This is a genomic window from Salmonella sp. NW722 (assembly GCF_051702785.1).
GTDB lineage: Bacteria > Pseudomonadota > Gammaproteobacteria > Enterobacterales > Enterobacteriaceae > Salmonella > Salmonella enterica.
Window position 1 is genome coordinate 288,358 of the sequence record NZ_JAMMIN010000003.1, and the last position, 57,671, is coordinate 346,028.

Annotated in this window: 54 protein-coding genes and 1 other annotated feature (1 of these 55 running past the window's edge); of the genes, 25 read left to right on the forward strand and 29 right to left on the reverse strand. The window is 52.5% G+C overall.

The window, feature by feature from the left end; all coding sequences use genetic code 11:
* Positions 1–235: 235 nt before the first annotated feature.
* Positions 236–1,375: a molecular chaperone DnaJ gene (gene dnaJ, locus NA330_RS09040; protein ID WP_001119009.1), complete on the reverse strand. Its 1,140-nt coding sequence runs from the start codon at positions 1,373–1,375 to the stop codon at positions 236–238.
* Between the two features lie 85 nt (positions 1,376–1,460).
* The gene (gene dnaK / locus NA330_RS09045) at positions 1,461–3,377 is read right to left on the reverse strand and encodes a molecular chaperone DnaK (RefSeq protein ID WP_000516126.1); all 1,917 of its coding nucleotides are present in this window, start codon (positions 3,375–3,377) and stop codon (positions 1,461–1,463) included.
* A 348-nt stretch (positions 3,378–3,725) separates the two neighbouring features.
* Between dnaK and NA330_RS09050 the strand changes: the two genes are divergently transcribed.
* From NA330_RS09050 to satP, 3 genes are all read left to right on the forward strand, one after another.
* Positions 3,726–4,130 (forward strand): DUF2541 family protein, encoded by a 405-nt coding sequence (locus tag NA330_RS09050; protein WP_001258084.1) that lies wholly within the window; start codon positions 3,726–3,728, stop codon positions 4,128–4,130.
* Positions 4,131–4,165: 35 nt separating this feature from the next.
* Positions 4,166–4,879, forward strand: coding sequence for an acidic protein MsyB (gene msyB, locus NA330_RS09055; protein ID WP_001103477.1), 714 nt, complete (start codon positions 4,166–4,168; stop codon positions 4,877–4,879).
* A gap of 149 nt (positions 4,880–5,028) precedes the next feature.
* Positions 5,029–5,595 (forward strand): acetate uptake transporter, encoded by a 567-nt coding sequence (gene satP, locus NA330_RS09060; protein ID WP_000528525.1) that lies wholly within the window; start codon positions 5,029–5,031, stop codon positions 5,593–5,595.
* A 56-nt stretch (positions 5,596–5,651) separates the two neighbouring features.
* Here the strand turns inward: satP and mog are convergent, their stop codons facing one another.
* Positions 5,652–6,242 (reverse strand): molybdopterin adenylyltransferase, encoded by a 591-nt coding sequence (mog, locus tag NA330_RS09065; protein WP_000380373.1) that lies wholly within the window; start codon positions 6,240–6,242, stop codon positions 5,652–5,654.
* 110 nt (positions 6,243–6,352) lie between these two features.
* Positions 6,353–7,306 carry a transaldolase gene (gene tal, locus NA330_RS09070; protein WP_000130175.1) on the reverse strand — a complete coding sequence of 318 codons (954 nt, stop codon included), beginning with the start codon at positions 7,304–7,306 and terminating at the stop codon, positions 6,353–6,355.
* A gap of 268 nt (positions 7,307–7,574) precedes the next feature.
* On the opposite strand from tal, the gene NA330_RS09075 reads away from it, so the two are divergent.
* Together NA330_RS09075 and yaaA are read left to right on the forward strand one after the other, a co-directional pair.
* Positions 7,575–9,005, forward strand: coding sequence for an alanine/glycine:cation symporter family protein (locus tag NA330_RS09075; protein ID WP_023242384.1), 1,431 nt, complete (start codon positions 7,575–7,577; stop codon positions 9,003–9,005).
* Positions 9,006–9,083: 78 nt separating this feature from the next.
* Positions 9,084–9,857 (forward strand): peroxide stress protein YaaA, encoded by a 774-nt coding sequence (yaaA, locus tag NA330_RS09080; RefSeq protein WP_023242385.1) that lies wholly within the window; start codon positions 9,084–9,086, stop codon positions 9,855–9,857.
* Between the two features lie 93 nt (positions 9,858–9,950).
* On the opposite strand, the gene thrC is transcribed toward yaaA, so the two are convergent.
* The 6 genes from thrC to yjjY all read right to left on the reverse strand — a co-directional run bounded on the left by thrC (position 9,951) and on the right by yjjY (position 16,221).
* Complete coding sequence (thrC, locus tag NA330_RS09085; RefSeq protein ID WP_000781110.1) at positions 9,951–11,237, reverse strand: threonine synthase; 1,287 nt, start codon at positions 11,235–11,237, stop codon at positions 9,951–9,953.
* A 3-nt stretch (positions 11,238–11,240) separates the two neighbouring features.
* Positions 11,241–12,170: a homoserine kinase gene (gene thrB, locus NA330_RS09090; protein WP_023242386.1), complete on the reverse strand. Its 930-nt coding sequence runs from the start codon at positions 12,168–12,170 to the stop codon at positions 11,241–11,243.
* A 1-nt stretch (position 12,171) separates the two neighbouring features.
* Positions 12,172–14,634: a bifunctional aspartate kinase/homoserine dehydrogenase I gene (thrA, locus tag NA330_RS09095; protein WP_023242387.1), complete on the reverse strand. Its 2,463-nt coding sequence runs from the start codon at positions 14,632–14,634 to the stop codon at positions 12,172–12,174.
* 25 nt (positions 14,635–14,659) lie between these two features.
* Positions 14,660–14,780: a sequence feature (Thr leader region), on the reverse strand.
* Positions 14,716–14,781 carry a thr operon leader peptide gene (gene thrL, locus NA330_RS09100; RefSeq protein WP_001575544.1) on the reverse strand — a complete coding sequence of 22 codons (66 nt, stop codon included), beginning with the start codon at positions 14,779–14,781 and terminating at the stop codon, positions 14,716–14,718. (Overlaps the previous feature by 65 nt.)
* A 213-nt stretch (positions 14,782–14,994) precedes the next feature.
* Positions 14,995–15,681 (reverse strand): tRNA/rRNA methyltransferase, encoded by a 687-nt coding sequence (locus tag NA330_RS09105; RefSeq protein WP_023242388.1) that lies wholly within the window; start codon positions 15,679–15,681, stop codon positions 14,995–14,997.
* A gap of 399 nt (positions 15,682–16,080) precedes the next feature.
* On the reverse strand, positions 16,081–16,221 hold the full coding sequence (yjjY, locus tag NA330_RS09110) for a protein YjjY (RefSeq protein ID WP_001541509.1): 141 nt from the start codon (positions 16,219–16,221) through the stop codon (positions 16,081–16,083).
* A gap of 95 nt (positions 16,222–16,316) precedes the next feature.
* On the opposite strand from yjjY, the gene arcA reads away from it, so the two are divergent.
* The 8 genes from arcA to sthE all read left to right on the forward strand — a co-directional run bounded on the left by arcA (position 16,317) and on the right by sthE (position 24,592).
* The gene (arcA, locus tag NA330_RS09115) at positions 16,317–17,033 is read left to right on the forward strand and encodes a two-component system response regulator ArcA (protein ID WP_001194359.1); all 717 of its coding nucleotides are present in this window, start codon (positions 16,317–16,319) and stop codon (positions 17,031–17,033) included.
* Positions 17,034–17,299: 266 nt separating this feature from the next.
* On the forward strand, positions 17,300–17,614 hold the full coding sequence (locus tag NA330_RS09120) for a hypothetical protein (RefSeq protein WP_000749515.1): 315 nt from the start codon (positions 17,300–17,302) through the stop codon (positions 17,612–17,614).
* 384 nt (positions 17,615–17,998) lie between these two features.
* A complete protein-coding gene (locus NA330_RS09125; protein WP_000811635.1) occupies positions 17,999–18,670 on the forward strand; it encodes a winged helix-turn-helix transcriptional regulator in 672 nt (223 codons plus the stop codon).
* A gap of 338 nt (positions 18,671–19,008) precedes the next feature.
* Positions 19,009–19,554 (forward strand): fimbrial protein, encoded by a 546-nt coding sequence (locus tag NA330_RS09130; protein ID WP_001628055.1) that lies wholly within the window; start codon positions 19,009–19,011, stop codon positions 19,552–19,554.
* A 70-nt stretch (positions 19,555–19,624) separates the two neighbouring features.
* Positions 19,625–20,308: a fimbrial biogenesis chaperone SthA gene (gene sthA / locus NA330_RS09135; RefSeq protein ID WP_000680522.1), complete on the forward strand. Its 684-nt coding sequence runs from the start codon at positions 19,625–19,627 to the stop codon at positions 20,306–20,308.
* Between the two features lie 45 nt (positions 20,309–20,353).
* Positions 20,354–22,891, forward strand: a complete 2,538-nt coding sequence (locus NA330_RS09140; RefSeq protein ID WP_052894890.1) for a fimbrial outer membrane usher protein — start codon at positions 20,354–20,356, stop codon at positions 22,889–22,891.
* Positions 22,892–22,908: 17 nt separating this feature from the next.
* Positions 22,909–23,466, forward strand: a complete 558-nt coding sequence (locus tag NA330_RS09145) for a fimbrial protein (protein ID WP_001056984.1) — start codon at positions 22,909–22,911, stop codon at positions 23,464–23,466.
* 40 nt (positions 23,467–23,506) lie between these two features.
* Positions 23,507–24,592: a fimbrial major subunit SthE gene (gene sthE / locus NA330_RS09150; RefSeq protein ID WP_080164331.1), complete on the forward strand. Its 1,086-nt coding sequence runs from the start codon at positions 23,507–23,509 to the stop codon at positions 24,590–24,592.
* Between the two features lie 57 nt (positions 24,593–24,649).
* Here sthE and creD read toward each other — a convergent pair whose 3' ends face one another.
* The 4 genes from creD to creA are packed head-to-tail and all read right to left on the reverse strand — an operon-like array spanning position 24,650 to position 28,656.
* The gene (gene creD, locus NA330_RS09155) at positions 24,650–25,999 is read right to left on the reverse strand and encodes a cell envelope integrity protein CreD (RefSeq protein WP_000920382.1); all 1,350 of its coding nucleotides are present in this window, start codon (positions 25,997–25,999) and stop codon (positions 24,650–24,652) included.
* A gap of 57 nt (positions 26,000–26,056) precedes the next feature.
* Entirely contained in the window at positions 26,057–27,481 is a 1,425-nt protein-coding gene (gene creC, locus NA330_RS09160) for a two-component system sensor histidine kinase CreC (protein WP_023242390.1), read from the reverse strand.
* The gene (creB, locus tag NA330_RS09165; protein WP_001187046.1) at positions 27,481–28,170 is read right to left on the reverse strand and encodes a two-component system response regulator CreB; all 690 of its coding nucleotides are present in this window, start codon (positions 28,168–28,170) and stop codon (positions 27,481–27,483) included. Before creB ends, creC begins: the two co-directional genes overlap by 1 nt.
* Before the next feature lie 12 nt (positions 28,171–28,182).
* Positions 28,183–28,656 (reverse strand): protein CreA, encoded by a 474-nt coding sequence (gene creA / locus NA330_RS09170; RefSeq protein ID WP_000875811.1) that lies wholly within the window; start codon positions 28,654–28,656, stop codon positions 28,183–28,185.
* Positions 28,657–28,867: 211 nt separating this feature from the next.
* Here creA and robA point away from each other — a divergent pair, with 211 nt between their 5' ends.
* Positions 28,868–29,737: an MDR efflux pump AcrAB transcriptional activator RobA gene (robA, locus tag NA330_RS09175; protein ID WP_000371685.1), complete on the forward strand. Its 870-nt coding sequence runs from the start codon at positions 28,868–28,870 to the stop codon at positions 29,735–29,737.
* Here the strand turns inward: robA and gpmB are convergent.
* The gene (gpmB, locus tag NA330_RS09180) at positions 29,734–30,381 is read right to left on the reverse strand and encodes a 2,3-diphosphoglycerate-dependent phosphoglycerate mutase GpmB (RefSeq protein ID WP_000942363.1); all 648 of its coding nucleotides are present in this window, start codon (positions 30,379–30,381) and stop codon (positions 29,734–29,736) included. The genes robA and gpmB overlap by 4 nt on opposite strands.
* Positions 30,382–30,429: 48 nt before the next feature.
* Between gpmB and yjjX the strand changes: the two genes are divergently transcribed.
* Positions 30,430–30,945, forward strand: coding sequence for an inosine/xanthosine triphosphatase (yjjX, locus tag NA330_RS09185; RefSeq protein ID WP_000554311.1), 516 nt, complete (start codon positions 30,430–30,432; stop codon positions 30,943–30,945).
* A gap of 101 nt (positions 30,946–31,046) precedes the next feature.
* Here the strand turns inward: yjjX and trpR are convergent, their stop codons facing one another.
* Both trpR and sltY read right to left on the reverse strand, forming a co-directional pair.
* Positions 31,047–31,373 carry a trp operon repressor gene (trpR, locus tag NA330_RS09190; protein ID WP_000192003.1) on the reverse strand — a complete coding sequence of 109 codons (327 nt, stop codon included), beginning with the start codon at positions 31,371–31,373 and terminating at the stop codon, positions 31,047–31,049.
* Between the two features lie 57 nt (positions 31,374–31,430).
* Positions 31,431–33,368 (reverse strand): murein transglycosylase, encoded by a 1,938-nt coding sequence (gene sltY / locus NA330_RS09195; protein WP_000373272.1) that lies wholly within the window; start codon positions 33,366–33,368, stop codon positions 31,431–31,433.
* A 208-nt stretch (positions 33,369–33,576) separates the two neighbouring features.
* Here sltY and ettA point away from each other — a divergent pair, with 208 nt between their 5' ends.
* Positions 33,577–35,244 carry an energy-dependent translational throttle protein EttA gene (gene ettA, locus NA330_RS09200; RefSeq protein ID WP_000046770.1) on the forward strand — a complete coding sequence of 556 codons (1,668 nt, stop codon included), beginning with the start codon at positions 33,577–33,579 and terminating at the stop codon, positions 35,242–35,244.
* 117 nt (positions 35,245–35,361) lie between these two features.
* On the opposite strand, the gene nadR is transcribed toward ettA, so the two are convergent.
* From nadR to serB, 3 genes are all read right to left on the reverse strand, one after another.
* Positions 35,362–36,594 carry a multifunctional transcriptional regulator/nicotinamide-nucleotide adenylyltransferase/ribosylnicotinamide kinase NadR gene (nadR, locus tag NA330_RS09205; protein WP_001532645.1) on the reverse strand — a complete coding sequence of 411 codons (1,233 nt, stop codon included), beginning with the start codon at positions 36,592–36,594 and terminating at the stop codon, positions 35,362–35,364.
* A gap of 170 nt (positions 36,595–36,764) precedes the next feature.
* A complete protein-coding gene (gene radA, locus NA330_RS09210) occupies positions 36,765–38,147 on the reverse strand; it encodes a DNA repair protein RadA (RefSeq protein WP_001029710.1) in 1,383 nt (460 codons plus the stop codon).
* Between the two features lie 83 nt (positions 38,148–38,230).
* A complete protein-coding gene (gene serB / locus NA330_RS09215; RefSeq protein ID WP_001132983.1) occupies positions 38,231–39,199 on the reverse strand; it encodes a phosphoserine phosphatase in 969 nt (322 codons plus the stop codon).
* A gap of 116 nt (positions 39,200–39,315) precedes the next feature.
* Here serB and NA330_RS09220 point away from each other — a divergent pair, with 116 nt between their 5' ends.
* The 7 genes from NA330_RS09220 to NA330_RS09250 all read left to right on the forward strand — a co-directional run bounded on the left by NA330_RS09220 (position 39,316) and on the right by NA330_RS09250 (position 46,523).
* Positions 39,316–39,960, forward strand: coding sequence for a YtjB family periplasmic protein (locus tag NA330_RS09220; RefSeq protein WP_000090067.1), 645 nt, complete (start codon positions 39,316–39,318; stop codon positions 39,958–39,960).
* A 33-nt stretch (positions 39,961–39,993) separates the two neighbouring features.
* On the forward strand, positions 39,994–41,010 hold the full coding sequence (gene lplA / locus NA330_RS09225) for a lipoate--protein ligase LplA (protein WP_023242391.1): 1,017 nt from the start codon (positions 39,994–39,996) through the stop codon (positions 41,008–41,010).
* Positions 41,011–41,320: 310 nt separating this feature from the next.
* Positions 41,321–42,010, forward strand: coding sequence for a DUF1120 domain-containing protein (locus NA330_RS09230; protein WP_000734713.1), 690 nt, complete (start codon positions 41,321–41,323; stop codon positions 42,008–42,010).
* Positions 42,011–42,057: 47 nt separating this feature from the next.
* Positions 42,058–42,747: a DUF1120 domain-containing protein gene (locus NA330_RS09235; RefSeq protein ID WP_000722272.1), complete on the forward strand. Its 690-nt coding sequence runs from the start codon at positions 42,058–42,060 to the stop codon at positions 42,745–42,747.
* 77 nt (positions 42,748–42,824) lie between these two features.
* Positions 42,825–43,532, forward strand: coding sequence for a fimbrial biogenesis chaperone StjC (stjC, locus tag NA330_RS09240; protein WP_001112028.1), 708 nt, complete (start codon positions 42,825–42,827; stop codon positions 43,530–43,532).
* A gap of 13 nt (positions 43,533–43,545) precedes the next feature.
* Positions 43,546–45,954, forward strand: coding sequence for a fimbrial biogenesis outer membrane usher protein (locus NA330_RS09245; RefSeq protein ID WP_023242393.1), 2,409 nt, complete (start codon positions 43,546–43,548; stop codon positions 45,952–45,954).
* The gene (locus NA330_RS09250; RefSeq protein WP_023242394.1) at positions 45,951–46,523 is read left to right on the forward strand and encodes a hypothetical protein; all 573 of its coding nucleotides are present in this window, start codon (positions 45,951–45,953) and stop codon (positions 46,521–46,523) included. The genes NA330_RS09245 and NA330_RS09250 overlap by 4 nt, the downstream gene beginning before the upstream one ends.
* A gap of 37 nt (positions 46,524–46,560) precedes the next feature.
* Here the strand turns inward: NA330_RS09250 and deoD are convergent, their stop codons facing one another.
* From deoD to deoC, 4 genes are all read right to left on the reverse strand, one after another.
* Complete coding sequence (gene deoD, locus NA330_RS09255) at positions 46,561–47,280, reverse strand: purine-nucleoside phosphorylase (protein ID WP_000224864.1); 720 nt, start codon at positions 47,278–47,280, stop codon at positions 46,561–46,563.
* Between the two features lie 209 nt (positions 47,281–47,489).
* Positions 47,490–48,713 carry a phosphopentomutase gene (deoB, locus tag NA330_RS09260; RefSeq protein ID WP_000816454.1) on the reverse strand — a complete coding sequence of 408 codons (1,224 nt, stop codon included), beginning with the start codon at positions 48,711–48,713 and terminating at the stop codon, positions 47,490–47,492.
* 51 nt (positions 48,714–48,764) lie between these two features.
* Positions 48,765–50,087, reverse strand: a complete 1,323-nt coding sequence (deoA, locus tag NA330_RS09265; protein WP_023242395.1) for a thymidine phosphorylase — start codon at positions 50,085–50,087, stop codon at positions 48,765–48,767.
* A gap of 123 nt (positions 50,088–50,210) precedes the next feature.
* The gene (gene deoC, locus NA330_RS09270; RefSeq protein ID WP_001519713.1) at positions 50,211–50,990 is read right to left on the reverse strand and encodes a deoxyribose-phosphate aldolase; all 780 of its coding nucleotides are present in this window, start codon (positions 50,988–50,990) and stop codon (positions 50,211–50,213) included.
* A 259-nt stretch (positions 50,991–51,249) separates the two neighbouring features.
* On the opposite strand from deoC, the gene NA330_RS09275 reads away from it, so the two are divergent.
* A complete protein-coding gene (locus NA330_RS09275; protein WP_023242396.1) occupies positions 51,250–52,800 on the forward strand; it encodes a YjjI family glycine radical enzyme in 1,551 nt (516 codons plus the stop codon).
* A complete protein-coding gene (locus NA330_RS09280) occupies positions 52,772–53,635 on the forward strand; it encodes a YjjW family glycine radical enzyme activase (RefSeq protein ID WP_023242397.1) in 864 nt (287 codons plus the stop codon). Before NA330_RS09275 ends, NA330_RS09280 begins: the two co-directional genes overlap by 29 nt.
* A 32-nt stretch (positions 53,636–53,667) precedes the next feature.
* Here the strand turns inward: NA330_RS09280 and NA330_RS09285 are convergent, their stop codons facing one another.
* The 5 genes from NA330_RS09285 to prfC all read right to left on the reverse strand — a co-directional run.
* Positions 53,668–54,441, reverse strand: a complete 774-nt coding sequence (locus NA330_RS09285) for a metal-dependent hydrolase (RefSeq protein WP_000119005.1) — start codon at positions 54,439–54,441, stop codon at positions 53,668–53,670.
* Complete coding sequence (locus NA330_RS09290) at positions 54,438–55,511, reverse strand: patatin-like phospholipase family protein (RefSeq protein ID WP_000531545.1); 1,074 nt, start codon at positions 55,509–55,511, stop codon at positions 54,438–54,440. The genes NA330_RS09285 and NA330_RS09290 overlap by 4 nt, the downstream gene beginning before the upstream one ends.
* A gap of 123 nt (positions 55,512–55,634) precedes the next feature.
* Entirely contained in the window at positions 55,635–55,796 is a 162-nt protein-coding gene (locus NA330_RS09295) for a DUF1328 domain-containing protein (RefSeq protein ID WP_000490276.1), read from the reverse strand.
* A 128-nt stretch (positions 55,797–55,924) separates the two neighbouring features.
* Positions 55,925–56,542 (reverse strand): molecular chaperone OsmY, encoded by a 618-nt coding sequence (gene osmY, locus NA330_RS09300; RefSeq protein WP_023242398.1) that lies wholly within the window; start codon positions 56,540–56,542, stop codon positions 55,925–55,927.
* 401 nt (positions 56,543–56,943) lie between these two features.
* A protein-coding gene (prfC, locus tag NA330_RS09305) for a peptide chain release factor 3 (RefSeq protein WP_000175965.1) crosses the window boundary here: on the reverse strand, positions 56,944–57,671 show its final stretch. 862 nt of this gene lie beyond the right edge of the window; the window shows 728 of its 1,590 coding nt (coding positions 863–1,590); its start codon lies beyond the right edge, outside the window; its stop codon occupies positions 56,944–56,946.

Genomic DNA, 57,671 nt, shown 5'->3' on the forward strand with positions numbered 1-57,671 from the left:
TCAAGATAAATCAATTCACAGCATCTAAAAAAGCAATCATTAATGTCATCACATCACGTTTTTTTAAAGAATAAGCGTATACAAAACTGCTGATTAACATCAATTTGTTTATCAGTAAAAACAAAATATCAACAAATGAGAGGATACGATGCGTTTAACAGAAGCCTGGGCGCGTACAGGCAGAAAAAAGCCCGGATATACACCCGGGCTGAAGAAAAATACAACGGGAAAAAGATTAGCGAGTCAAATCGTCAAAGAATTTTTTCACGCCGTCAAAGAAGCTTTTTGAACGCGGGCTGTTTTTCTCTCCCGTCGGGCCGCCAAAACTTTCCTGAAGATCTTTTAGCAATTGCTTCTGTTTTTCGCTCAGACCGACCGGCGTTTCAACCACCACACGGCACAGCAAATCACCCTGCGCGCCACCGCGTACGGACTTCACGCCTTTGCCGCGCATACGGAACAGCTTGCCCGTTTGTGTTTCGCTCGGTACTTTCAGCATCACGCGACCATCTAACGTCGGCACTTCAATTTCACCGCCCAGCGCCGCCATCGCAAAGTTGATCGGCACTTCGCAATAAAGATTATTGCCTTCACGCTCGAAAATAGGGTGTTGTTTCACCTGGACCTGAACGTACAAGTCGCCTGCCGGTGCGCCATGCTCGCCCGCTTCGCCCTCGCCTGCCAGACGAATACGATCGCCGGTATCCACGCCCGCCGGGATTTTAACGGACAGAGTTTTACTCTTTTCAACACGCCCATGACCGTGACATTTATGGCACGGATCTTTGATCAGCGTACCGCGTCCCTGACAGTGTGGGCAGGTCTGCTGTACAGCAAAGAATCCCTGGCGCATCTGTACCTGACCAGAACCATGACAGGTCGGACAGGTTTGCGGTTGCGTGCCAGCTTTCGCCCCGCTGCCGTGGCAAACGTCGCACTCCTCCAGCGTCGGAATACGGATCTCTTTGGTCACGCCACGCACCGCTTCTTCCAGGGTGAGATCCATGTTATAACGCAAATCAGCCCCACGCGCCGCACGTTGGCGACCACGCCCGCCGCCAAAGATATCGCCAAAAACGTCACCAAAGATATCACTGAAATCAGCGCCGCCATTAAAGCCGCCGCCAAATCCGCCGCCCATACCGCCTTGTTCAAACGCGGCGTGACCATACTGATCGTAGGCTGCGCGTTTTTGCGCATCGGTCAGCACTTCATAGGCTTCTTTAATCTCTTTAAATTTAGCTTCGGCCTCTTTATCACCCTGATTGCGGTCCGGATGATATTTCATGGCCAGGCGCTTATACGCCTTTTTGATTTCACGCTCTTCCGCTGTTTTGGAAACGCCTAAAATCTCGTAGTAATCTCTTTTCGCCATCTCTTTTTATCTGCCCTTAACATGCATGCACGGGCGGAGAGGAAACCTCTTCGCCCGTGCCAGTAATTACCCGTTCAAAGGGCGATTATTTTTTATCTTTTACTTCTTCAAACTCAGCGTCGACAACGTCGTCATCTTTCGCGTTGTTTGCAGAAGCGTCAGCGGAGCCAGCCTGCTGCTGCGCATGTTGCTGCTGAGCGATTTCCATCAGTTTCTGGGAAACCTGCGCCAGCTCCTGCATTTTCGCTTCGATAGCGGCTTTATCTTCGCCTTTCAGGGCAGTTTCCAGCGCGCTCAACGCAGACTCGATAGCGGTTTTGTCATCAGCCGGCAGTTTATCGCCTGCTTCTTCAACCTGCTTACGGGTGCTGTGCAGCAGATGGTCACCCTGGTTACGGGTCTGAACCAGCTCTTCGAACTTACGGTCGGATTCAGCGTTCGCTTCTGCATCGCGAACCATTTTCTGAATTTCTTCCTCGTTCAGACCAGAAGATGCCTTGATGGTGATCTTCTGCTCTTTACCGCTATTTTTGTCTTTCGCGGAGACGTGCAGGATACCGTCAGCATCGATATCGAAGGTGACTTCGATCTGCGGCATACCGCGCGGCGCCGGGTTGATGCCATCCAGGTTGAACTGACCCAGAGATTTGTTATCAGACGCACGTTTACGCTCACCCTGCAGCACATGGATGGTTACCGCAGACTGGTTGTCTTCCGCAGTAGAGAACACCTGGCTGTGCTTGGTCGGGATGGTGGTGTTTTTGGTGATAAGCGGAGTCATCACGCCACCCATCGTTTCGATACCCAGAGACAGCGGGGTAACGTCCAGCAGCAGTACGTCTTTCACATCACCGGTCAATACGCCGCCCTGTACCGCTGCGCCGATAGCCACAGCTTCGTCCGGGTTAACGTCTTTACGCGGCTCTTTACCAAAGAATTCAGCCACTTTTTTCTGCACCATTGGCATACGGGTCTGACCGCCAACGAGGATCACGTCGTTGATATCAGACACGGACAGGCCAGCGTCCTGCAGTGCGACTTTCAGCGGCTCGATAGAACGGTTCACCAGATCTTCAACCAGGCTTTCCAGTTTCGCACGAGTCACTTTGATGTTCATGTGTTTCGGACCGGTGGCATCTGCGGTAATGTACGGCAGGTTCACGTCGGTCTGCTGCGCAGAAGACAGCTCGATTTTGGCTTTTTCTGCGGCTTCTTTCAGGCGCTGCATGGCCAGCGGATCGTTACGCAGGTCAATGCCCTGATCTTTCTTAAACTCGTCAACGAGGTAGTTGATCAGGCGGGTATCGAAGTCTTCGCCACCCAGGTGGGTATCACCGTTGGTTGCCAGAACTTCAAAGGTTTTTTCGCCATCAACTTCGTCGATTTCGATAATAGAGATATCGAAAGTACCACCACCGAGGTCGTAAACCGCGATAGTACGGTTGCCGACTTCTTTATCCAGACCGTAAGCCAGCGCTGCGGCAGTCGGTTCGTTGATGATACGTTTAACTTCCAGCCCCGCGATACGACCAGCATCTTTGGTAGCCTGACGCTGCGCATCGTTAAAGTAAGCCGGTACGGTGATAACCGCTTCAGTTACCGGTTCGCCCAGATAATCTTCAGCCGTTTTCTTCATTTTCTTCAGCACTTCGGCAGAAATCTGCGGCGGCGCCATTTTCTGACCTTTCACATCAAGCCATGCGTCGCCGTTGTCGGCGCCGATGATTTTGTACGGCATGATAGAAACGTCACGTTGAACTTCTTCGTCCTGGAAGCGGCGGCCAATCAGGCGTTTAATCGCAAACAGGGTGTTTTGCGGGTTTGTCACTGCCTGACGTTTAGCCGGCTGACCAACCAGAGTTTCACCATCCTGGGTATAAGCAATGATAGAAGGCGTAGTGCGATCGCCCTCGGCGTTCTCCAGCACGCGTGCCTGCGTTCCATCCATAATCGCTACACAAGAGTTGGTAGTACCCAGGTCGATACCAATAATTTTACCCATCTAAACGTCTCCACTAAAAATTCGGTCATCATGTGGTTGTGAATCTGTAATAAGGGCGAAACGTGCGGTTTCAACTACCCTGAATCGTTTTTTTTCAGACTCACCACTGCGGTTGACTACAAGATGGGGTCGTAACCCACGTCATCAAGGGGGAGATGAAAAAATTTTTTAGTGACGAGAGGGCGCGATGGAAAACCAGACAGATAAACATTCATGAAATAAATTAAATAACGAATACCATTCACAGAAAAATTGTAATAAAAAGAAAAGATTACAAAACTGAATCGTTGTCATGAGCAGAGTATGATAGACGGTAATTGCTTATTGAACCCGTCAAAGAGAAATTCCATGCGATCTGTGTTAACGATTTCCGCCGGCCTGCTTTTCGGCCTGGCGTTAAGTAGCGTCGCGCACGCGAACGACCATAAAATACTGGGTGTTATTGCCATGCCCAGAAATGAAACGAACGATCTCGCGCTGAAAATTCCCGTCTGCCGCATCGTGAAGCGCATTCAACTCACGGCGGATCACGGCGACATCGAACTTAGCGGCGCATCCGTCTATTTTAAAACTGCGCGTAGCGCCAGCCAAAGCCTGAACGTCCCTTCCTCAATCAAAGAGGGCCAGACAACAGGCTGGATCAATATTAATAGCGATAACGACAACAAACGCTGCGTATCAAAGATTACCTTCTCAGGCCATACGGTAAATTCTTCCGATATGGCGAGACTTAAAGTCATTGGCGACGATTAATCGCTGTTATTTCTATTCCAAAAGCCAGACTGAAAATGAACGTCACCTATTTACACGACGAGGATTTAGACTTTCTTCAGCATTGTAGCGAAGAACAACTCGCCGATTTCGCCCGTTTGCTGACGCATAACGAAAAGGGCAAGGCTCGCTTGTCGAGCGTCCTTAGTCATAACGAGCTGTTCAAAGCGATGGAAGGTCACCCGGAGCAACACCGCCGTAACTGGCAGCTCATTGCCGGCGAGTTTCAGCATTACGGCGGCGACAGTATCGCCAACAAATTACGCGGGCACGGAAAACAGTACCGCGCGATTCTGCTGGATGTCGCAAAACGGCTAAAACTCAAAGCAGATAAAAGCATGTCGACGTTTGAAATAGAACAGCAACTGCTGGAGCATTTTTTACGTCATACCTGGCAGAAGATGGACGCGGCGCATAAGCAGGAATTTCTGCAAGCCGTAGACGCCAAAGTTTCTGAACTGGAAGAGCTGCTGCCGCTGCTCATGAAAGATCGCAGTCTGGCAAAAGGGGTCTCCCACCTGCTTTCCACCCAGCTTACCCGCATTTTACGTACCCATGCCGCAATGAGCATCCTGGGCCACGGATTGCTGCGCGGCGCAGGTCTTGGCGGCCCGGTTGGCGCGGCGTTAAACGGCGTCAAAGCGATGAGCGGCAGCGCGTATCGCGTGACTATTCCGGCGGTGTTGCAAATAGCCTGCCTGCGACGAATGATGGCAGCCGTTCAGGCGTGAATGCCCTCACAGGGGGAAATATTTTCTTTTCCCCCTTATTAGATCATAGACAGTCCTCTTCCCCCTGATTATTATGCCGCGCCCCGAATACAGAACTCGTTATTCTGGGAAACTATTTCACCATTCAATTATGATGATTTTGAGGAATTATGGGCAACACTAAGTTGGCTAATCCGGCACCGCTGGGCCTGATGGGCTTCGGCATGACCACCATTCTGCTTAACCTGCACAATGCCGGTTTTTTCGCCCTGGACGGTATTATTCTGGCGATGGGGATTTTCTACGGCGGTATCGCGCAAATTTTTGCCGGTCTGCTGGAGTATAAAAAAGGCAATACCTTTGGTTTAACGGCCTTTACCTCTTACGGTTCGTTCTGGCTGACGCTGGTCGCTATCCTGCTGATGCCGAAAATGGGCCTGACGGATGCGCCTGACGCTCAGCTACTCGGCGCTTATTTAGGTCTGTGGGGCGTGTTCACGCTGTTTATGTTCTTCGGTACGCTGAAAGCCGCCCGCGCGCTGCAATTTGTTTTCCTGAGCCTGACCGTACTGTTCGCTCTGCTGGCGGTCGGCAATATCACCGGTAACGAAGCCATTATCCATATCGCAGGCTGGGTTGGTCTGGTTTGCGGCGCCAGCGCTATTTATCTGGCGATGGGTGAAGTGCTAAACGAGCAATTTGGCCGCACTATTCTGCCAATCGGCGAGGCGCACTAAATCTCTTTTATTCCTCCCGCACCGGGAGGAATAACCCTACTATCAGTATCTTCCGGTCAGGACGACATATTCTCACGTCTGGCGCTCTTCGGACGGAAAGCGGCAACCACTTCCGGCGCGGTTTCGACATACGGCCCGTCAAGCAGCTGTATACAATACGGCACGCTCGCAAAAATGCCCGGCACGCTAACGCTGCCATCGTCCGCTTTTACGCCTTCCAGCGTTTCTTTGATCGATTTTGGCTGTCCAGGCAGATTAAGAATTAACGCCTGTTTACGGATAACGCCCACCTGGCGGGAAAGAATGGCGGTCGGCACAAAGCGCAGGCTGATCTGGCGCATCTGTTCGCCAAAACCTGGCATTTCACGGTCGGCGATGGCAAGGGTCGCGTCCGGCGTGACGTCGCGACGCGCCGGACCGGTACCGCCAGTGGTCAGCACCAGATGACAGCTCATCTCATCAACCAGTTCACACAACGTTTGCTCGATAATTTCCTGTTCATCAGGAATTAAGCGCCGTTGGACCTCGAAAGGCGTGGTCAGCGCAGAAGCGAGCCACTCCTCAAGCGCAGGAATGCCTTTATCCTGGTAAACGCCGCTTGAAGCGCGGTCGGAGATAGAAACTAAGCCAATACGTAAGGTATCCATGATTATTCCGTTTAAACAGTCTCGTTAAACAGAATGATACACTGCGAAGGGAAGGACAGACAGGTTTCAGAAGAGGTAGCGTGACCCATATCAGGGCCACGCGTTAATGATTACAGCAGATCGCCGATCATTTTTTCCAGTTTTTCCTGGTCTACCGCAAACTTACGGATACCATCCGCCAGTTTGTCAACCGCCATAGGGTCCTGGTGATGCTGCCACAGGAACTCGGCTTCGGTAATGCGTTCCGGACGCGCTTTGACTTCGCCGGAGAAAGAGAGCTTACGCTCAATCGCCCCTTCGCTTTCCGCCAGTTCTTTCAGCAATGCCGGCGCGATAGTCAGACGGTCGCAGCCCGCCAGCTCCAGAATTTCGCCTACGTTACGGAAGCTTGCGCCCATAACGACGGTTTCGTAACCATGCTGTTTGTAGTACTCGTAGATTTCCGTTACGGAAACCACGCCCGGATCTTCAGCTGGCGCATAGTCTTTCTTGTCGGTATTGGCTTTATACCAGTCAAGAATACGACCTACGAACGGCGAGATCAGGTAGACGCCCGCTTCGGCGCACGCACGCGCCTGCGCGAAGGAGAACAGCAGCGTCAGGTTACAGTTGATGCCTTCTTTTTCCAGCTGTTCGGCTGCGCGAATGCCCTGCCAGGTGGACGCCAGCTTGATCAGGATACGATCGTTGCTGATACCCGCATCATTGTAGAGTTTAATGATACGTTTTGCTTTGGCGATAGACGCTTCAGTGTCATAAGACAGACGCGCGTCAACTTCGGTAGAAATACGCCCCGGCACCAGCTTCAGGATTTCCAGGCCAATATTCACCGCCAGCTTATCGGTCGCGTCAACAACCTGCTGCGCGCGGTCGCTGCTCTGCTGTTTCGCCCAGGCGACAGCATCGTCAATCAGCTTACGATATTCCGGGATTTGCGCTGCGTTAAGAATGAGAGAAGGGTTAGTTGTAGCATCCTGCGGCTGGTACAGCTTCATTGCCGCGATATCTCCGGTATCAGCCACTACGGTGGTGAACTGACGAAGGGAGGTCAATTTGTCCGTCATGATAGAGTTTCTCTTTAAACAGCTTGTTAGGGGATGTAACCGGTCTACCCTGATGATAACACGACGCACTCACAGCGCAACCGCCTACATGCACCTGGCTGCCCTTGTGCACTGTTTGCGTATCTGCCGACGGTTGATGCGCAATTAAAGGATACCGCCGTATTTATGGTAAACTGCCGTTAATATTAGTCTGACAAGGTCATCTACATCATGGGTCACGCTTATACAGGATTATCAAAGCGTGCCGGCATCAACAAGAGGGACGTTAATGCCTGAGTTTTTCAGTTTTATTAACGAAATACTCTGGGGCTCGGTAATGATTTACCTGCTGCTCGGCGCAGGATGTTGGTTTACCTGGCGTACCGGATTCATTCAATTTCGTTATATTCGCCAATTTAGCCGCAGTCTGAAAGGCAGCTTTAGCCCGCAACCAGGCGGCCTGACGTCATTTCAGGCGCTGTGTACCAGCCTCGCGGCGCGGATTGGCAGCGGTAATCTGGCCGGCGTGGCGCTGGCTATCGCCGCAGGCGGTCCCGGCGCGGTATTCTGGATGTGGGTCTCGGCCATCATTGGCATGGCGACCTCCTTCGCCGAGTGTTCGCTTGCCCAGCTTTATAAAGAACGTGACCCGACAGGCCAGTTCCGCGGCGGCCCGGCGTGGTATATGGCGCGTGGGCTGGGAATGCGCTGGATGGGCGTGGTTTTCGCCCTCTTTCTGCTCGTCGCCTACGGGTTGATTTTTAATAGCGTGCAGGCGAATGCCGTCTCACGCGCGCTCCATTTCGCCTTCAACATTCCGCCGCTTATCTCCGGCATTGCTCTGGCGCTTTGTGCCCTGTTAATTATCATTCGCGGCATCAAAGGCGTCGCCCGTCTGATGCAATGGCTGATTCCCCTCATCGCGTTATTGTGGGTCGCCGGCAGCGTATTCATTTGCCTCTGGCATATTGAGCAAATGCCTGGCGTTATCGCCTCGATAGTCAAAAGCGCATTTGGCTGGCAGGAAGCCGCGGCAGGCGCAGCCGGATATACGCTCACTCAGGCTATTACCAGCGGTTTTCAGCGTGGGATGTTCTCTAATGAAGCGGGAATGGGGTCAACGCCTAATGCGGCCGCAGCGGCAACGTCGTATCCCCCTCACCCTGTCGCGCAGGGGATTGTGCAAATGATTGGCGTATTCAGCGACACCATTATCATCTGTACCGCCAGCGCGATGATTATCCTGCTGGCGGGGAATCACGCGTCCCACTCGTCAACAGAAGGCATTCAGCTTCTCCAACATGCAATGGTTTCGTTGACCGGTGAATGGGGCGCCAGTTTTGTCGCGCTTATCGTCATTCTGTTCGCGTTCAGTTCTATCGTCGCCAACTATATTTACGCCGAAAACAATCTGTTTTTTCTGCGGTTACATAACGCAAAGGCTATCTGGCTATTACGCCTTGCGACGCTTGGCATGGTTATCGCCGGTACGCTTATCAGTTTTCCGCTGATATGGCAGCTCGCTGACATGATCATGGCCTGTATGGCCATTACCAATCTGACGGCGATTTTGTTGCTCTCACCGGTGGTGTATACCCTCGCCAGCGATTATCTGCGACAACGGAAACTGGGCGTAAGACCGCAGTTCGATCCGCGGCGCTTCCCGGATATCGAACCACAACTGGCGCCAGATACCTGGGATGCGGCATCGCGCGATTAAGCCGACAATCGCAACCATCGGTCAACTCTGCGGCGTTTTTTTGCTAAAGTCGCAGAAAATTCCCTGCAAGGACTGGATATGCTGATTCTGATTTCACCTGCAAAAACGCTTGATTATCAAAGCCCGCTGGCCACGACCCGCTATACCCAGCCGGAGCTATTGGATCACAGCCAGCAGCTTATTCAACAGGCCCGCCAGCTTTCGGCGCCGCAAATTTCCAGGCTGATGGGAATTAGCGACAAACTGGCGGATCTCAACGCCACGCGTTTTCATGACTGGCAGCCTCATTTTACGCCGGATAATGCACGCCAGGCGATTCTGGCGTTCAAAGGCGATGTTTATACCGGCCTACAGGCGGAAACGTTCAGCGACGCGGATTTTGATTTTGCTCAACAACATCTGCGTATGCTCTCTGGCTTGTATGGCGTATTGCGCCCGCTGGATTTAATGCAGCCTTATCGTCTGGAGATGGGGATTCGCCTGGAGAATCCGCGCGGCAAAGATCTTTATCAATTCTGGGGCGATATCATTACCGATAAGCTCAACGAAGCGCTTGAGGCGCAGGGCGATCGGGTGGTGGTGAATCTGGCCTCTGAGGAATATTTTAAATCGGTGAAGCCGAAGAAACTGAATGCCGAACTGATTAAGCCCGTGTTCCTTGATGAGAAAAACGGCAAGTTTAAGGTGGTAAGCTTCTACGCCAAAAAAGCGCGCGGACTGATGAGCCGTTTTATTATTGAAAACCGCTTAACGAAGCCGGAACAGCTTACCGCGTTTGACCGTGAAGGGTATTTCTTTGATGAAGAAACCTCCACAAAAGACGAGCTGGTCTTTAAACGCTACGAGCAGTAACGGCATCGCCGGATGGCGGTTACGCCTTATCCGGCCTACAAATCGACACCACCCCATAGGCCCGGTAAGCGACAGCGCCACCGGGCGCAATGGTTACTGGCGGGTCATCATCAGCTTACGCAGGGCGGCAAAATCCGCAGGCAGATGATGTGAAAGCAGCGGCAGATCGGCGCGTTCGGCGAGCGCTTCAGGCAAGGCCAGCGTTTCTCCCAGAATGGACTCCACGCTTTCTTTAAACTTCGCCGGATGCGCCGTTCCGAGAAACAAGCCATACTCGCCAGGGTTTAACTGGTCGCGTAATGCCCGATACGCTACCGCCGCATGAGGTTCCGAGATATAACCTTTCGCTTTCAGCTCGCGCATCGTCTGTTGTGTCGTAGTGTCATCCACCGCCGCATAGCCCAGCTCAGTCAGGCGCCAGATTTTACGGCGGAATAGCTCCTCCACGCGCGGCCAGTTATTCGGCTGGCTGACATCCATCGCATTCGACAGGGTCGCCTGCGTCGCTTTCGGCGCCCACTTTCCGTCATGCAGAAAACGCGGCACCGTGTCGTTGACGTTGGTGGCGGCGATAAAACGTTTCACCGGTAGGCCTAACGACTTCGCCAGCAGCCCTGCCGTCAAATCGCCAAAGTTGCCGCTGGGGACGGAGATCACCAGTTGGTTACGCGCCCCCTGCGGCAGTTGCGCCACGGCTTCAAAGTAGTAGCAAATTTGCGCCAACAGGCGGCTGATATTAATCGAATTAGCCGAATTCAGCCCCAGCGCCGTTTTCAGTTCTTCGTCATCAAATGCCTGTTTCACCAGCGCCTGGCAAGCGTCGAAATCGCCGTCGATCGCCACGGTTTCAATGTTGCCGCCCAGCGTACAGAACAGTTTTTCCTGCAACGGACTGATTTTACCGCGCGGGTAGAGAATGACGACCCGCACATTTTCCAGGCCATAGAACGCGTGAGCCACCGCCGCGCCGGTATCGCCTGACGTTGCGGTCAGAATCGTCACCGGTTTGTCGCCGCTGATATGCGTCAGCATTTGCGCCATAAAACGCCCGCCGAAGTCTTTAAAGGCCAGCGTCGGACCATGGAACAGCTCCAGGCAGCCGACATCGCTTTCTACCTGCGCTACCGGCGCCGGGAACGCAAACGCCGCGCGGACGCGCTCTTCCAGAATTTGCTGCGGTATTTCATCGCCAATAAATGCCGAGAGGATCTTTGCGCTACGGCTGACAAAGTCCTGGTTGAGCATCTCATCAATTTCCGTCAGGCTAAACTCCGGCAGTTCGTGCGGAAAAAAAAGTCCCTGCTGTTTGCCCAGTCCTTGCGTGACGGCCTGCGCAAAGCTGACCTGCTCATTATGGTCTTTCAGATTATAGAGTTTCATTGATTATCCCACTACTCGTGCGCCCGCCGTATCCAGCCGGCAAATATGAACGAAGCCTTCCTGATTTTGCAGATAATGTTTGCTCAGCCAGTCCGCGACGCGCTGCGCCGTCTCCGGTTTATCGCATAGCGCAAACAGCGTCGGCCCCGACCCGGAAATCCCGCTCGCCAGCGCGCCGATCTCCGACACCGCCTGCCGCGCCTGGCTAAAGCCCGGCAGTAAACGCGCGCGGTATGGTTCGGCAATAACATCTTTCATCAGCGCGGCGGCAAGCTGCGGCTGCCGCGAGTAACAGGCGTGAATAAAACCGGCCAGATGCCGTCCATGCGCAATGCAATCCTGACGGCGATACTGCGCAGGCAAAATGGCCCGTGCTTCTGCGGTGGAAACTTTAATGCCCGGATAAGCCAGTACCCATAGCCACTCATCAAAGCCCGGCACCTGCTGACTAATAATGCCGTTTTCTTCAATCATCAACTGCATACCGCCAAGAAAGCACGGCGCGACGTTATCGTAATGGATGCTGCCGGAGATACGGCCTTCCAGCTCGCCCATCAGCGCCAACAGACGCGTGTCGTTTAACGGTTTGCCGCAGTGCTCATTCATCGCGACCAGCGCGGCGACGACGGAACAGGCGCTGGACCCTAACCCGGAACCAATCGGCATATTTTTTTCCAGCGTCATCCCCACCGGGATGGTTTTCCCCAATGCCTGGCAAAAACGTTCCCAGCACTGATAAACAATATTTTCACGCGGCTCCGGCGGCAGTTTATCGGCAAATCGCCCCAGGTTATGCAGACGGAAATGGTCCGCTGCTTCAACGGATACCACATCGCCCAGCAACGTGCCGTCAACGGGTGTGACGGCTGCGCCCAACACGTCGAAACCGACGCTCATGTTCGCGCTGGAAGCCGGGGCATACACTTTCACCATGTTAAACTCCTAACTTCCATGAGAGGGTCCGTAACAGATCGGCAAACACGCCCGCCGCCGTCACATCATTGCCTGCGCCGTAGCCGCGCAGCACCAACGGCAAGGGCTGATAATAGTGGCTGTAGAACGCCAGCGCGTTTTCACCGTTTTTCACTTTGAAGAGCGGATCGTTACCATCAACTTCGGCAATCTTCACGCGGCACACGCCATCCTCTTCGATATTGCCCACATAGCGCAATACCTTACCTTCATCACGAGCTTTCGCCACACGGGCGGCAAACGCGTCGTCAAGCTGCGGCAGATGCGCTATAAAGGCGGTCACATCGCCGGAGGCGTCAAACTCGTCCGGCAACACCGGTTCAATCACAATATCGGAAAGCTCCAGCTCGCGGCCCGTCTCGCGGGCGAGGATCAACAGTTTCCGCGCCACATCCATACCGGAAAGATCGTCGCGCGGATCGGGTTCGGTATAGCCCATCTCGCGCGCCAGCGCGGTCGCCTGTGAGAGACTCATCCCCTCTTCCAGTTTACCGAAAATAAAAGAGAGCGACCCGGAAAGAATGCCGGAAAATTTTTGCAGTTCATCACCGGCATTCAGCAGGTTTTGCAGGTTTTCGATTACCGGCAAACCGGCGCCGACGTTGGTGTCATACAAGAATTTGCGCCGTGATTGCGCGGCGGCGAAACGTAGCTGATGGTAGTAGTCCATCGACGAGGTGTTCGCTTTCTTGTTTGGCGTCACCACATGGAACCCTTCACGCAGGAAGTCGGCATACTGGTCGGCCACCGCCTGACTGGAGGTACAATCAACAATCACCGGATTGAGTAGATGATATTCTTTCACCAGGCGAATTAAGCGTCCCAGATTGAACGGCGCGTTCGCTTGCGCCAGTTCCGCCTGCCAGTTGTCCAGATTCAGGCCATGCACATTGGTTAGCAACGCCTTTGAGTTCGCCACGCCGCACACGCGTAGATCGATGTGCTTGTTCTTCAGCCAGGTTTGCTGACGTTTAAGCTGTTCCAGTAGCGCGCCGCCGACGCCGCCGACGCCAATGACAAACACTTCAATCACCTGATCGGTATTGAACAGCATCTGGTGCGTTACCCGCACGCCGGTGGTGGCATCGTCGTTATTCACCACCACAGAAATGGAACGCTCAGAAGATCCCTGAGCGATCGCCACGATATTGATATTAGCCCGCGCCAGCGCGGCGAAGAATTTCGCTGAAATGCCGCGTAGCGTGCGCATACCGTCGCCGACAACAGAGATAATCGCCAACCGCTCAGTAACCGCCAGCGGCTCCAGCAGCCCCTCTTTCAGCTCCAGATAGAATTCATCCTGCATCGCACGGCGGGCACGCGCGCAGTCACTCTGCGGCACACAGAAGCTGATGCTGTACTCAGAGGAGGACTGGGTAATGAGCACCACCGAGATCCCGGCGCGAGACATGGCGGCGAAAACACGCGCCGCCATCCCAATCATCCCTTTCATTCCCGGGCCGGAGACGCTAAACATCGCCATGTTGTTAAGGTTAGAGATCCCTTTGACCGGCAGATTATCATCGTCGCTGGACGCGCCGATCAGCGTTCCTGGCGCCTGCGGATTACCGGTATTTTTAATCAGACAGGGGATCTGGAACTGGGCGATGGGCGTAATGGTGCGAGGGTGAAGAACTTTGGCGCCGAAGTAAGAGAGTTCCATCGCTTCCTGGTAGGACATCGATTTCAGCAGCCTGGCGTCCGGCACCTGGCGCGGGTCACAGGTATACACGCCATCGACGTCAGTCCAGATTTCACAGCAGTCAGCGCGTAAACAGGCGGCCAGCACGGCGGCGGAATAGTCGGAACCATTACGGCCCAGCACCACCAGTTCACCCTTTTCATTACCGGCGGTAAAGCCCGCCATCAGGATCATGTGATCGGCCGGGATCTGGCTGGCGGCGATACGGCGAGTCGATTCCGCGATATCGACGGTAGATTCAAGGTAATGGCCCACCGCCAGCAATTTTTCTACCGGATCGATCACCGTGACGCGATACCCACGCGCCTCCAGAAGTCCCGCCATAATCGCGATCGACATTTTTTCGCCACGGCAAATCAGCGCGGCGTTGATGCTGTCCGGGCACTGACCCAGCAGGCTGATACCATGCAAAACATGTTTGATCTGAGCGAATTCTTGTTCGACAACCATTTTCAACCGTGCAAGCGGGAATCCCGGCTGCGCGCTGGCAAGTCCTGCGAGCAGGTCAGAAAAAATACGTTCGGCATCGCTGATATTCGGCAAAGCATCCTGACCGCCGATAGTTTTTTCAATCATCGCCACCAGATGGTTGGTAATTTTCGCGGGGGCGGAAAGTACGGTCGCTACCTGCCCTTGCCTGGCATTGCTTTCCAGAATATCGGCAACACGCAGAAAACGTTCTGCATTTGCCACTGATGTACCGCCGAACTTCAACACTCGCATGGTTGTTACCTCGTGATCTCTGGTCGAAAAAAAAGCCCGCACTGTTCAGGTGCGGGCTTTTTTCTGTGTTTCCTGTACGCGTCAGCCCGCACCGTTACCTGTGGTAATGGTGATGGTGGTAATGGTGGTGGTGCTGATGCGGTTCATGGATGTTGTGTACTCTGTCATTTTTATTTGTCTGTCTTGTATTCCTATATTGGTTAAAGTATCTGCCCGCCTAAGTCAATAAATTTTTAAATTGATCACATTCCGAAACTTGTTCATGTGCTGCTGGCGATATATTTATTTTCAACCAATTCCCCCTGTTATGATCTCTTGCAACCAGACGTAATCTCTTATTATTTTAAAAATTACAGCACGTTATTTTGTTAGTTTTTTTTCAATATCATGGACCAAACGGTGCAACATTACCGTATCTCGCTGTCCCAGCAGGCCGATTCGCTGTTGTAGCCAGTCGGTTAATTTGTGGTCATCGGCCGCCTCCAGAGTCGTTAGCAGGCGTAAAAGGCGCGCGCGTAACGCCTGTAACTGCGATTCATCAGCAATATCAACGGATTCAGTGGTCTGTTGCATTAAACCTGCTAATTGATAGCAATACACCATGACCGCCTGACCCAGATTGAGCGAAGGGTAATCCGCCACCATCGGCACGCCAGTCAATACATCCGCCAGCGCCAGCTCGTCATTGGTCAAACCGGAATCCTCACGGCCAAAAACCAGCGCGGCATGACGCATCCAGCGTGATTTTTCCTGTAATAAGGGAACCAGTTCAGCGGGCGAAGCGTAGTAATGAAATTTTGCCCGGCTGCGGGCTGTCGTCGCGACGGTAAAATCCACATCGTGGAGCGCGTCGGCAAGGGTGCGGAAAACCTCAATATTATCAATAATATCTCCAGATCCATGTGCGACCCAACGGGTGGTGGGCTCCAGGTGCGCCTGGCTGTCGACAATACGCAGGTCAGTAAATCCCATGGTCTTCATAGCCCGGGCGGCTGCGCCGATATTTTCCGCTCTGGCGGGAGCGACAAGAACGATTGTTACACGCATTTCATTACTCTTTTTGACTAATTTACAGGAAATTAGCTGGCGTTTGTAAGCATATTACGCTTCGCAAATTTACAAAATTTTAACGGATATCACTGAAAAAGCATTTTTGATTTCGTAAAAGACGCTACACTATTGCGTATCTGTACTATTGCTGTTTATGTTAACAGAACATCGTTATCCTGCTGTTTATTTAGGATAATTTAATTTAAAATAGATCCTGTTCTTTGGATTCATCACATTTATTAGTTGGCTTACGTAACTAGTTGGAATATTGCAAATTTGTGATGAAAGCTAGCATTTAGCTACGATGATTTCATCAAACTGTTAACGTGCTACAATTGAACTTGATATATGTCAACGAAGCGTAGTTTTATTAGGTGTCCGGTACGTCTTAGCCTGTTATGTTGCTGTTAAAATGGTTAGGATGACAGCCGTTTTTGACACTGTCGGGTCCAGAGGGAAAGTACCCACGACCAAGCTAATGATGTTGTTGACGTTGATGGAAAGTGCATCAAGAACGCAATTACGTACTTTAGTCATGTTACGCCGATCATGTTAATTTGCGACATGCATCAGGCAGGTCAGGGACTTTTGTACTTCCTGTTTCGATTTAGTTGGCAATTTAGGTAGCAAACATGCAGACCCCGCACATTCTTATCGTTGAAGACGAGTTGGTAACACGCAACACGTTGAAAAGTATTTTCGAAGCGGAAGGCTATGATGTATTCGAAGCGACAGATGGCGCGGAAATGCATCAGATCCTCTCTGAATATGACATCAACCTGGTGATCATGGATATCAATCTGCCAGGGAAAAACGGTCTCCTGTTAGCGCGTGAACTGCGTGAACAGGCTAACGTTGCGCTGATGTTCCTGACGGGCCGCGATAACGAAGTCGACAAAATTCTCGGCCTCGAAATCGGCGCGGATGATTACATCACCAAACCGTTTAACCCACGCGAATTGACCATCCGTGCCCGCAACCTGCTGTCCCGTACCATGAACCTGGGTACCGTCAGCGAAGAGCGTCGTAGCGTTGAAAGCTACAAGTTCAACGGTTGGGAACTGGATATCAACAGTCGTTCACTGATCGGCCCGGACGGCGAGCAGTATAAACTACCGCGCAGCGAGTTCCGCGCGATGCTTCACTTCTGCGAAAACCCTGGCAAAATTCAGTCACGCGCAGAGCTGTTGAAGAAAATGACCGGGCGCGAGCTGAAGCCGCATGACCGTACTGTTGACGTTACCATTCGTCGTATTCGTAAGCATTTCGAATCCACGCCGGATACGCCGGAAATCATCGCCACCATTCACGGCGAAGGTTATCGCTTCTGCGGCGACCTGCAGGATTAATTCGGCCCAGGCGCCAAACCGTAAAAACAGCCGGTAAGTTATTCTTACTGGCTGTTTCTTATGTCCCCCTTCCGCTAAGCGGCCTCGCTTTCCCTCCTGACCTGCCGTTATGACGTACTCTTTTACATAAAAATTGTCGTATAGCGCTGTTTATCTCAGCTTGCGAAAGTTAAGGTAGTTTGTGTATTTACATTAAAGAGTAATACACGGGATTTGTTAGTCCCCAAAAAATAAGGGGATGCTCACAGGACGTGAGGTTTCACAGGATGAAAAAATCACCATTATGCTGCTACCTGTTTTGTGCAGCGATGTCAGCTTCATCAGCCGCGCTGGCTGCTACCGCGCCGGTCTCCGCAGGCGTTATTCATTTCAAAGGACAGATTGTCGAATATGGTTGTAATCTTGCGCCTCACGATCGCAATATCGAGGTATCATGTTTGCGGAATAATATCCCCCATTTGCAGACAGTCGCCACACCGTCTGGAAACGCTATTTCGTTGATGAATGGAATCGCCACGGTACGACACGTGTCGTTAAAAGATCATCCGGAGATTCAAAGCCTGATCGTCCAGTACCGCTAACCGCTTATGGCTCCCGCCGGGAGGAGTTCCGGCAGGCGGCGATTTCGCTCAGTAAAACGCCGCCCGCCTGCATTTTGTACTTTTCTCTCATTCGTATCCTCCAATAGCGATGTTCATCGCTTCGCTATCCTGTACGCTCTACGCGCTCGTTAAGCACGGTACCTATGATAGCTGTCATAAAATGATTGCAAATAAAATCATCACATTTACTATGGTTAACCTTACAAACAGCGTTGTCGCTCATGCATTGATAAGGTGAATACATTGACTTAAATATTCTTGTTGGCTATTTTTATTTACTTAATTATAATTTCAAGTGAATATTAAATTTATCTTTACCTTTTAATAGTCAACCACTTTATCAGCCATAATAATGGGGAAGATATGAAGCAGTTAAACGGCGGGAATGTGTATCGTCCCACAGGGAAAGAAAAAAACCTGCAAGCCATTTTAAATATTCATCGGCACGTTATTCAAAACATCTCCCCTGTCACTATTACGGCCGGTAAAACACTGGATATCAAGATTGATAATCAATCCCACATCCTGTTAATCACTAAAGGCGCTATTAAAGTATGTCGGCGTATCGACAGCATTGTAATGGGCTGCGGTGTCTCACCAATGATTTTAGGCCTTGTAGATGCCTATGCTGACTTATACCAGTTAGAAGAGAATTCAGACGTCTTTTTTATCGCCGAAACCACCTGTGAATATTATCCTGTCCCAGTAAAAGATTTTGTGGAAATAGCCGATGAAAAGCATCTCTGGCGTGACATTTCGAACATCCTGATGTACCGCATTGCTTTCATGACTAACCGTGACAGAAACCTTATCGGGCAGGACGCCTATAGCCAGATAAAAGCGCTGTTACTTGAACTGTGGTCGTATCCTGAAAGCTCACGATTTGAGATCAACGCACAGAACTTCATACAGCAGAGAACCGGGCTTTCACGCAGCCGTATCATGCAGGTACTTTCAGAACTAAAAGCGGGGGACTATATAAAAATACTGCATGGAAGACTGTTAGAGCTTCGAAACCTGCCGGTTTCATTTTAAACGGACAAGCGTCGTATATTCTTAAAAATAAAGCAATATAGAGTTAAATAAATCCTCCAGGAAATAATAACTATTATCAAAAAAGAGATCTTGCTCTATAAATCCAGTCATCAACCATACTTCTTTAGTGGTATTTTATTAAACTTTGTTACCGAGTCCGAAACTGGACTGCCGTTCAATATTGCATCAGAATTTTTATTGAGTTCATAGTTGATATACGTAGAATAGCCGCCTGCTTATCTACAGAACAGAAAGAAGCGCATACAGAGTAAAATATAATATTTTATTTTATATGGCTATCTTTATTTTTCAGCGAATAGAATCAGGCAACAATTAATATGTTTAATAAGAAAATTATCATCCTGGCAATGTTAACTGCCGTAGCATCCACACCGGTATTTGCCCAGAACACGATTACGTTCAATGGCAAAATTTACGATCAGGCGTGTACGGTTCAGGTTAATGGCTCCACGGATACCACCATTGATTTAGGTAATTACAGCAAAGAACGCATCGCGGAAAAAGGCGCCACAACCGATTACGTGCCGTTTATCGTAAGCCTGGTTAGCTGCCCGGAAGCAGGGACTGGCGTACCAACCCAGGCCATGTTCCGCTTCCACGGCGCAACAGATGATTCCAACCCAACGTACTTCAAAAACGCGGACGAAGGATCGGAAACGGGCGCCGCGGGTGTCGGTATTTCTATTCAGAACGCTTCACATAGCGATGTGACAGATAACACGGATGATGCCGCAGTGAACCTGCCAACCGACGGCTCGAAAGCAGACTTTACCTATTACGCCGCCATGGCAAACGATGGTTCCGCAACCGTAACCGGTGGAGATGTTAGCACTCAGGTTACGTATACCGTTTCGTATCAGTAAGGCATTCTCATCCTGATGTGGACAGGCAGGATGCCAGTCCATAGCGTAAAACATCTTTACAGAGTAAAAAATGAAACACATAAAGAAATCCGTGTTGGTCGTATTACTGACAAGCCATGTTGCCCATGCCAGCATTGTTGTTGGCGGAACCCGACTGGTTTTCGACGGCAATAATGATGAGTCGTCAATCAATGTAGAGAATAAAGACAGCAAAGCGAATCTTGTTCAGTCATGGTTATCGGTTGCCGATCCCCAGGTCACAAATAAGCAGGCGTTTATTATCACCCCGCCTCTTTTTCGCCTTGATGCCGGGCAAAAGAACAGTATTCGGGTTATTCGCTCTGGCGCCCCCCTACCTGCAGATCGGGAGTCTATGTACTGGCTCAATATTAAGGGTATTCCTTCTATTGATGATAATGCCTCCGCGAACCGCGTGGAAATCTCCATTAATACCCAAATAAAGCTTATATATCGACCGCCAGCATTAACAAAATCAACGCCTGATAGCCAGAGCCAACAATTAAAATGGCAGACGGCAGGTGATGTTATTACCGTAAATAACCCCACTCCCTATTATATGAACTTTGCCAGTGTGACGCTTAACAGCCATGAAGTGAAATCAGCGACCTTCGTTCCGCCAAAATCATCAGCGTCATTTAAATTGGGTTCTACTGCCGCCCCTCATGGCACGGTAACGTGGCGATTAATCAGCGATTATGGGATGAGTTTAGAGCCGCATTCCGGTTCATTCTAGCCATTAACGACTTCACTTTACTTTTACCCTTTCAGGACTTTTACTGTGCAATTCTCCAGAGTAGAGCCCCGTTCTCAATTAGCGTTATCGTTTCTGTTTATATGCTGTTCCATAAAACCAGCGTTAGCGCATGATCATTTTAATCCATTATCGTTGGAAAATGATGAACCGGGCGTGGAGAATATCGATCTATCGGTTTTCGAAAAGGGGGGGCAGGCAGAAGGCACCTATAATGTTGATATTTATATTAATAACACCAGTGTTGAAACAAAAAATATTGCCTTTAAAAATAAAAAATCAGCAGATAATAAGCTCTCTCTACAGCCGTGTCTTAGCGTTGAACAACTCAAGCAGTGGGGCGTAAAAACAGAAAACTTCCCCGAGCTTAAAAATGACCCAAACGGGTGTACCGATCTTAGTCTGCTGGCTGGCGCTGTAGCAAAGTTTAATGTCATCGGTAACCGGCTGGATTTAGCGATCCCTCAAATCGCGTTGATCGCCGACCCGCGAGAATTCGTCCCTACCAGCGAATGGGATGAAGGCATTAATGCTTTTTTGCTGAACTACAGTTTTACCGGATCGCAGGATCACGATATTGATGAAAACCGGACGGAAAATAGCGAATACGCTAACCTGCGCCCTGGTATTAACATTGGCGCATGGCGTTTTCGTAACTACTCAACCTGGAATCATGATAGCGATGGGCAAAATAGCTGGGATTCTGCCTACACCTATGTTTCTCGCGATATCGAATTTTTAAAAGGACAGCTGATCGCCGGGGAAAATAACACGCCCGCGGACGTCTTTGACAGTATTTCATTTAAGGGCGTACAGATCTCTTCTGATGACGATATGTTGCCGGACAGTATGAAAGGGTTCGCCCCGGTCATTCGCGGGGTGGCCAAAAGCAGCGCGCAGGTAACCGTTGAACAAAACGGTTATACCATCTACAAAACTAACGTTCCGGCGGGTCCATTCGCCATTAATGATCTTTATCCAACCGGCGGTTCGGGCGACCTGTACGTCACCATCAAAGAATCCGATGGTTCTGAACAGCATTTCATTGTGCCCTACGCCAGCGTTCCGGTATTACAGCGTGAAGGCCACCTGAAATACGACCTGACGGTAGGCCGCACGCGTTCATCAGATACGCATTCCGCGCAACAGAACTTCGCTGAACTGACGGCCTTATACGGATTAGCAGGCGGCATAACCGCCTATGGCGGAATAGAGAGTACGCTGAGCAATGATGTTTATCATGCGGCGCTCATCGGGACAGGCTTAAACCTTGGCGATCTGGGCGCATTGTCTTTAGACGTCACCAACTCATGGTCAAAAATTAAAGCAGGCGATGTGGTTAGCGATACGCTTACCGGACAATCCTGGCGTATTCGTTACAGCAAAGATATTCAGTCAACAGGCACCAATTTCACTGTCGCCGGCTACCGTTATTCGACCAAAGATTACTACGCTCTTGAGGATGTGCTGGATACCTATAGCGATAATAGTCACTATGATCATGTACGTAATCGCACCGACCTGTCGTTATCGCAAGACATTATCTACGGTTCCATTTCACTCACTTTATATAATGAAGATTACTGGAATGACACTCATACCACATCATTAGGTATTGGCTATAACAACACATGGCATAACGTAAGCTATGGCATTAACTATTCTTATACGCTGAACGCCGATAATTCTCAGGATGAAGACGACGATACGGAAGACAGTAATGACCAGCAAATTTCAATCAATATTAGTATTCCGTTAGATGCCTTTATGCCGTCAACGTATGCCACCTACAATATGAACTCCGCGAAAGACGGCGATACCACGCACACTGTCGGTTTAAACGGAACAGCGCTGGCACAGAAAAATCTCTCATGGAGCGTTCAGGAAGGTTATTCCTCTCAAGAGAAAGCCACCAGCGGTAATGTGAGCGCAACCTATAACGGGACGTATGCGGATATTAACGGCGGGTATAGCTACGATAATCATATGCGCCGTCTGAATTATGGCGTTCAGGGCGGCGTACTGCTACATCGAAATGGCCTGACACTATCCCAGCCAATGGACGACACCATCATATTGGTTAAAGCCCCTGGCGCAGCGGGTGTCCCCGTGAATAACGAAACGGGCGTGGACACCGATTTTCGGGGCTATGCCGTCGTACCTTATGCTTCGCCTTACCATCGTAATGAAGTGTCTTTAGATACGACGGGCATTAGAAAAAATATTGAGCTCATTGATACCAGTAAAACGCTGGTGCCTACCCGTGGCGCGGTGGTCAGGGCTGAATATAAAACCAATATTGGTTACAAGGCATTGATGGTATTAACCCGCATAAACAATCTGCCTGTTCCTTTTGGCGCGACCGTCTCGTCTTTAACAAAACCAGACAATCACAGCAGTTTTGTTGGTGATGCGGGGCAAGCCTGGTTAACCGGACTGGAAAAACAAGGGCGGTTATTAGTGAAGTGGGGGCCAACAGCAGCAGACCGGTGTCAGGTCTCTTATCGTATACCGAGCTCCCCCTCCGCTTCTGGCGTAGAAATCTTACACGAGCAATGCCAGTGATTCTGGTGGGATAAAAGATGAATATGAACAGATTTGCTGCATTAGCCGCCCTGTTAACGTTCACGGGTCTGGCATTATGGTCGCCCTCGATCAGCGCGGCATACAATACCGCAGATGCCGTAGACATTAACGTTACGGGATTAATTTATGCCGATCCGTGTACCGTTACGGTCCCCGACACGCTCTCTCTTGGACAATATGCCCGGGCGGATATCGCCGTGGCCGGTGGCAATACCGCCACCATTCCTTTCACCATAAAAATGACGAATTGCCCGGCAACGACCACAAAAGCCGCGATTTCATTTAACGGCGTACCTTATCCCGATCCAAATTATGCTTCTGCGATTTATGCAAACAGCGCGGCCAATCCGGCGCAGGATTTAGGATTACAGCTTTTTAACCTGGACGGTAAAAGTCTGGTCAATCTGGCCAACAACGTCACTTACACGGTGGATATCAACAGTAATACCCATGAAGCCAATTTGCCTGTCGCCGCAAGGATGTATACCCCGTATGGAAAAGTCACGGCAGGGGATTTCACGTCCGTTGTGACGATCACTATTGCATGGCAATAACATCTTTCTATTTCACCTGGTATAAAAGCAGGAATTTTTCATGAGAAGGTTATATCTGGCGCTTATTCTGCTGTTCGCGTATTCCGGTCATGGTTACGCCTCCTGTAAACGTTCCGGAAATGAAGGCGCGATCACTATCACCCCGCCGTCGCAGCTTGTGGTGGATAGCCACGCCTATACCGCAGGCGAAGTGTTGTGGCAATCGGGCTGGGTTTCCACCTCCGAAGTCACAATGGATGGCTGTAGTCGCGATTATAAGGTCGGTTTTTTATATGAACCCGGTAGCGCGCAGTCAAATACATCACCGACAATCAATGCGAATGACGGGAACAACACGCCGGTATTTAGCACCGGGATTTCCGGCGTGGGCATTGCGATTAAAACCCAAACGAATGCTGGCCCTTACGATAATGTCATGCCAATCGATAATACCTACCATAATGGCGATGGCAATAAAACACACCATGCGATGGCTCCCGCCTACAATGTTGAACTGGTCGCCTTAGGCGGTCCAATCACCTCCGGTACCGCGACATTCCAAAGCCCACTGGCGCGCGTATCTTTTCGCGATAGCGCAACGGAAGACTCCGGCGGCGATATCCTGACCCATCTGTATTTGGGTAATACGCAATTGATTATGAAAGCGATGGGATGTCGGGTAGAAACACCTGCCATCACCGTGGATTTAGGCAGCGTCAATTTAGGCAGTTTCGCTAACAGTCAAACCGCGGGCACAGGCGAGCAGGATATCTTATTGACCTGCGAACAAGGCACCGCTATTTCCGCATCGTTAAGCGCCCAACCGGCCAGCGGAAACAATCCTGATAATTCAGTCATCCAGTTGAGCAATGCAAGCGCGCCAACCAGCGCAACCGGCGTTGGCGTACAGTTGGGTATTCAGGCGCCGGACGCCGGTTTCTTTACCGACAGTTTGCCAATCAATCAAAAAATTGATCTCTTTACTCACACGATTACCACCAATGCCGATGGCAGCCAGACGGTTAACGGCGGAACCATGAATATGTCGACCACCCTGAAAATTAGCGCGCGCTACTATAAAACCGCCGCCACGGTAACGGCCGGGCAAGCGAATGCCACGGCAACATTAAACCTGACCTATAACTAACGGCATCACATTTTCTGGCGCTGCGCGGGAAAACGTTAACGCACGCGCCCGTTAGATTTATTTCCACAAACGTAATTCGTCATCTTTTACTGGCGGTAATGACTTACGTTGCTGACAAGAGAGCGAATACCAGTCCAGATGGCGCGTCAGGAACATCACGCCGCCAAGCGCCAGTAGCAGAACGCCGGTACCCAGAAGCAACGAGCTATCTTCCGAACGCAGCAATCCCCACATCACGCCATCCAGCGCCAATAACGCTAGCGTAAACAGTACGCTATTGCGCCATCCTTTCAGCACCGCCTGCAAATAAACGCTATTCATCAACGCGCCCACCAGGCTTGCGGCGATCCAGGCTGGCGTGAAACCGATATGTTCCGACAGTGCCAGCAACAGCAGGTAGAACATCACCAGCGATAACCCCACCAGCAGATACTGCATCGGGTGTAACCGCTGCCCCGTCAGGGTTTCGAAGACAAAGAACGCCATAAACGTTAGCGTAATCAACAAAATGGCATATTTCGTCGCTCTGTCCGTCAGTTGATACTGATCGGCTGGCGTCGATACAGCGACGCTAAACGCCGGTAAGTTGTCCCAATCCACCTTTTGCGCATCAGCAAACTGTTCGCCGAGATTCGTGGCAAACCGGCTGGTTTGCCACTGGGCCTGAAATCCCGAACCGCTGATTGCGCGTTTACCGGGAAGAAAATCCCCCACAAAATTTGGGTGCGGCCAGTTGCTGGTCAGGGTCATTTCACTGCTACGCCCGACGGGAACCAGTGAAAAGCTGCCGGTTCCGCTTAAATTTAGCGACATCGCCAACGTCAGGTTGCGCGTCGCCCACTGACTGTCCGGCAGCGGGATATGAATGCCCTCTCTACTTTCCGGTAAGCCGGTCCCCGGTTCTACAGTGAGCGTTTCACCATTGACCTGCGGCGCTTTTACTGCGCTGATACCGCGCGCATCGCCGACGCCCACGACGATAAAGGGCTTTCCAAGGGTAATGTTCGGTCTGTTCAGCTCATGCAGACGGGCCACATCAAACTCCGCCTTTATCGCCATATCGGTATGCCACACCTGCCCCTGATAAATACCTATTTTTCGCGCTTCAACGTTTTGATTGCCTTCGACCAATAGCGACTCTGGCAGCCAAAAATAGAGATAGCTGCGCTTATACTGGACCTCTTTCTCCTCTTCCAGCACGGTATAGAGCTCTGTCACCGGAACCGCCACCAGCGGGCCGACAACCTTTTGTGGGCCGCTGGTACTCTGACGAATAGCGGCTTCTACATGGCTTCGATAATCAGCACGTTCCACGATGGTGTGCCGTACCATCATCAGGGGAATTAACAGCAGGATCATGGCGCCGCCTAACGTAATCATTTTCCACAACAGGGGGGATTTCAACATAGCGTTCTCCTTTGCAATGCCAGCAGTGTAAGAACGCGATGTGGGGAGAATTTGAAGTTATGTGAAGTGACGGTGAAGTGTCAACGTGGCCAGCACGCCGCCTTCGGGGCGGTTGCACAACGTCACCTCACCGTTGAGGAGCCGCGCCGCCTCGCTGACAAACGCCAGCCCAAGCCCGCTGCTTTTACGTCCGTTTTCACGGGGCAACGAATAGAATCGGTCGAAAATGCGCGGCAGCGCAAAATCAGGAATACCACAGCCGGAATCCGTCACCTGCAGGATCGCTTTCTCTCCCATCGGTTGAGCGCTTAATGTGATAACGCCATTTTCAGGCGTAAAGTCGATGGCATTGTCCAACACATTGCCCAACGCCTGCGCCAGAAGCTCCGCGTCGGCGACGACGACCAGCGAGGAAGGCCGTAGAGTAAGGGTGATCTTTTTTGCCGCCAACTGAATACTGCGCGCCTCGCTAAGCTGCGTAAATAGCTCATCAACAGCAACCGGCGCGAGAGGGATATCCTGCCGGTTTTCCAGCCGCGCCTGGCGCAGCAGGGTCTCTACCAGCGCCTGCATTCGCGTATTTTGCGCCAGTATATTCTCTGTAAAGCGGGTAACCACATCCGCGGGCGGTCCTTCACGCAGAATCTCCGCCGCGCCGCGTATCGCCGCCAGCGGACTTTTCAGCTCATGAGTCAACGCATACACATACTGCTCAATGTCATTCTTGCCTTCCAGCTTAATGCGCATACTCTCCAGCGCCTGCGCCAGTTTACGCAGCTCGCTGCTGCCTAATGCAGGTAACGCAAGCGGGCGGTTTTCGGTGACAGAATCCGCATAGCGCGTCAACCGGGCGATGGAGCGGTTAATCCACCAGACCATCCCCGCGCCAATCGCCAGCGCAATTCCCAGTAAAACGGCGCTGGCCCACAGAATGCGCCGTTCGCTGCGCTTAATCACCGGCGCCATTGCCGCATTCGGTTTACCGACAGACAGGACGCCGATAATCCGTCCATCGCTGATTATCGGCGCGGCTACGTACATCACGGTGCTATTGGGATCGGCAGCATCTTTTGCCGTGCTGCGGGCGCCATACTGTCCGCGCAGCGTAAGCCAGACGTCATTCCAGCGAGAATAATCCTGCCCCACCGCTTTGTTTTCCGAATCAAACAACACCTTCCCCTGCACATCCGTCATGTAGACATGGTATTCATTGCGCACTTTGACGATCCCGCTGATATTGGCGCGAAACGGGCGATGTTGCAGTTGGGCGAATGCCTTCGCCAACTGGCCGTCAGTCGGGTTGCCGGAAAGGAGATCGTCGCGGGCCAGCGCCGCCAGCAGCGTCGCGGTGTCAATCAGCGTCCCTTCCGTCGCGCGGCGGACGCCCGGCTTTATCTCCTGAACAAAGATAGACAGCACAAACACGGCGGCGACGGCGACAATAAGAAAGTAGCCCAGCAGCAAACGCATTCCGATGCGCATCAGACGCTCCTCAGGCTGTATCCCATTCCACGATGCGTGTTAATTGGCGAGAGATCCGGGTTGATCGCGCGTAGCTTAGCGCGCAGGGTTTTGATGTGTGTATCGACCGTCCGATCGAAGGTCTCCTGGGCATCAGACCAGACAATATCCATCAATTGCTGACGCGAGTACACGCGCTCCGGCGACAGTAGCAGGGTTTTAAGGAGCAGAAATTCATAACGCGTCAGCGAGAGCGGCGTACCAAACCAGGCGATCTGCGCCGCCGGTTCATTGAGTTCAAAATGTCCGGTACGCACCACCGGCGACGGCGCAGCAAACTTTTTCACCCGGCGCAACAGCGTGCGCACGCGGGCGCTCACTTCGCGCGGCGAGAACGGCTTGGCGACATAATCATCTGCGCCGATCTCCAGACCAAGCAATCGATCCACTTCATCGCTACGGGCAGTCAGGAAAAGAATCGGCAGCGCAGGATGGCGTTCCAGCAACTGCCGACACAGCTCAAAGCCGCTGATATCCGGCAGTCCCACATCGAGAATCACCGCATCCGGCCGTTGCTGACGCGCTTTTTCCAGCGCGGGCAGCCCGCGAGCGAATAGCTCAACGGTAAACCCTTCCAGTTGCAGGGTGTAGATGAGCGTATCGGCGATTCCCTGTTCATCCTCGACTAACCAGACCTGCGGTTGCTGCATACTCTTTCCCTGTTATTGTCGCCACGGCATGACCGGCACCGCGCTGATGGCGTTCTTCGGCGACCCGTCGACCACTTTGTCGGAATAGGCCAGATACGCCAGCGTGTTGCGTTTCTCATCATAGAAACGCACGACCTGCAATGACTTAAATATCAATGAGGTGCGTTTTTTGAAAACCACCTCTCCCTGCGCCTTGCCGTTCTTAATTTTGTCGCTCAGTTCAATAGGCCCGACCTGCTGGCAAGAGATGGCGGCGTCAGACGTATCTTCCGCCAGCCCCAATCCACCTTTTATGCCGCCCGTTTTCGCCCGGCTAACATAGCACGTCACGTTTTTGACATCAGGATCGTCAAAAGCTTCCACCACGATTTTATGGTCAGGACCGAACATTTTAAATACCGTATCGACTGAACCAATTTGTTCCGCGCGGGCGCTCTGCCCCAGCAGCAACAAAATTGAGAAAAGTACTAAGCTCTTGTATTTCATATTGTTACCATTCATAAAAGTTACATTGCGTAATTATTAGACATTCTAAAATAAAATGGTTATAGATCACAGGATTAGAATAATTACCTGTCACGTTGCCTAAAAAAAGCATTTAAGCTCAAAAAAAACACTGAATGCTAAAAGAACAAAAAATGCTATTATCCTCTTACCTGATATCGGGTGCTCGTTGTTGAAAGGATGGGGATATTTTATGGATCAGGCTGGCATAATTCGCGACCTGTTAATCTGGCTGGAAGGTCATCTGGATCAGCCGCTGTCACTTGACAATGTGGCGGCAAAAGCAGGCTATTCCAAGTGGCACCTGCAGAGAATGTTTAAGGACGTGACGGGCCACGCCATTGGCGCTTACATCCGCGCCCGTCGTTTATCGAAATCAGCAGTGGCGCTGCGTTTGACCGCGCGTCCAATTCTGGATATTGCTCTTCAGTACCGCTTCGATTCTCAGCAAACCTTTACGCGCGCCTTTAAGAAACAGTTTTCCCAGACGCCAGCGCTGTATCGTCGCTCCTCGGAATGGAGCGCCTTTGGCATTCGCCCGCCATTACGGCTGGGCGAGTTTACCGTGCCGGAACATCAGTTCGTTACGCTGGAAGATACGCCGCTCCTTGGCGTCACGCAGAGCTATTCCTGCTCGCTGGAACAGATTTCCGACTTCCGCCACGAAATGCGCGTGCAATTCTGGCATGATTTCCTCGGTCATTCGCCAACTATTCCGCCAGTGCTTTATGGGCTTAATGAAACGCGCCCCAGCATGGAGAAAGACGATGAGCAGGAAGTATTCTATACCACCGCACTGCCGCAAGAGCAGGCCGATGGCTATGTTCAGTCGGCGCATCCTGTGCTGTTGCAGGGCGGTGAATACGTCATGTTCACCTATGAAGGGTTAGGAACCGGCGTGCAGGATTTTATCCTGACCGTTTACGGCACCTGTATGCCAATGCTGAATCTGACCCGTCGTAAAGGACAGGATATAGAGCGATACTACCCGTCAGAAGATACCAAAACCGGCGATCGCCCTATCAACCTGCGCTGCGAATTTCTGATCCCGATTCGCCGTTAACGCTGTAGCTCATCCAATGCAGGGGCGTCCAGATGCGAAACGTCCCCTGCGGTTTCTACCACCCACCCAGACGCCAGCCACTGACTTTCCTGGTAATCGATGCGGGAAATAGAGCAGTTGCGCAAACGTAACCGGCGTTCCGCCCAGGCGGGTAGTCCCAATATAGTACTGACCAGACAGCCCAACGCGATACCGTGACTGACCAATAAAGGTCGGCTGCCCTGCGGTAGCTCCAGACAGGACGCCAGCGCGGCATGAACGCGATCGCTCAACTCCTGCATCGATTCCCCACCGGGAATGCGGCCATCCTGCGTGCCGTTGACCAGCTGACGACGCCAGCCCTCTTCTTCTTCCGTCAGCGAATCGATCTGGCGCTTTTCCAGCACGCCCATATCCAGCTCGCGCAGGCGGGAGTCAAAGGTGATATCACACCCGCACGCCTGGGCGATAATCTCCGCCGTGCGTTTTGTGCGGCCTAAATCGCTGCTGATGATATGGGTGATGCCGAGGCTGCGGGCGCGTTCTCCTACCTGCATGGCCTGCTGCTCGCCTTTTGCTGTCAGGGGACTGTCCGATTGGCCCTGAATACGTCGCTCGGCGTTCCACTGCGTTTCACCGTGGCGAACAAGGTATACCTGTAACATGTTTTTTTTCCGTTATACTGCGATAAATTTTTAAAACTGAGCTTAATTATGCACCAGGTTATCTCTGCGACCACCAATCCTGCCAAAATTCAGGCAATTCTACAGGCATTTGAAGAGATTTTCGGCGAAGGATCGTGCCATATTACGCCCGTCGCCGTCGAGAGCGGCGTACCGGAGCAGCCCTTCGGAAGCGAGGAAACGCGTGCTGGCGCACGAAATCGCGTGGATAACGCGCGACGCCTGCATCCACAAGCTGATTTCTGGGTAGCCATTGAAGCCGGAATTGACGATGACGCCACCTTCAGTTGGGTGGTGATTGATAACGGCGTTCAGCGCGGTGAAGCGCGATCGGCCACGCTGCCGCTGCCCGCCGTCATTCTCGACAGAGTCCGCCAGGGAGAAGCGCTTGGCCCGGTGATGTCGCAGTACACAGGTATTGACGAGATTGGTCGCAAAGAGGGCGCCATTGGCGTATTTACCGCCGGAAAATTAACGCGCTCCAGCGTTTACTACCAGGCGGTGATCCTGGCGCTCAGCCCGTTTCATAACGCGGTGTATCGATAATTATTTGCGCTATGTTGTAGGCCTGATAAGCACAGCGCCATCAGGCATTTCGCGGCGATGTTGCCGGATGGCCGCTTCGCCTTATCCGGCCTACGAGCAAATCAGGCGTTTTTCAGCAGTACGTTCTCAAGCCAATGACGCAGTTCAACCGGCGCGGATTTCAGGCTGTTTGACCCGCGCGTGATGGTGGCGATGCCCGCCCCCAGCTCGGTTTTCAACTCGCGCTGGCTCATTTCGCCACGCAGCAACTCCTCAATAATGCGCACGCGCGTTCCCAGCGCTTCACGCTCGTCCGGCGTAAGCATCAGTTGTAATAAAGGCAGATGCAGATCCTCTGCATATGCCTGACGGAGTAACTCCACAAAACGAAGCCACTCCTGATTACGTTGTTCGGCGATAGCCGATGAATAAGGGGAATGCTGGGTCATGTTATACCGCCGTTTGTACTGTTACACGAGTACAAATGATAACATAACCCGTCTGCATTAATACCGTCGCTGCCACTCAGAGTCGCTCATTAAGGCCTCTTTCTGCCCCATAAAGTGGCGATAGTAAGCGTCATAGGCCAGAACGTTTTTCACGTAGCCGCGCGTTTCCGAAAAGGGAATGCTTTCGACAAACGCTACGGCATCGATACGCCCGGCGCTATTGCCAAGCCAGGTGCGCACGCGCCCCGGCCCGGCGTTATACGCCGCCGAGGCGAAAATACGGTTATTACCAAACTGCTGATAGACATACTGCAAATAGCTGGTGCCAATGTTGATGTTGGTCTCCGGCTCCAGCAGTTGGCCGGGGCCGCGGTAGTCCGGAATCGAAAACATTTTCACCGTATGGGTGGCCGTTCCCGGCATAATCTGCATTAAGCCGCTGGCCCCTACCGGCGATTTTACTTTCGGGTTCCAGGCGCTCTCCTGGCGGGCAATCGCCATGGCATAGCTTTGTGAGATGTCTTTTCCGCGGGTATAGCGGGTAAAAAGATCGTTATACGCCAGCGGGAAACGCTCCTCCAGATGATCCCACAGTTTTCCGGCGATCGTCGCCTGTACGCTCAGATCCCACCAGTGCTGGTTAAACGCATAGCGCGCCAGCTGCGCCTGTTCAGATTTACTACGGCTTTTTACCAGATTCGCCCATTCGCTGCGCGCCGTGTTATCCAGGTTCCAGTACATCAGCTCCCGTACACGCGCCATCTCCGGCCCCTGCGTCAACGCGCTGTTTACGTTGGCGGGCGCTTTATCAATTTTAAGCGTGTACTCTTCGCCTAAACGCTGCGCCGCAACCATCGGATAAAAACCGCGCTTCTGCATTAAAGCATGAAGGATCTCTTTCGCTTCGGCGTCACGACCGCGCTCCAGCAATAAATCCGCCTGCCAGTAACGCCACTCGTCTTTCTCTTTCGCCTCCATTGGCAGTCGGGCAAGCCAGGTATTGAGACCGCGACGATCGCCCATCCCCAGCGCCATACGCACGCGCCGCTCGATAAGCGACGTCGATTGCGAGCGCATAATCGCGTCATCGCGCCATTTCGCCTGCGCATCGGTCACATCGTTGCCCATCAGTCGCCAGGCAACGATATCGCGCAGCGCCTGCGTTTGTTCCTCATTAAGTTTCTGCGCCTGTACCAGCGAGGGGATCATCAGACGCGCATTTTCCGCGTCCTGGCGGGCGACGCTGGCAAACGCGACTTCCGCCATCTGGCGGGTAAAATCGGTGGCGCCGGTGGTGCGTGCGAAGGTCAACACGTTATTAGGGTCATTAGCCAGGGTAATGATCGCTGAGGCGATCGTTTGATATTCCGCCGGCATCTGTCCGGCCAGCACCGTAACCAACCCCGTATTCCCGGCTTTCATCGCCAGCCGAATACGTTCCAGATACGCCAGCGGGTCTTGCTTGCCGGAGGCCCGCCAAACGCTGAACAGTTTATCGCAGGCATTCGGCTGACTTTTGCCGGTCAGCCAAAGGTCTTTCGCGCCCTGCCAGGCCGCTTCCGTTTGCCCGGTACTCCATTTCGCGTAGTAATAGTTACATTGCGCTTCCGTGGTGCCGGGTTTCTCCGGGCTAAACGCCAGCAAGCCGCGCCAGTCTTCACGACGCGCCAGCTCATTGACGAAGCGTGATTGCAGCGTACGCGCAGGCGGAAGCGTAGGATTGGCGCGCACAAACTGCGTGACAGCAATCGCCGGTTGGTTCATCAAATCGTCGGTGATCTTACGGTATTCCAGATACGGGTAGAGCGGATAATCTTTCAGACCCGGCATCATCTGCTCTACCACATCCATCTGGCGGTTGTCCCAGGCCTGCTTAATCTGCGCATAGCGGTTACGCTGCTCTTCCAGTGAGTCGGCCCGCGCGAGGTGACAAAAGGTCAGCAGGCATACGCTGGCGGCGACGAGACGCCAGACAAATGGTTTGGCTCTATCCACAAGCTCTTCCTCAATTGTTATCCAATGCAGCATCATGCCGCGTAATGAATTTATGCTAACCAGTCATAGCCATTTGCGCCACGTTACGGACACTTTTTTACTTTTATTGCGAGTGCGATCTGCTGGCTGGGCTTAGGCAGGGAAAAAGGCTACACTTCGCCTTTGAAATCTATTCACCATCACGATAAACATAGAGGCGAAGTCCAACGTGGCTCAATTCGTTTATACCATGCATCGTGTCGGCAAAGTGGTTCCGCCGAAACGTCATATTCTGAAAAACATCTCGCTGAGCTTCTTCCCTGGCGCCAAAATCGGCGTGCTGGGCCTTAACGGCGCCGGTAAGTCTACCCTGCTGCGCATCATGGCGGGTCTCGATAAAGATATCGAGGGTGAAGCGCGCCCGCAGCCCGGCATTAAGATTGGCTACCTGCCGCAGGAACCTCAGCTAAACCCGGAACACACGGTACGCGAGTCGATTGAAGAGGCCGTTTCGGAAGTGGTTAACGCCCTCAAACGTCTGGATGAAGTGTACGCGCTGTACGCCGATCCGGATGCCGACTTCGACAAGCTGGCGGCAGAGCAAGGCCGGCTTGAAGAGATTATCCAGGCGCACGACGGTCATAACCTGAACGTGCAACTTGAGCGCGCAGCTGACGCTCTGCGTCTGCCGGACTGGGATGCCAAAGTCGAAAAACTGTCCGGCGGCGAGCGCCGTCGCGTGGCGCTGTGCCGTCTGTTGCTGGAAAAGCCGGATATGCTGCTGCTCGACGAACCCACCAACCACCTGGATGCCGAATCTGTTGCGTGGCTGGAACGTTTCCTGCACGACTTCGAAGGCACCGTCGTGGCGATTACCCACGACCGTTACTTCCTCGATAACGTTGCCGGTTGGATTCTGGAACTTGACCGCGGCGAAGGTATTCCGTGGGAAGGCAACTACTCCTCCTGGCTGGAGCAGAAAGATCAGCGTCTGGCGCAGGAAGCGTCTGCCGAAGCGGCGCGCCGTAAATCCATTGAGAAAGAGCTGGAGTGGGTGCGTCAGGGCGCGAAAGGCCGTCAGTCGAAAGGTAAGGCGCGTCTGGCTCGCTTTGAAGAACTGAACAGCGTTGAGTATCAGAAACGTAACGAAACCAACGAACTGTTTATTCCACCAGGACCGCGTCTGGGCGACAAAGTCATTGAAGTCAGCAACCTGCGTAAATCCTACGGCGACCGCGTACTGATCGACGACCTGAGCTTCTCGGTACCGAAAGGCGCTATCGTCGGGATCATCGGGCCAAACGGCGCGGGTAAATCGACCCTGTTCCGCATGATGTCCGGTCAGGAGCAGCCTGATAGCGGCACCATTACGCTGGGTGAAACCGTCAAGCTGGCCTCGGTCGATCAGTTCCGCGACGCGATGGACAACAGCAAAACCGTCTGGGAAGAAGTGTCCGGCGGGCTGGATATCATGAAGATCGGCAATACCGAAATGCCAAGCCGCGCCTATGTAGGCCGCTTCAACTTCAAAGGCGTCGATCAGGGCAAACGCGTTGGCGAACTGTCCGGCGGTGAGCGCGGTCGTTTGCATCTGGCGAAGCTGCTGCAGGTGGGCGGCAACGTCCTGCTGCTCGACGAACCGACGAACGACCTGGATATCGAAACCCTGCGCGCGCTGGAAAACGCCCTGCTGGAGTTCCCTGGCTGCGCGATGGTTATCTCGCACGACCGTTGGTTCCTTGACCGTATCGCCACCCACATTCTGGATTATCAGGATGAAGGTAAGGTGGAATTCTTCGAAGGCAACTTTACCGAATACGAAGAGTACAAGAAACGCACGCTGGGCGCCGAGGCGCTGGAGCCGAAGCGTATCAAGTACAAGCGTATTGCCAAATAAATGTCTGAATGCCGGGTGGCGCTTGCGCTTACCCGGCCTACAAACCCAGCGATTCCAGTACGTTGTGAAACTGTAGGCCTGATAAGACGCGGTAAGCGTCGCATCAGGCATGGGTTCTTATCCCTGCTCGCCCATCATCTCTTTCACCAGTTCCACACAGCGCAAAAAGCGGCCATCGTAATCAGCCTCTTTAACGTGAACGAACTCAATGTTGTTTTCTTTCAGCATCTCGACCAGCAGGTTCTGGAACGCTTTGCGATCCACTGAACTGCCCAGGCTTCGCAGTCCGTCAGCTATCCACGGCGTATTATTCTCCAGCAAAATCACCAGGTCGAAGCGATACTCGTCGATCAGCGCCTGGACAAACGGATGCTCGCGCCCTTCGTATTTTTTGCAAAATGCCTGGGTGGTGACGAAATCGGTATCGATAAACGCCACTTTATTCGCATATTTCACTGCAAAATCAATATATTGTGCATGACCCAGCGCAATTTTATCGTAGTCGGAATACTGTAACGCCATCTCATCGCCGCCCAGATGCGAAAAGACATAGTCGCGGCCATATTCCCAGGCGCTGGTGGTATTAAAAATATTGGCGAGCTTATTGACCAGCGTAGACTTGCCGCTTGATTCCCCGCCCAGAATCGCGACGGTACGCACGAAAAACGGCTTCACTTCGGTAGGAATATATTCCCAGTAACGAAACGGATTTTCGCGGATTTGCGCCCCGCTGATATTCATAAACGTGCGTTCAGGATCGACCAGCACCGTCTCAATCCCTAAATGCTCAAGATACTGCGGCGCATCAGCCTCTTCGGAAGTGTAGATCCAGCTCGGCTGTATTCCCTTCTCTGCCATAAACGCTTTAATGCCGTTGCTCCAGACATCCCAGCCATGCGGATAAGGCTCCATCCCCTCTTCATTAAAGGCGTGGATGCGAATATTTTTTTGGTATTTGAAGGTTTGCAGCAACCAGCGCAGGCGATCCGACACGGTGGGCTGCTGCGACATGGCGCTATCCTCAAACAGCCCGCGGTCGCGCGTATCGTCATATCCCATAATGATGTGCAACTCATCCACCTGGCTACAGGCGCGCTGGATCAAGTAGATGTGTCCGGTATGCAATGGATAAAATTTACCGAACACCACGCCAATGTTTTTCTGTCGGCGGGGAAACTCCAGCCCGAGAAAACGGTGTAGCGCCTCCAGTTTTTGCGCGCTGGGGCTTTTGATTTTGGCGTTAAGTAACTGACTCAGATACCCCTTGGTCATACCGCTGGCGTCAGCCACCTGTTGCAGAGTGCAACCTTGCTGCTTAATCGCGGTTTTGAGATAGTCGAACGATGACACAAGAGCCTCCTGCTGGAAAAATCGCATAACACTGCCTGACGGCGCTTCGCTTATCAGGCCTACAACATCAATCCGTATCAATCCGTATCAATCCGTATCAATCCGTAGGCCGGATAAGACGCATTGCATCGCCATCCGGCAAATTATACAACATCACTACATACAGAGAATTATAAGTCGTCAAACACGCTTAACGCATCTGCGAGCTTTTTAACACCGAACACCTGCATTCCTTCCGGCGGCTTTTTCGGTACGTTGGCGGCAGGCACAATCGCCCGACGAAAACCGTGTTTCGCCGCCTCGGAAATACGCTCCTGCCCGCTCGGCACCGGACGAATCTCGCCTGCCAGCCCCACTTCGCCAAACACCACCAGATCCTGCGGCAACGGCCTGTCACGCAGGCTGGAGACCATCGCCAGCAGTAAAGCCAGATCCGCGCTGGTTTCGGTGACTTTCACGCCGCCGACCACGTTGACGAAGACGTCCTGATCCGACATTTGCAGACCGCCGTGTCGGTGCAGCACCGCCAGCAGGATTGCCAGACGGTTTTGTTCCAGACCGACCGCCACGCGTCTGGGGTTCGCCATCATCGAGTGATCGACCAGCGCCTGAATCTCCACCAGCAACGGTCGCGTACCTTCCCAGACGACCATCACTGAACTGCCGGAAGTGACCTCATCGCCACGGCTTAAAAAGATGGCGGACGGATTGCTCACTTCGCGCAACCCCTGTTCGGTCATGGCGAAGACGCCCAGCTCATTGACTGCGCCAAAGCGGTTTTTGTGGCTGCGCAGCGTGCGGAAACGAGAATCGGCGTCGCCGTCGAGCAATACTGAGCAATCGATACAGTGTTCCAGCACTTTCGGCCCCGCCAGCGACCCGTCTTTGGTGACGTGGCCGACCATCACGATCGCCACGCCGCGCGTTTTGGCGAAGCGCGTCAGGTAGGCTGCCGTTTCGCGGACCTGGGCGACGCTGCCTGGCGACGACTGGATGTCCGCCATATGCATCACCTGTATGGAGTCGATCACCATCAGTTTCGGCTGTTCTTCTTCGGCAATCAGGCAAATTTGTTCGATGCTGGTTTCGGAGAGCATATTCAGATTAGCGGTCGGCAGGCCGAGACGGTGCGCACGCATCGCCACCTGCTGTAGCGACTCTTCGCCGGTGACGTACAGTGTTTTCATCTGCTCGGCGAGCTTGCACAGCGTTTGTAGCAGCAACGTTGATTTGCCCGCGCCGGGATTACCGCCAATCAAAATGGCGCTGCCGGGTACCACCCCGCCGCCCAGCACGCGGTCAAACTCTTTAAAACCGGTAGAAAAGCGCGGCAGTTCCTCAAGACTGATGTCAGACAGTTTCTGCACTTTTGATACGCCCGCACTGCCGGCGTATCCGCTCAGACGTTCGTTACGCGCCACCGTCGGCGATGCGGCAAGGCGCACCTCGGTAATGGTGTTCCAGGCATGGCAGGCGCTGCATTGCCCCTGCCAGCGCGGGTAATCGGCCCCGCATTCATTACAAACAAAGGCGCGTTTGGGAGCTTTTGCCACGTTTTACCTCTTTCGTTAACGCTGTTGCCGGATGGCGCTGACGCTTATCCGGCCTACGGTCGCCTGGCCATTGGGCAGGTTAATCATTTCTGGTTCATGCTGCCGGAGAGAATGCAAAACACGCCCATCAGGTCAGCGTGGCGGATCGTAATCTCCGTCTTTTCGTTTACTTTTGGCTTGGCATGGAAGGCAATACCTAACCCTGCCGCTTTGATCATTGGCAGATCGTTAGCGCCGTCGCCAATCGCCACCGTCTGCGCCAGCGGGATGTCATGCTCTTGCGCCAGACGAAGCAAGGTATTGGCTTTATACTCAGCATCCACAATATCGCCGATAACGTGGCCGGTAAATTTACCGTCCATGATCTCCAGCTCATTGGCGACCGCCGCCGTCAGGCGTAGCTGGTCACGCAGATAGTCGGCGAAGAAAGTGAAGCCGCCGGAGGCGATAGCGATTTTCCAGCCAAGCGCTTCCAGTTTTAGCACCAACTGCGTTAATCCTGGCATTAGCGGCAGATTCCCGCGCACCTGGCGCAAAATATCGGCATCCGCGCCTTTCAGCGTCGCCACGCGGCTGCGCAGGCTGGCGGTAAAATCAAGCTCGCCGCGCATCGCGCGCTCCGTCACTTCAGCCACCTTCTCACCCGTACCGGCCAGCTTAGCGATTTCATCGATACACTCAATCTGGATCGCCGTGGAATCCATATCCATGACCAGCAGCCCCGGCGTGCGCAGATGCGGAATTTTACCCAGCGGCGCGACATCCAGCTGCGCCTCATGCGCCAGCCGCGTCGCACGCGGCGTCAGCGACCCCGCCAGACGAATGACCTGATAATCCTCCACGCACCAGGCGGCGACAATCACCATTGCGGCGCCCAGTTTGGTCTGATATTGAGTTAAACGCTGCTTATCCAGCCCGCGCCCATACAGCAGCCAACCGCTGCGGCCTGCATGGTAATCCAGAGGCATCACCTCGTCGCCGCTTAAAGAAAGAGGCAAACCAGGCCATAAAGAGACATCTTCAGGCAGATCGCACCAGGTAATGTTAGGCATTAAAGCTCCTGTAAATCGTTCAGGCCGGTAACCGCCCCGCGGAAAATAACGCATGAGGCTACCTTGTAACCATCGCTTCTGGCAACATTAAGCCTCAAATTTTCAGCAGGTGGAATATGGCTCGCGCAAAACTGAAATTTCGGCTGCATCGTGCAGTCATTGTATTGTTCTGTCTCACACTGCTCGTCGCGCTCATGCAGGGCGCTTCATGGTTTAGTCAAAACCACCAGCGACAGCGCAATCCGCAGCTGGAAGAGCTGGCCCGCACGCTGGCGCGCCAGGTGACGCTCAACATCGCCCCGCTGATGCGCAGCGAAACACCGGATGAAAATCGCATCAACGCCGTGCTGCGTCAGCTCACGCAAGAGAGCCGTATTCTGGATGCCGGCGTCTATGATGAACAGGGCGATCTTATTACTCGCGCTGGCGAAAGCGTCAACGTGCGCGACAGGCTGGCGCTGGATGGCAAAAAAGCGGGCAGCTATTTTAACCAACAAATTGTCGAGCCTATCCAGGGGAAAAACGGCCCCTTGGGCTACCTGCGTCTGACGCTGGATACCCACACGCTGGCCACCGAAGCAAAGCAGGTCGATAACACCACCAACATTCTACGCCTGATGCTGCTACTCTCGCTGGCGATAGGCGTGGTGCTGACGCGCACCTTGCTACAAGGTAAACGCACCCGCTGGCAGCAGTCGCCCTTCCTGTTAACGGCCAGCAAACCTGTTCCGGAAGAGGAAGAGCGTGAGGAAAAAGAGTAAAATGACGGCTTAATAAAGGTAAGGAAAACCACCATGACAACATTACGCCTGCTTATTTCTGACTCTTACGATCCCTGGTTTAACCTGGCGGTCGAGGAGTGCATTTTCCGCCAGATGCCCGCCACCCAGCGCGTGCTGTTCCTGTGGCGCAACGCGGATACGGTGGTCATTGGACGCGCGCAAAACCCGTGGAAAGAGTGTAATACGCGGCGTATGGAAGAAGATAATGTCCGTCTGGCCCGCCGTAGCAGCGGCGGCGGCGCGGTATTCCATGACCTCGGTAATACCTGCTTTACCTTTATGGCCGGTAAACCGGAATACGATAAAACCATCTCCACCCATATTGTGCTCGCGGCGCTGAATTCGCTGGGGGTCATGGCCGATGCTTCGGGACGCAACGATCTGGTCGTAAAAACGCCGGACGGCGATCGCAAAGTCTCCGGTTCAGCCTATCGCGAAACCAAAGATCGCGGCTTCCATCACGGTACGCTGCTGTTGAACGCCGACCTCAGCCGTCTGGCGAACTATCTGAATCCCGATAAAAAGAAACTTGCGGCGAAAGGGATTACCTCCGTTCGCTCCCGCGTGGCCAATCTTACCGAGCTATTACCGGGTATCACCCATGAACAGGTCTGCCAGGCGGTCACGGAAGCCTTTTTCGCCCATTACGGCGAACGCGTCGACGCGGAAGTGATTTCACTGGATAAAACGCCGGATCTGCCGAATTTTGCCGAAACCTTTGCGCGCCAGAGCAGTTGGGAGTGGAATTTCGGCCAGGCACCGGCGTTCAGCCATCTACTGGACGAACGTTTCACCTGGGGCGGCGTCGAGCTGCATTTTGACGTCGAGAAAGGTGTGATTACCCGTGCGCAGGTGTTTACCGATAGCCTGAACCCGGCACCGCTGGAAGCGCTGGCCGAGCGGCTGCAAGGGTGTTTGTACCGCGCGGATATGCTGCAACAGGCGTGCGAAGCGCTACTGGTTGATTTCCCGGAGCAGGAAAAAGAACTGCGGGAATTATCGGCGTGGATTGCCAGAGCAGTGCGCTAAATGAATAATATCAGAGAGATGAATGTGTCTCTGATATTATTTAAACATAACAACATATTCTGAAAAATGAGCGAATAGCACAAATAGTTAAAACATACTCGCCAACAACTATAATCTTTAAAATTAATATTATTTCCCCGCACTTCATAAACCCAGCGAATTATAAACCATTTATCATCACCAATGATGATTAAAGTTTTTCTTAAGCAAGATTTAATTTTATTAAATTTACAATCTATCATTCTCTTCATAGAATCCCGGCGCGCATTACATGTTCTTTGGAAATATACTTAATCGTTAGGGATTACTGATGAAAAAATTATTAATAGCGACCTCTGTCGTAATAGGATTATCAACTTCAGCGCAAGCGGTTGAATCCACTGCTGTATTAAAACTGACTGGCGTTTTAACCAACGGCGCATGTATACCAGAGTTAAGTGATGGTGGAGTTGTAGATTTCGGTACTAAGGCCGTTAGCGATCTGCTGCCAACTGAGACGAATCAACTGGGATACAAAGATATAACACTCACGATTCAGTGTCTTGCACCGGCAAAAGTTGGCTGGACCGCTACCGATAATCATCCCGATTCGGTAACATCATTGACTATCGATGACGCAACATTTAGACATCAGAACAATAGAATACCAAACTATCAGCTAGGTCTGGGTAAAACAGCAGGTGGTATCAACATTGGTTCATTCGGCCTCTCTATGGACTTGAATAATGCGACCGCCGATGGAATTCAGACGAAAATGGTAGTGGCAAGTAGTAATAATCCAGATTACTGGGCTATCGCAGGAAACGAATTCGTTGCGATTACAAATACATTTCCAACTGTCACTACATATAGTGTCGGCGATGAAAATGGCCCCGCCGCCTTTACCACCGCAACATTTCCTATACGCGTAGCTGCCGCTATACAGGGAACGGACACACTGGCTATTACCGATAACACCACGCTTGATGGTCAGGCGACCTTTACACTCGTATATCTGTAACTCCAGCATTCACATGGAATATTCAACACCTCTTTAATGGAACTATAATGAAAAAAATTTTGCTTATTACTGCAATTGCAGCAGCCTTTGCTACAACCAGCGTGAATGCTGACACCACCGCCGTATTAAAAGTCACCGGTCAACTGATTGTTGGCGGTTGTACCCCAGAACTCAGCGACGGCGGCGTGGTTGATTACGGTACTATCCGCCTCGCCACACTTTCCGCAACCGATGTAAACCAACTGGGCACTAAAGATGTCTCTCTGAGTATCTCTTGTCCGTCTGCAACCAAAGCAGCCTGGACTATTACCGATGACCGTGCGGACACCCACCCAGGCGCATCCGTTATCTCCATAGCCAATGGCAATATGACTAATGGTATAGTATCTGATACCACAATGTCCTACGGCGTTGGCAAAACAACCGAAGGTGTAAAAATCGGCGCGTTCTCTATTTACACCGATACCGCGAACGTTACCGCTGATGGTGTAAAATCTGACGCTATCTCAGGAACCGTTGATAGCCCAGTCTGGCAGAAGTCCACCACCGGGATTATCAAAAACGGCAATATGGAAATGTTTACCGTTGCTACAAAAGGCACCACCGAACCGGTTCCGTATACTCTTGCCATTTTCCCGCTGAAAACCTCACTGGCCATTCAGGATACTGCAACGCTGGCCATTACTGATGATACTGTTCTGGATGGTCAGGCAACCATCACGCTTAAATATCTCTGATCCAGACCGTATAAAAAGGTTATTGATCTGTCTCCCTTATTATGGGGAGACAGATCAAAATTAAAGGACTAATTCTGATGCCAGCAGTGACTAAACTTCCATTATTATTACTCAGCGTCCCCTTTGTTTTTTCAGCACTCTTTTCACAGGCTAACGCTGCCGGCATGGTACCGGAAACTACGCTACTGGTGATTGAAGAATCCACACACAGCGGCGTAATGAATGTTAAAAACACCGACAGCAATCCGGCTTTGTTATATACCACCGTCGTTGATTTACCTGACGACAATGGTGTGAAGCTGGATGTCACTCAACCGGTTGTTCGCGTTGAAGCAGGCCAGCAGCAGCAACTACGCTTTATTATGGAAAGCACGGAACCGCTCACCGTCGAGCACTATAAACGCGTCACGTTTGAAGGTATTCCTCCGAAATCTACCAATAAGGGAATGAAAATAGGTTTTAATCTACGCCAGGATTTGCCGGTATTAATTCGTCCTAAAAATCTACCGGTCGTTACTGATGCCTGGAAATTATTAACCTGGTCCAGAAACGGACAAACAATCAACGTCAAAAATCCGTCTCCCTACGTTGTACGTTTAGCCCAAAATATTACCTTCTTACCTTCCGGGGGCGAAGGCACGATTAAAAAAACCTATATTCTGCCCGGCGAAACATTGAACGTCAGTATAAAAACGCCCCTTGCTGCTGATACATCCGTACGTTTTTACCCTGCCAGCCGTTACGGCATTGAAGTCCCCAGCTTTACCTCACCGCTGGTGCCGTGATGAGAGCTAGCACGTGAAGTATTTAAAACTGCCGCTATACATCAAAACTGCGCTTTATTGCTCACTGGCGACCACGACGTTTTCGGCTCTGGCGGAGGAGCTGAATTTTGACATGGGTATTCTCACCTCCAGAGGCATTAGCCCCAACGTGGCACAATATTTTTCCCGTGCGCCGCGTTTTCTACCAGGCAGCCACACCGTCATGGTAAAGATCAATGGCGTAAATAGAGGGTCGTTGGTCGCGCGTTTCGACACAGAAGGCCAGCTTTGCGTGGATGACGATTTCCTCAGCGCCAGCGGGCTCGTACCGCTTAATATCAGCGCCAAAGAAACCTGCCATAGCCTACAAGAAGATTATCCCTCAGCGATTATTACCCCACTGCCAAACAGTGAATCGCTGGAGCTTTTTGTTCCGGCGCAGGCTCTGGATAATAACTTACTCTCGCTAAACAACGTGATTAAAGGCGGCACCGCCGGGTTATTTAACTATAACCTGTACGCCAGTCGCAGCGAGTCATCCGGTAGCGATAGCCGAAACTATGCCCAGGCAAACCTTGAAGCTGGCTTAAACTTCGCGGAATGGACGCTGCGCAGCCGCTACATGCTGACGAATAATGATGGAGAATACCGTACCGATAGTCTATATACCTATGCGGAGCACGTATTTCAGGCACAAAAAATGCGTGCGCAAGTTGGGCAGATCAACGTCAACTCCAGTCTATTCAGTGGCGCGCCGATCAACGGCGTACAGCTTATCCCTGAACAAGGGCTGGCACAGGATACACAAGGCGTAACCATTAACGGTATTGCCCGAACCCACCAGGCTCGCGTTGAAGTTCGTCAGTCCGGACAGATTATTTATACCGCACCAGTGAACGCTGGGGCATTTACCCTTGAAAATGTCCCCATCATACGCAGCAATACCGACCTTAACGTCAGCGTCGTTGAAACCGATGGCTCAACGACAACCTTCACGGTGCCGGCAGTATCTTTTAATTTACGCGAACTCACGCCCGCAGGCTTGACAATGTCCATAGGGCGCGTACGTGATACCACCAGCGACTATTCTCTCCCCTGGATCTATAACATCAGCGATGGTTGGAAACTGAGTGAAAACTGGCTGGCGCAGGCGTCTGGCGTACTGGCACAAGACTATCAAGCGGCAGGAGGTATGCTGCAATGGCTTCCAACCAACAAATGGACGTTTTCCGGCTCAATGCTGGGCAGTAAAGCGTCCTTCGGCGAATCTCTGCAGGGTGCGAAAAGTGAACTACGCGCCAGCATGGCGCTGCCCGGGGAAATTAGCCTTGACGTCAGCACCGCCCGCTACAGCGACGGATATCGTGAGTTAACGGATGCGCTCAATAAAGATGCTTACGAATACCAAAGTAGCTCCAGTGCTAATATCGCCTGGAACCATAATCTGTTAGGTACCTTCTCTCTGGGTTATTACACTTATCAGGCTACGGATAATAACAACGACTCTCGCAGTATAATGGCTTCCTGGGGCAAAACATTTAAATATGCCTCAATTACCGCTAACTGGCAGCACGCTGTTAATCAGGATGATGAGAATCATAACGGCAGTAATGATGATGATATGTTTTACATCAACATCAGCATTCCACTAGGTGAGCAGCGCGTCGGCGCTTATATGCGTAATCAAGGTGATAAAACAACCTACGGGCTACAAAATAATGGTTCGCTGAGTAAAGATACCCATTACTATATTTCTGCGGATCGTGATGCAAAAAACCAGCAAAATAGCTTCAACGGTAATCTCAATAGCAATCTCCATTACACTCAACTCAGCGTGGGCGGCGGCACTGATGGCGATAATTACCGCAACTATAACGCAACCTTCAGCGGGGGCATCGCTGCACACGAACATGGCATAACGTTCTCGCCTTACACCATCAAAAATACCTTTGCTATCGCACGCCTGAGTGAACCAGAAAGCGGCATTGAAATCGCCACGCCACAGGGGCGAATCTGGACTGACCGCTGGGGGCAGGCCGTCATTCCGGGGCTAACTGAATGGCGGAAATCCCGCGTAGAGGTTAATGCGAATACGCTACCAAAGAGCATGGAACTGGCAAACGGTATTAAGAATATTACCGTCGCGCACAGCGCTTTTCGGGTACTGGATTTCAACGTGCTGAATACACGCCGTGTGATGCTGACAGTAAAGCGTCCGGACGGCTCATGGCTACCTAAAGGCACCAGCATTGTAGATGAAAAAAATAACTATTTGGTCAGCGCTGTCGACAGCGGACGCGTATTTATCACCGATGTTGGGGATAATCCTGCGTTATATGCCGCTGATGATGATATGAATCGTCTGTGTCGCATCCACTACACGCTGCAGAAAACCCAGGATAAAGAGGCATTTTATGAAACGGCAAAGGGAGTCTGTCAATGAAATCCAACAGCAAATGGTTGGGGATTGCTATATGTTGTCTCTTCACCGCACTACTCCCTCCATCAGCCAAGGCCGACGATGACTGCCAAATAACGTTCTCTTCGCCAAACGTCAGCTTTGGCTGGCTTAAGCAAGATGATATCGTCAATTCTCAGCAAGGCTGGAATCAAATGTCTTCACAGGAGGTTCACGTTAGTGTGAGTTGCCCAGAAAGCCAGAATATTGCTCTTTTTGTGCAGGCCTCAGCGGGGGAAAAGGGACGATTTTATTTTGGAAATAACGGTGGTCTCGCCGTACGTGTTAGTCAGATGATAGTAGATGGTAAAAGTTATCCTATTGCCAGCACCCTTGATAGAGTGAGCTTTGCTCCCAATGACAGTGCCCTGGATAGTCTGTTGCTACATAATAACAACGGTATCATCGCGATGGATAATAATCAGCAGGTCAGTGGGAAAATGATGAACGTCACGCTGACATTAACACCTGTCTTGAACGATAATCAATTTACGCATTCTACCGATACGGTCATGCTGGAAAGCAATTTACAGTGGGAAGTGCTGACGAAATAAACGATGAAGGGGGCCTGCTCTGGCCCCCTTCACAATCCTACTCTTTATCGCCCAGCAGCACAGATTCCAGTGCGATTTTGATCATGTCGTTGAAGGTCGTCTGACGCTCAGCGGCTGTGGTCTGCTCGTGGGTACGGATGTGGTCGGACACGGTGCAGATGGTCAGCGCTTTCGCGCCAAACTCAGCCGCAACGCCGTAGATGCCCGCCGCTTCCATCTCCACGCCCAGCACGCCGTATTTTTCCATCACGTCGAACATTTCGCCGTCCGGAGAGTAGAACAGGTCAGCGGAGAACAGGTTGCCCACGCGCGCGTCTACGCCCAGCGCTTTTGCCGCGTCAACCGCGTTACGCACCATGTCGAAGTCAGCGATAGCCGCGAAGTCATGATCTTTAAAACGGATACGGTTCACTTTGGAGTCGGTGCAGGCACCCATACCGATCACCACGTCGCGCAGTTTGACGTCCATGCGCACAGCGCCGCAGGAGCCGACGCGAATGATTTTCTTCACGCCGAAATCGGTGATCAGCTCTTTGGTGTAGATGGAGCAGGACGGGATACCCATACCGTGGCCCATCACGGAGATCTTACGGCCTTTGTAAGTCCCGGTGAAACCTAACATGCCGCGAACGTTGTTCACTTCGCGGACATCTTCGAGGAAAGTCTCAGCAATGTGCTTCGCGCGCAGCGGGTCGCCCGGCATCAATACGACGTCAGCGAAATCACCCATTTCTGCATTAATATGTGGAGTTGCCATCTTCAGTTCCCTTTAAATTTGTTGTTATTGCCTGATGGCGGCTACGCCTTATCAGGTCTACAAAACGTGTGTAAAAACAGTGAAATACCCTAAGGATTTCGCGTTGTAGGAAGGCGACGAATTCGTGAATCCCCGGGAGCATAGATGAACTATGTGACCGGGGTGAGCGAATGAAGTCAACGCATCTACAGCGCGAAAGACAACGGGTATCACAGCATGTTTTTACCGTAGTCCATTGGCGATGTACCAAAGTAGGTCGCCAGCGTCTGGCCGATATCCGCAAAGGTTTCACGGTGACCTAAAGAGCCCGGTTTGACTTTCGGACCGTAGATCAGCACCGGAATGTGCTCACGGGTATGGTCAGTACCGGTCCAGCTCGGGTCACAGCCGTGGTCAGCGGTCAGGATCAGAATGTCATCTTCACCCACCAGCTCCATCAGCTCCGGCAGACGGCGGTCAAACAGCTCCAGACCTGCGGCGTAGCCCGCGATGTCGCGACGGTGGCCCCAGGAAGAGTCGAAGTCAACGAAGTTAGTGAAAACGATGGTTTTATCGCCCGCTTCTTTCATCTCTTTGAGGGTCGCGTCGAACAGCGCGTCCAGACCGGTTGCTTTCACTTTCTTAGTGATGCCGCAGTTGGCGTAGATGTCGGCAATCTTACCGACGGACACCACGTGGCCCTGTTTTTCATCGACCAGTTTCTGCAGCACGGTCGGCGCTGGCGGTTCTACGGCCAGGTCGTGACGGTTGCCGGTACGCTGGAAGTTACCGGCCTTGTCGCCGATAAACGGACGCGCGATCACGCGGCCAATGTTGTAGCCGCCTTCGGTCAGCTCTTCACGGGCGATTTCGCACAGCTCGTAGAGTTTATCCAGGCCAAAGGTCTCTTCGTGGCAGGCAATCTGGAACACGGAGTCAGCGGAGGTGTAGAAAATCGGCTTGCCGGTTTTCATGTGCTCTTCGCCGAGCTGGTCCAGAATAACGGTGCCGGAAGAGTGGCAGTTACCGAGATAGCCCGGCAGGTTGGCGCGTTTTACCAGCTTATCCAGCAGTTCCTGCGGGAAGCTGTTTTCGTGGTCGCTGAAGTAACCCCAGTCGAATAGCACCGGCACGCCAGCGATTTCCCAGTGGCCGGACGGCGTATCTTTGCCGGAGGACAGTTCGTGCGCCCATGCGTATGCGCCAATAACGTCCGCGTTGCCGTCCATGCCAGCGGCAATTTTACCGGTAGAGCCTTCATGCGCTTTCACCAGCCCCAGACGAGTCAGGTTAGGCAGATTCAACGGGCCCTTACGGCCATTGTCAGCTTCGCCTTTGGCGCAAGCTTCTGCGATGTGGCCCAGAGTGTCGGAACCTACGTCGCCAAAACGATCCGCGTCTTCAGTAGCGCCGATGCCGAATGAGTCCAGCACCATAATAAATGCACGTTTCATATCTTCTCCGTACTTAGTGCTTCAAAAATAATTGATCAGATCAGTATACAACTATTCAGTAATTCGACGATAGACCGAAGGTGTGCTTGCTGGCGCTTTATCGTCAAGGATAATTGCCGCTTTGACGGCCTTCGCCGCTTCCTGCCAACTGGCTTCGTCTTTGGCATGAATCACCGCCAGCGGGCGCTGCCCGTCGATGCTGTCGCCCAGACGGGCCATGTCGGTAAAGCCAACGCTGTAATCAATGGTGTCAGACGCCTGACGACGGCCGCCGCCCATCGAGACGACCGCCATCCCCAGCGCACGCGTATCCATTGCGCTGATAAACCCTTCGGTATCAGCATATACCGCTTTGCTCAACATGGAGGTCGGCAGGTATTTATCGTAGTTCTCAACGAAATCGCTCGGCCCTTTCTGCGCGGCCACCATACGACCAAAGATTTCTGCCGCTTTACCGTTATCCAGCACCGCCTGCAGTTTGGCACGCGCTTCGGCGTCGTCTTTCGCCAGCTGACCGGAGATCAGCATCTCCACGCATAGCGCCATGGTAACGTCAAACAAGCGCGGATTGCGGTATTCACCGGTCAGGAACTGCACGGCTTCACGCACTTCCACCGCGTTACCGGCGCTCGAAGCCAGCACCTGGTTCATATCGGTTAACAACGCCGTAGTGCGAACTCCCGCGCCGTTTGCCACGCCGACAATCGCTTCCGCAAGGGCTTCAGAAAGTTCATAGGTTGGCATAAACGCGCCGCTGCCGACTTTTACATCCATTACCAGCGCATCCAGCCCTTCGGCCAGTTTCTTGGCGAGGATGGAACCGGTGATCAGCGGAATAGAGTCCACCGTCGCGGTAATATCGCGGGTGGCGTAAAAACGTTTGTCCGCCGGTGCAAGCGAGCTGGTTTGCCCAATAATCGCCACACCCACGTCTTGAATAATTTCGCGGAAACGGTTGTCGTCCGGGAAGATATCGAAGCCCGGGATCGCTTCCAGTTTGTCGAGCGTACCGCCGGTATGTCCGAGACCGCGACCGGAGATCATCGGCACATAACCGCCGCAGGCCGCTACCATTGGCCCCAGCATCAGAGACGTCACGTCCCCTACGCCGCCGGTCGAATGCTTATCGACAATCGGGCCATTGAGATTCAGGCTTTTCCAGTCAAGGACAGTACCGGAATCCCGCATCGCCATGGTCAGCGAAACACGCTCCGGCATGGTCATATCGTGGAAGAAGATGGTCATCGCCAGGGCGGCAATCTGCCCTTCAGAGATAGTATTGTCACGAATACCATTGATAAAGAAACGAATTTCTTCGTCACTCAACGCATGACCATCACGCTTTTTACGAATAATTTCTTGTGCGAGAAACACGGTACCCTCCTGAGGGAAAAGAGTAGAAGGCTTACATCGCCGGATGGCGGCTAACGCCTTATCCGGCCTACAGGCCTGGATTTGTAGGCCGGATAAGCACAGCGCCATCCGGCAAATCAGAGCTTAGTAGCTGCTGGCGCTCTTACCGTCGCCGTGACCCAGCGCTTTCAGCAGGCTTGCCAGCAGGCTGGATGCGCCAAAGCGGTAGTGACGAGAATCTGCCCAGTCAGCGCCAAACAGTTCGTCTGCAATCGCGAGGAATTTCTGCGCGTCTTCCGCCGTACGTACGCCGCCCGCCGGTTTGAAGCCAACGGTTTTGGAAACGCCCATGTCGCGGATCACTTCCATCATGATGCGCGCGCTTTCCGGCGTAGCGTTTACCGGCACTTTACCGGTAGAGGTTTTGATGAAATCCGCACCGGCTTTAATGGAGATTTCAGAGGCTTTACGAATCAGCGCCTCTTCTTTCAGCTCGCCAGTTTCGATGATCACTTTCAGCAATACGTTCGCTGCGGCACAAGCGTCTTTACAGGCTTTTACCAGGTCAAAACCCACCTGCTCGTTACCGGCGATCAACGCGCGGTACGGGAATACCACGTCCACTTCGTCAGCGCCGTAGGCGATCGCCGCACGGGTTTCCGCCAGCGCAATATCGATGTCATCATTGCCATGCGGGAAGTTAGTCACCGTTGCAATGCGGATGTCCGGCGTACCTTGTTCTTTCAGAGTTTTACGCGCAATCGGGATAAAACGCGGGTAAATACAAATCGCCGCCGTATTCCCGACCGGGGTTTTTGCCTGATGACACAACGCGATCACTTTTTCATTAGTGTCGTCATCGTTCAGAGTGGTCAGATCCATCAGTTTGAGCGCACGCAGGCTGCTTGCTTTTAAATCAGTCATGACATTCTCCAACGGCATTGCCGTATAAAATTTCACCTTGCGAGTCTGTTAATATTCTAACATTCACTCGCGATTACACTTCGATATACATCACAGTTAATGAAAACTACGTACAAATTTGCATTACTGTAATGAGATCTGAATCAAATTATCCCGCCGTCACCGCCTGTTCTTCGAGCGATAAGCGCATCAGGATCAAAGTCGGTTTGCCGCCATTTTCTACAATAGCGCATCGTCCCGGCATAAAGAGGAAACGAAGATGCCTGCCTCATGCGAAACTGCGCTCCAGCAGCGTTGCCAGCAAATTGTGACCAGCCCGGTGCTCACGCCTGAACAAAAACGCCATTTTCTGGCGCTGGAAGCTGAAAACGCCCTGCCTTATCCCCCCCTGCCGGAAGATGCCCGCCAGGCGCTGGATGAAGGTGTCATTTGCGATATGTTTGAGGGGCACGCCCCCTTCAAACCGCGCTACGTGTTGCCCGATTACGCCCGATTTCTGGCTAACGGTTCACAGTGGCTGGAACTGGAAGGCGCGAAAGATCTGGATGATGCGTTATCCCTACTCACCATTCTGTATCATCACGTTCCTTCCGTGACGTCCATGCCGGTTTATCTCGGCCAGCTTGATGCGTTGCTGCAACCGTATGTTAGAATTCTAACACAAGATGCGATCGATATTCGAATAAAACGTTTCTGGCGTTATCTCGACAGAACGCTGCCAGACGCCTTTATGCATGCCAATATTGGCCCTGCCGATACGCCTGTCACACGAGCAATTTTGCGCGCTGATGCCGAGCTAAAGCAGGTGGCGCCTAACCTGACGTTTATCTACGATGCGGAAATTACGCCGGACGATCTGCTGCTGGAGGTCGCCAAAAACATTTGCGAATGCAGTAAGCCACACATTTCCAATGGCCCTGTAAATGATAAAATTTTCACAAAAGGCCATTATGGCATCGTCAGTTGTTATAACTCGCTACCGCTTGGCGGCGGCGGCAGTACGCTGGTACGTCTCAACCTGAAAGCCGTGGCAGAACGCAGTACGTCTGTCGATGACTTCTTTTCACGCACGCTACCGCACTACTGCCGACAGCAGATCGCCATCATTAATTCACGATGTGAATTCCTCTATGAAAAGTCACATTTCTTTGAGAATAGCTTTCTTGTACAGGAAGGTTTGATCGATCCCGAACGTTTTGCGCCGATGTTCGGTATGTACGGGCTGGCGGAAGCCGTGAATCTGCTGTGCGAAAACGCGGGCCTGAACGCCCGTTATGGCAAAAATGAAACGGCGAACGAGCTGGGCTACCGTATTAGCGCCCACCTGGCGGATTTCGTCGAAAATACGCCAGTGAAGTATGGCTGGAAGCAACGGGCGCTGCTCCATGCCCAGTCTGGCATCAGTTCCGATATTGGCACTACGCCGGGCGCACGTCTGCCGTATGGCGATGAACCGGACCCTATCACCCATTTGCAAACCGTCGCGCCGCACCATGCCTTTTATCATGCCGGGATCAGCGACATTCTGACGCTGGACGAAACCATCAAGCGTAATCCGCAGGCGCTGGTTCAGCTTTGTCTTGGCGCGTTCAAAGCCGGGATGCGTGAATTTACCGCCAATGTCAGCGGCAACGATCTGGTGCGCGTCACCGGCTATATGGTGCGCCTGTCGGATCTGGCGAAATTTCGCGCCGAAGGCTCGCGCACGAATACCACCTGGCTGGGAGAAGAAGCCGCACGTAATACCCGTATCCTGGAACGACAGCCACGCGTAGTCAGCCATGAACAACAGATGCGCTTTAGTCAGTAAGATCATTGCGTTTTCCTGCGTCGATGGGCCAGGCAGCCGCCTGGCATTATTCTTACAGGGCTGCAATTTGCGCTGCAAGAATTGCCATAACCCGTGGACGATGGGACGCTGTAACGACTGCGGGGAATGCGTATCGCAGTGTCCGCACCACGCCCTCAGCGTTGATGGCGGGAAAGTGGTATGGCGGTCGGACGTCTGCGAGCAGTGCGATACCTGCCTGAAAATGTGCCCACAGCAGGCAACGCCAATGGCGCAGACCATGAGCGTTGACGATGTGCTGCGTCATATTCGTAAAGCATCGCTGTTTATTGAAGGTATTACCGTCAGCGGCGGAGAGGCGACCACGCAATTACCGTTTATTGTGGCGCTATTTACAGCGATCAAAGCCGATCCGCAGTTACAACGACTGACCTGCCTGGTGGACAGTAATGGTCAGTTAAGCGAGACCGGCTGGCAGAAACTACTGCCGGTTTGCGACGGCGTAATGCTCGATCTGAAAGCCTGGAAGAGCGAGTGTCATCACCGTCTGACCGGACGTGGTAACACGCATATTAAGCACAGTATCCGCTTTCTTGCTGCGCAGGGAAAACTGGCGGAGCTGCGGTTGCTGGTTATCCCGGGTCAGGTGGACTATGCGGCGCATATCGATTCACTGGCGGCGTTTATTACTTCGCTGGGCGAGGTTCCGGTGCGTCTGAATGCCTTTCATGCGCATGGCGTCTATGGCGAAGCGAAAGCCTGGCCAGGCGCGACGCCGCAAGAGGTGGAACGGCTGGCTGACGGATTGCGCGCGCGTGGGGTGGCGAAGCTGATTTTGCCGACGCTATATTTATAAGAGTCGCCTGCCGGACGGCGGCTGCGATGCCATCAGAGCCGAAACAAGGTAATGGTATTGCGATACAGCGTATCGGCTATCACCTCTGCGGGCTCCGGACGTAATTCGCAGAGCGCATCAAATACGCGCGCCGCCTGCTCCGGGCGGTTCGGCTGCCCCTGAAACCCCTTTAGCGGCATATCCGGCGCATCGGTCTCCAGCAACAGCGCGTCCAGCGGCAACCGCGCCATAACATCACGGGTTTTACTGGCGCGCGGGTAGGTGATGGTGCCGCCGACGCCGATTTTATAGCCCAGTCGCACAAAGCGTTCGGCCTGTTGCAGACTGCCGGCAAAACCATGCACCACACCGGTTCGCGGTAGATCCTGGCGCTTTAAGTGCATCGCCAGTTTGTCATGCGTGCGCCGCGAGTGCAGGATCACCGGCAGATCGTAGCGTTTTGCCAGTTGCAGCTGCGCGTCTAAAAATCGCTCTTGCCTGGCGAACTGCGGGTCGTCGCGATAAAGATCGAGACCGATCTCGCCTACCGCCACGACGTTCTGTTGTTGCGCCAGCGCCTGTTGTAGCTTATCAGGATCGTCATCGGCATGACGCTCAATCACAATGGGGTGCAATCCCAGCGCAGCATAAAGCGACGGGAAACGCGCCGCCAGCGCCAGCACGCGGGGAAAGTGCGCCGCCTCGGTCGCCGGTACGATGATTTTTTCAACGCCCGCCTCACAGGCACGCTGAATACTGGCGCGCTCATCGCCCGTAAAGGGCGGGAAATCAAAATGGCAGTGTGTATCGATAAAGCGCCAGCTCACGCCAGATCCTCGTCGGTAAATGTGGTGTCGTTTGCCTGCGGCGCGCTAATGACCTCCGCCACATGCGTATCATTGGCCACCGGCGCCGGAGGCACGACCACCGTTTCCGGCACGGCAATCCGCGACGTATGGCGCAAGAGAGGCGGCGTTGCGGCGAGCAATTTACCAACGGTGGCAAGGAAATAACGCCCGCATAATCGCCCGGTTTTGTAATCCTCACGCAGCGCCGGGATACGGCTGCCCAGCGCCATGCTGTGCAGCGGTTTCGGCGGATAAATTTCAATGATCCGCAGCTTACCCGGCGGCTTTTCAATAAATTGTTGGATCGCGCTGTAGGACGTTTCATGATGCTGCACCAGGTTGACCAACGGCTGTAGACTGCTCTCTCCCAGCCAGCGCTCCATACGCTTAAACCACTGCGGCGTGTAATACATTTGCGAGGGTACGGTGCGGATCACCACAATGGTTTTCGCCCCCCGCTTTGCCGCCTCCTGAACCGGAATGGCGTCGCTAATGCCACCGTCCAGATAGTTGATGCCCTCTAACGTAACGCCGGTACGGTAGAAACCCGGTATAGCGCTGGAGGCGCGAATGATATCAAGCCAGTTTTGTTTTGTCGGCGAGAAATAGCCCGGCGTGTAATCATCCCCCCGGCAGGCGCACATATAAAAGGATTTTCCGCTGTCGAACAGGCGCGCTGCGGTATCCATCTGCAGCGGCATTCGGGCGGCGGTGGATTCCACCAGCCAGTCGAGGTCAATAAGGTTTCCTCCGCGTACAAATCGCAGCGGATCAAAAAATTCGCGCCTGGTGGTATAGCGCATAATGACTTTACGCCCGTAGCCGGGCTGGTTGCAGAGATACGCCGAGAGATTTTGCGCACCGGCTGATGTGCCGAAGTAGAGATGGAAAGGATTAAACTGCGCACGCATAAACTCATCCAGCACGCCTGCGGTAAAGATGCCCCGCTGCCCCCCGCCCTCACAGACCAGCGCCATACGGCCTGGCCGGAACGGTGTTAATGATAACGGCGCAATATTGCCGAGCGTAACCGGTATTCGCTGGCCCACCTCTGCCTTCCTGTTTTTCATTTTTTTCCAGGCTGACAAGGTAACGCAAAACGTTAACGGCTAAAACCGTAAAAGCCAGTCCGCTGGACTGGCTTGATAGCAATATATCTTTACAGCTGCCTGCTAGGGTCGTTTACGGCCCATGAACAGGCTGACCAAGAAGAGCACGATCCCGACGACGAAGACGATTTTCGCCGCGCCGGCAGCCGTACCAGCCAGTCCACCAAAACCCAATGCGGCGGCAATTAACGCGATAACCAGAAATATAATGCCCCAACGAAACATAAGCCTCTCCTTTACCATAGTTAATGTCGACCGCTAAATATGAGCGCTCAGGCTACTCATTCGCGATATTTTTAGTGTGGTGCACATTACGCCCCCCGACAAACGTCGGGAGGACGAATTACGACGAATTACTGAACTTTCAGATCGTTTTTAACACTTTTTACGCCATCAACGGCTTTCGCGATGCTTTCAGCGCGGTCGCTTTGTTCCTGAGTTTCAACGGTACCGGAGAGCTGTACGACGCCATCGGTCGTTTCCACTTTTACTTTACGGGAAGGGACGAGATCGTCCGCCAGCAACTTGGCTTTGACTTCACTGGTCGTGGCCGTATCGCCGGCATAACCTTTCACGGAACCTTCTTTATTGTCGCGAACGTGAAGTTTGTCGCTAACGGAGGTCACGCCTTCTACGCCTTTCGCCACTTTCACGGCGGCTTCAGCCTGCGCCTGGCTTTCTACAAAGCCGCTCAGGGTGACGACTTTCTGATTGGTTTCGACAGAAATATCGGTGCTTTTAATATTGTCATGGTCTACCAGCGCAGCTTTGACTTTCGCAGTGATAGCGCTGTCATCCATGAAGTTACCGACTTTATTCATAGAGCTATCGACTTTTTGCCCTGCGGTTTCGGTTCCGCTTTGCACCTTGTCCGTTGTTGCGTTTTCTGCAAAGGCAGAACCTGTCGCAACAGCAGAGGTCAACATTACGGCCAGCAGAGTTTTAGAAATCTTCAGTCTTGTCATAGTCATCGATTTTGTCCTGTATAGTTTGCTCGTAATTTGAGCTCAGGCAACACGAGGTTGCATTGCTGAATGCGGTGAAACTCACCGGTTTCTGAAGTCAATGACTGGCATCACATTCGTGAATTTGTAACGACGCGTCGCCTGCCACCCTTCCGTTTCAGTTATTAATATCGTGACTGAAACAAATCTCAGCTTTAAGCTCTCATATTCACGCATTGAACAGGCATTAAAGCCGACATTTATGTCATCACTTTGTTAAATATAGATCACAATTTTAAAATCGCTTGTCGGTGCGTATAAAAAACAGGCAGATCGGAGAAAAAACGCGGGATTTAAGAACATTCCGTAAGCGGTTAAAAAGGCAGGGAAAGTACGAAGGCGCGGCGGATGCCGCGCCCGGAAAGGGATCAGTGTTCGCGCGTTTTACGGAACTGAACGTCAGGGTAACGTTCCTGGGTCAGGTTCAGGTTAACCATCGTGGGGGCGATATAGGTGAGGTTGTCGCCGCCATCCAGCGCCAGCTGCGTTTCATTCTTACGCTTAAACTCTTCGAATTTCTTCGCATCGGCGCTTTCCACCCAGCGCGCCGTCGCCACGTTGACGGATTCATAAATCGCCTCAACGTTGTATTCGCTTTTCAGGCGCGCGACAACCACGTCAAACTGCAAAACGCCCACGGCGCCGACAATCAGATCGTTGTTGGAGATGGGACGGAATACCTGCACCGCCCCCTCTTCAGAAAGCTGCACCAGCCCTTTCAGTAGCTGCTTCTGCTTGAGCGGATCTTTCAGGCGAATACGACGGAACAGTTCCGGCGCAAAGTTCGGGATACCGGTAAACTTCATCATCTCGCCCTGGGTGAAGGTATCGCCGATCTGAATGGTGCCGTGGTTATGCAGACCCAAAATATCGCCCGGGTACGCTTCTTCAACGTGCGAACGGTCGCCCGCCATAAAAGTTAACGCGTCGGAAATCACCACATCTTTGCCGGTACGGACCTGGCGTAGCTTCATGCCCTTCTCATACTTACCGGAAACCACGCGCATAAACGCCACGCGGTCGCGGTGTTTCGGGTCCATATTGGCCTGAATTTTAAAGACAAAACCGGTGAATTTCTCTTCCGAGGCTTCCACTG

Excerpts from the sequence above, each read along its gene's own strand:
- sthA (WP_000680522.1), top strand. The coding sequence starts at position 19,625 with ATGAAACACATAAAGAAATCCGTGTTGGTCGTATTACTGACAAGCCAT.
- creC (WP_023242390.1), bottom strand. The coding sequence starts at position 27,481 with ATGCGCATCGGAATGCGTTTGCTGCTGGGCTACTTTCTTATTGTCGCC.
- osmY (WP_023242398.1), bottom strand. The coding sequence starts at position 56,542 with ATGACTATGACAAGACTGAAGATTTCTAAAACTCTGCTGGCCGTAATG.
- NA330_RS09280 (WP_023242397.1), top strand. The coding sequence starts at position 52,772 with ATGAACAACAGATGCGCTTTAGTCAGTAAGATCATTGCGTTTTCCTGC.
- NA330_RS09145 (WP_001056984.1), top strand. The coding sequence starts at position 22,909 with ATGAATATGAACAGATTTGCTGCATTAGCCGCCCTGTTAACGTTCACG.
- gpmB (WP_000942363.1), bottom strand. The coding sequence starts at position 30,381 with ATGTTACAGGTATACCTTGTTCGCCACGGTGAAACGCAGTGGAACGCC.
- yaaA (WP_023242385.1), top strand. The coding sequence starts at position 9,084 with ATGCTGATTCTGATTTCACCTGCAAAAACGCTTGATTATCAAAGCCCG.
- deoD (WP_000224864.1), bottom strand. The coding sequence starts at position 47,280 with ATGGCAACTCCACATATTAATGCAGAAATGGGTGATTTCGCTGACGTC.
- stjC (WP_001112028.1), top strand. The coding sequence starts at position 42,825 with ATGCCAGCAGTGACTAAACTTCCATTATTATTACTCAGCGTCCCCTTT.
- NA330_RS09105 (WP_023242388.1), bottom strand. The coding sequence starts at position 15,681 with ATGCGTGTAACAATCGTTCTTGTCGCTCCCGCCAGAGCGGAAAATATC.
- creA (WP_000875811.1), bottom strand. The coding sequence starts at position 28,656 with ATGAAATACAAGAGCTTAGTACTTTTCTCAATTTTGTTGCTGCTGGGG.
- yjjY (WP_001541509.1), bottom strand. The coding sequence starts at position 16,221 with ATGACTAAAGTACGTAATTGCGTTCTTGATGCACTTTCCATCAACGTC.
- lplA (WP_023242391.1), top strand. The coding sequence starts at position 39,994 with ATGACAACATTACGCCTGCTTATTTCTGACTCTTACGATCCCTGGTTT.
- creB (WP_001187046.1), bottom strand. The coding sequence starts at position 28,170 with ATGCAGCAACCGCAGGTCTGGTTAGTCGAGGATGAACAGGGAATCGCC.
- serB (WP_001132983.1), bottom strand. The coding sequence starts at position 39,199 with ATGCCTAACATTACCTGGTGCGATCTGCCTGAAGATGTCTCTTTATGG.
- creD (WP_000920382.1), bottom strand. The coding sequence starts at position 25,999 with ATGTTGAAATCCCCCCTGTTGTGGAAAATGATTACGTTAGGCGGCGCC.
- NA330_RS09295 (WP_000490276.1), bottom strand. The coding sequence starts at position 55,796 with ATGTTTCGTTGGGGCATTATATTTCTGGTTATCGCGTTAATTGCCGCC.
- mog (WP_000380373.1), bottom strand. The coding sequence starts at position 6,242 with ATGGATACCTTACGTATTGGCTTAGTTTCTATCTCCGACCGCGCTTCA.
- robA (WP_000371685.1), top strand. The coding sequence starts at position 28,868 with ATGGATCAGGCTGGCATAATTCGCGACCTGTTAATCTGGCTGGAAGGT.
- NA330_RS09125 (WP_000811635.1), top strand. The coding sequence starts at position 17,999 with ATGAAGCAGTTAAACGGCGGGAATGTGTATCGTCCCACAGGGAAAGAA.
- yjjX (WP_000554311.1), top strand. The coding sequence starts at position 30,430 with ATGCACCAGGTTATCTCTGCGACCACCAATCCTGCCAAAATTCAGGCA.
- sthE (WP_080164331.1), top strand. The coding sequence starts at position 23,507 with ATGAGAAGGTTATATCTGGCGCTTATTCTGCTGTTCGCGTATTCCGGT.
- thrC (WP_000781110.1), bottom strand. The coding sequence starts at position 11,237 with ATGAAACTCTATAATCTGAAAGACCATAATGAGCAGGTCAGCTTTGCG.
- NA330_RS09120 (WP_000749515.1), top strand. The coding sequence starts at position 17,300 with ATGAAAAAATCACCATTATGCTGCTACCTGTTTTGTGCAGCGATGTCA.
- NA330_RS09230 (WP_000734713.1), top strand. The coding sequence starts at position 41,321 with ATGAAAAAATTATTAATAGCGACCTCTGTCGTAATAGGATTATCAACT.
- NA330_RS09250 (WP_023242394.1), top strand. The coding sequence starts at position 45,951 with ATGAAATCCAACAGCAAATGGTTGGGGATTGCTATATGTTGTCTCTTC.
- tal (WP_000130175.1), bottom strand. The coding sequence starts at position 7,306 with ATGACGGACAAATTGACCTCCCTTCGTCAGTTCACCACCGTAGTGGCT.
- satP (WP_000528525.1), top strand. The coding sequence starts at position 5,029 with ATGGGCAACACTAAGTTGGCTAATCCGGCACCGCTGGGCCTGATGGGC.
- thrA (WP_023242387.1), bottom strand. The coding sequence starts at position 14,634 with ATGCGAGTGTTGAAGTTCGGCGGTACATCAGTGGCAAATGCAGAACGT.
- thrB (WP_023242386.1), bottom strand. The coding sequence starts at position 12,170 with ATGGTGAAAGTGTATGCCCCGGCTTCCAGCGCGAACATGAGCGTCGGT.
- msyB (WP_001103477.1), top strand. The coding sequence starts at position 4,166 with ATGAACGTCACCTATTTACACGACGAGGATTTAGACTTTCTTCAGCAT.
- NA330_RS09275 (WP_023242396.1), top strand. The coding sequence starts at position 51,250 with ATGCCTGCCTCATGCGAAACTGCGCTCCAGCAGCGTTGCCAGCAAATT.
- deoC (WP_001519713.1), bottom strand. The coding sequence starts at position 50,990 with ATGACTGATTTAAAAGCAAGCAGCCTGCGTGCGCTCAAACTGATGGAT.
- NA330_RS09130 (WP_001628055.1), top strand. The coding sequence starts at position 19,009 with ATGTTTAATAAGAAAATTATCATCCTGGCAATGTTAACTGCCGTAGCA.
- trpR (WP_000192003.1), bottom strand. The coding sequence starts at position 31,373 with ATGACCCAGCATTCCCCTTATTCATCGGCTATCGCCGAACAACGTAAT.
- NA330_RS09075 (WP_023242384.1), top strand. The coding sequence starts at position 7,575 with ATGCCTGAGTTTTTCAGTTTTATTAACGAAATACTCTGGGGCTCGGTA.
- NA330_RS09050 (WP_001258084.1), top strand. The coding sequence starts at position 3,726 with ATGCGATCTGTGTTAACGATTTCCGCCGGCCTGCTTTTCGGCCTGGCG.
- arcA (WP_001194359.1), top strand. The coding sequence starts at position 16,317 with ATGCAGACCCCGCACATTCTTATCGTTGAAGACGAGTTGGTAACACGC.
- dnaK (WP_000516126.1), bottom strand. The coding sequence starts at position 3,377 with ATGGGTAAAATTATTGGTATCGACCTGGGTACTACCAACTCTTGTGTA.
- NA330_RS09220 (WP_000090067.1), top strand. The coding sequence starts at position 39,316 with ATGGCTCGCGCAAAACTGAAATTTCGGCTGCATCGTGCAGTCATTGTA.
- NA330_RS09235 (WP_000722272.1), top strand. The coding sequence starts at position 42,058 with ATGAAAAAAATTTTGCTTATTACTGCAATTGCAGCAGCCTTTGCTACA.
- deoB (WP_000816454.1), bottom strand. The coding sequence starts at position 48,713 with ATGAAACGTGCATTTATTATGGTGCTGGACTCATTCGGCATCGGCGCT.
- dnaJ (WP_001119009.1), bottom strand. The coding sequence starts at position 1,375 with ATGGCGAAAAGAGATTACTACGAGATTTTAGGCGTTTCCAAAACAGCG.